Genomic DNA, 56785 nt, shown 5'->3' with positions numbered 1-56785 from the left:
AAGCAGGAAGATCCGCTGGATCGCCTGCGCGATCAGGCCCGCAAGCAACGCAAGGATGGCAACGCCACAGAAAAACTGCGCACCGCAACGAGCAAGGACAAGCTGGAAAAGTATTCCAACTTCCTTGAACCGCAGGACGCCGATGAATACGGCGCGGTCAAACTCAAGCTGATGCAGGCCGGGTACAAGTCCAAGAACGCCGTGCGTTTCTATCACTTCTTCCAGTTTGCGCTGGGTGTGTTCGGGCTGGTCCTTGGCGGCATTTATGCCATCTACAAAACCAGCCAGGGCGATGTGACGACGCAGAACCTGATGTTGATGTGTCTTGGGCCGGGCGTTGTCGGTTACATGCTGCCCAAGTACTGGGTGACCCGTCGCCAGGCGACCCGGATCGACAACATCACGAACGGTTTCCCTGACTGTCTCGACATGATGCTTGTTTGCGTCGAAGCGGGTCAATCGCTGGATCAGTCGATCATGCGGGTGTCCAACGAACTCAAGGCCGGTTTCCCTGAACTGTCAGAGGAATTCGAAATTGTCAGCCACGAGATGAAAGCGGGCAAGCCGAAAGACAGCGTTTTGCGCGATATGTCCGAACGTTGCGGTGTGCAGGATATTTCATCCTTCGTCACCGTGCTGATCCAGTCGCAGCAATTCGGAACCTCGATCGCCGATGCGTTGCGGGTCTATGCCAGCGAAATGCGTGACAAACGCGTGATGCGGGCCGAAGAAGCCGCAAACAAACTGCCAACCAAGATGACTCTTGCGACGATGATGTTGACGGTGCCGCCCCTTCTGGTCATTTTGATCGGGCCATCCATCTACAATATTTCGCAAAACCTGGGTGGCGGTTAAGGACTAGTCACACATGAAGACACGCCGGGCCGCCATTGCCTTGGCCATGATCGCACCACTAGCCGCCTGTTCATCAGGCGGCTTTGGTTCGTCTAACGATCCCGTCGGCGCACCCGGCGTCGCGGGTGAAAGCGATATCGACGGGCTGATCGTCGGGCACCGCCTGATGGAGGCTGGCGAATACGAACTCGCGCTCAAGGCCTATACCCGCGCCGCGGCCCAACAGGGTCTGAACGTCGACACGCTCTCTGCGCTTGGGTCTGCCAATTTGCGGCTTGGGCGGCTTGGGCAGGCCGAACGCCTGCTGCGTCGCGCCACCGAACAAGAGCCGGATTTCCCTGCTGCGTGGAATAATCTTGGCGTGATCTTGCTCGAAAAGGGCGAATATGCCGAAGCAAGCCAGGTTTTCCGTCGCGCGTTTGCAACGGATAACGGCAATTCTGACCAAATTCGCGAGAACCTGCGCTTGGCACTCGCAAATTTGAGCGACCCGAATTACGATCCAGACAAACAGAACCAGCAGTTTCAACTGGTCAGACGCGGCACGGGAGATTTCATTCTGCTCGGGTCGTAATTGAGGTATGAGCAGAAAAGGACGCAAAAATGCGCCACCCCATCCTATTGCCATTGTGCCTGACAGCGATTGTCGCTGTGTCAGCCTGCCAGAAATCCGGTGATGCGGAAGTCAACCGCGCCATGGAAGACCTGAACGCGCTTGAAGGACATGATCTGAGCGACGTGATGCTGACGGTGGCCGATCCAAGCGAAGCTGTCACCTATTTTGCCAACCAGCTGCAAACAAACCCCGACCGCATCGACCTGATGCGCGGTCTGGCCAAATCCTATGTCCGCGCAAGCCGCCCCAATGATGCAATCCCCGCCTGGCAGCAGGTCATCGCCCATGAGGATTCCAATTACGACGACAGCGTCGAACTGGCTGATGCCTTTATCCGTGCCAATCGCTGGGACGAAGCCGGCAACACGCTGAACACGATCCCGCCAACCCATGAAACCTTCAAGCGCTATCGCCTTGAAGCCATGGTTGCCGACAGCAAGGAACAGTGGGAAAAATCGGACAGCTTCTACCAGACAGCCGCTGGCCTGACGACGACGCCTGCAAGTGTGCTGAACAACTGGGGCTATTCCAAGCTGACGCGCGGTGACTATCCAGCTGCCGAACGCCTGTTCAGTGACTCGATCCGTCACAATGGCGGGTCCTTCACAGCGAAGAATAATCTGATCCTGGCCCGTGGTGCACAGCGCAAATACGATCTGCCCGTCATTCCGATGGACCAAACAGAACGCGCGCGCCTGTTGCACACCATGGCGCTGACCGCGATCAAGCAGAACGACGTGACCATCGGTCAGGGTCTGTTGCGCGAAGCCATCGATACGCATCCGCAGCACTTTGAAGAGGCGCAGATCGCCCTGCGGGCGCTTGAAAACAACGTCACGAACTAAGTCCGATGGCGTTGACGGCACATGCGGCGGGTTGGTTTCTACTCGCCGCATTACCCATTTCGATCTATGTCGCGTGGAGCGATCTGAGTTCTATGAAGATCCCCAATGTGGCGGTCTATGCGCTTGTCGCGGGTTACACGCTTTTGGGGCTGATCGCCTTTCCTTTTGATCAATATCTCTGGCATTGGCTGCATCTGCCGATCGTCCTTGTGATCGGGATCGTTTTGAACGCCGCGGGCGCGATGGGAGCAGGCGATGCCAAATTCATCGCTGCCGCCGCGCCAATGATCGGTACTGCGGACATCCGTCTTTTGATTCCTATCCTGGCGGCCAGTGTTCTGGCAGGCTATGCCACGCACCGCATCGCAAAACATACGAAAATCAGAGACTTAGCGCCCCATTGGGAAAGCTGGGATCAGGAGAACAAGCGGTTTCCGATGGGTTTTCCACTTGGCATGACGCTGGTTTTCTACCTTGTCGCGGTCGTTGTGCTGCGCTGACAAAGCCCGCCTTTGTCCATCATTTCGCCATAAACCTCTGACAACTTCATCACTGACCGTGGCCTTGAGCCGCGCGATTTTGACTGAGTGAACGGGCCGTAACAATGAATATGCAAACGTCGAACGTCATGGCGCCCCCCGCGCCCAAGCGCCTTGAAGAGATGCAGTTGCCAACGGCAATGATGCGCGACATCCTGATCAAGACCATGTTCCGCATGAACCTTGATATGGTCACGCAGCTGTCCCGCGTCATCTGCCTGCCTGTGCCAGTGACACAGGAACTGGTCGATCTTGCACGCAGTCAGCGCCTTGTCGAAGCAACCGGCACGCTGAACGCCAACAACGGCAACGAAATGGGTTATCAGCTGACCGATGCAGGCAAGGCCCGCGCTTTGGACAGTCTTGCCCAGTCTGAATACTTTGGCGCGATGCCCGTCCCGCTTGATGTCTATTCCGCGCAGGTCAAGCGCCAGTCGATCCGCAACATCCAGATCACCCGCGAACAGCTGACAACGGCGATGGGACACCTTGTGCTGCCGGACAACCTGCTGTCAAACCTTGGCCCTGCCGTGTCCGCCGGACGGTCCATTCTGATGTATGGTCCGCCGGGCAATGGCAAATCTTCGATATCCAACGGTATTCGTGATGCGCTGGGTGATAAGATCTATATCCCGCGCGCGATTGAATACTCTGGTCAGATCATCACGGTCTATGACCCCATTGTGCATTCGGCTGCCGAAGAACAGGTCGATGATCCGAATTCCCTGCGCCGGACCTCGGGCCGTTTTGATACGCGCTATGTCCGCTGCGAACGCCCAACCGTGATTACCGGTGGTGAATTGTCGCTGCACATGCTCGATCTCGTTTATAACCCGACAGCCCGGACCTATCAGGCACCTTTGCAGCTGAAGTCGACCGGCGGCGTCTTTATTGTGGACGACCTTGGTCGCCAGAAAGAACCACCGCAGTCCATCGTCAACCGCTGGATTGTTCCGCTGGAAGAAAGCAAGGATATCCTTGCATTGCAGTCTGGTGAAAAATTCGAAGTTCCTTTTGATACACTCGTGATCTTCTCGACCAACTTCCACCCGAATACGATCTTCGATAAGGCGGCCTTGCGTCGTATTTTCTACAAGATCGAAATCAACGGCCCGGAACAGGCGGATTTCCTGAAGATTTTCGCGATGGTTGCACGCAAGCGCAAGATGCCACTGGATGAAGACGCGTTGATCCACCTGCTAAACGTCCGCTATCCGGAAATCGACAACGTTTATGCGAACTACCAGCCGATCTTTTTGATCGACCAGATGATCGCAATTTGCGAATTCGAAGGCATCCCGAACCAGATGACCCCCGAGCTGATCGACCGTGCCTGGGCGAACATGTTCGTCAAAGAGTCCGAATTCGATCACTAAGGCTTGCACTTAATTGCCGTTCCTGCACCGTAAGGCGCAGGAACAGGCGGTTTGCATGGATAAAACAGACAAAATCGGGGTCGCGGGTTGTGGCCGGATGGGCATGCCGATGCTGGCTTCGCTCCTGCACGCGGGATTTAATGCCCATGGTTTTGACATCCGCGATGTTGGCGTCGAAACCGACGTCGATACGTTTTGCAAAGGTCTGACGACCCTTATCACAGTCGTCCGTGATGCAGACGATACTGATGCTGTTCTTTTTGATGTCCAAGCCATCCTGTCATGCGCGCCGCAACTGCGAACGCTGATCATCAGCTCGACGCTGTCGCCGCGCTACGTCATGGCCCTGCGCGACCGCGTGCCAAGCCATATCCGTATGGTTGACGCGCCGATGTCCGGAGCGCAGGTGCGCGCCGAAGCAGGCACGTTAGCCTTCATGCTGGGCGGAGACGATCCAGTAATTGCCGAGTGCCTGCCCCTTTTCAACGCGATGGGGCAGGATTTGCATCGCATGGGAGCATTTGGTGCGGGAATGACAGCAAAGGTTTTGAACAACCTTCTTGCGGCCGGATCGACGGCAATGACACGGCTTGTCCTTGATTGGGCCGACAGCGCAGGCGTGGATGAACGCAAACTTCTTGATCTGATCCACACCGCGTCCGGTCAGAACTGGTTTGCGTCGGGCTTTGATACCATTGAATTCGCCCGCGACGGATATGCCACAGACAACACCATTGGAATTCTGGTCAAAGACGTCGCAGCTGCGTTAGATATCGCACCCGACGGAGCCGACACCGCACTTCCGAAAACCGTGCAACGCGTGATTGCCGGTCTGCCCCCCCGCGCCAAAAATCCGGATGCACCTTGACGCATCGCGCAGGCGCAGCAAATGTCCCCCATGCAATTGCCTCCCGTTTTTCAGGAATGGTTCGACCGGCGCGGCTGGTCCATCCATCCACATCAGCAAGCCATGCTGGATCGGGCGGATGCGCCTGCCCTGCTTTTGATCGCGCCGACGGGCGGCGGCAAAACCCTGTCGGGGTTTTTACCAACGCTTGCCGAACTGACGGACACACCGTCCGATGGGCTGCACACGCTTTATGTCTCGCCTCTCAAGGCCTTGGCCGCTGATATTAAACGCAATCTGCGCACGCCTGTTGACGAGATGGGCTTGCCGATCCGGATTGAGGATCGCACAGGCGATACAAGCTATACGCAAAAACGTCGCCAGCGCGCCGACCCGCCGCACATCCTGTTGACGACGCCCGAGAGCCTTGCCCTGCTGACATCATACGAAGACGCGCCGCGTATGTTCGCGGGCTTACAGCGGGTCATTGTGGACGAAATCCACGCGCTGGCCGAAAGTAAGCGGGGTGATCAGTTGATGCTGGCCTTGTCGCGGCTGCAGACGTTGGCCCCGGGGCTGCGCCGTGTCGGGTTATCTGCCACCGTCGAGGACCCGCAGGCCATTGCCGACAGCCTTGCCTGTCACCCTGACCCTTGCGCGATCTTGCATGCTGATCCCGGCCCGCCACCGGACATCGCCATGCTGAGGACCGAGGAGTATCCTCCTTGGGCTGGCGGTGGTGCTGCCTATGCCATTCCGGCGGTCCTTGAACAGGTGAAGCAGCACAAGACCACGCTGATCTTTCACAATACACGGGCGCAGGCGGAAATCTTTTTCCATAATCTGTGGCTTGCCAATGCCGACGATCTGCCGATTGGTATCCATCACGGTGCCCTGTCCAAGGAACAGCGCGAAAAGGTTGAAAGCGCGATGGTGCGCGGTGATCTGCGCGCGATCGTTTGCACCGGCAGCCTTGATCTGGGGATTGATTGGGGCGACGTCGATCTGGTGATCCAGATCGGTGCACCCAAGAACGTCAAGCGCCTGGTCCAACGTATTGGGCGGGCCAACCATCGCTATAATGCGCCGTCCAAGGCGCTGATGGTGCCCGCAAACCGATTCGAGGTGGTCGAATGCGTCGCAGCACTTGAAGCGGTCTATGCCCATGATCTTGACGGTGAACCGAAAGGACCCGGGCCGCGCGATGTGCTGTGTCAGCATATCCTGATCCGTGCCTGCGCCGGCCCGTTTGACGCCGATCACCTTTTTGCAGAGGTGCGCACCGTCGGAGCCTACAGCACGCTGTCGCGCCCTGATTTCGACGATTGCCTCGATTTCTGCGCGACGGGGGGCTACGCCCTGCGGGCCTATGACAAGTGGAAACGCCTGCTGCAAAAAGATGGGCTTTGGCAGCTGCGCGACCCGCGGGCGAGCCGCAACATCCGCATGAATATCGGCACAATTCAGGACACCGATACGCTGAATGTGCGCTGGAAGGGAAGTTTTGCGAGCCTCGGCAAGATCGAGGAAGGCTTTGCTGCCACACTGACGCAGGGCGATACCTTCCTGATCGGCGGCAAAATCGTCCGTTATGACCGGCTGAAGGAAATGGCTGTCGAGGTGACGCGGGATGCGGCCAAAAAGCCCAAGATCGCCACGTTTCTTGGCACGAAGTTTGCCACGTCAACGCAGTTGCAAGCCCGGATACTGGAGCTGTTCCGCAAGGGTGACTGGTCCGCGTTTCCCGCGCATACGGCCGAATGGCTGGATTTGCAGGTCAGGTATTCGAAACTACCCGAAGCCGACCGCGTACTGGTTGAGAGTTTTGTGCATAATGCGAAGCATCACACGGTGTTTTACGGGTTCGCCGGGCGCAATGCGCAGCAGACGCTGGGAATGTTGCTGACGCAGCGGATGGAAGAAACGGGACTGGACCCGCTGGGTTTCGTCGCCACGGATTACGCCACGATGGTCTGGGGTCTGGAGCCCGTCACTGACCCCGCACCGCTATTCGATCCGCAACATATCCGTGACGAGTTCGAAACCTGGCTTGGCGGCAATGCCGTCATGAAGAAAACCTTTCGCCATTCGGCAACCATAGCCGGGTTGATCGAACGCAACCTGCCGCAAGCCCGCAAGACAGGTCGGCAGGCAACGTTTTCCAGCGACATTCTTTATGACACCCTGCACAAATACGACCCGGACCACCTGATGCTGCAGATCACCCGCGAAGAAGCGATGCGCGGGCTTGTGGATTTCGGTCGCATCGAAGAGATGCTGACCCGTACCAAAGGCCGGGTCGATCACATTGTGCTGGACCGGATCAGCCCGCTGTCGGCACCCATGTTGCTTGAGGCGGGCCGTGTCAGCGTGTCCGGCGAAGGGCGCGACCGGTTGTTCGAGGAAGAGGCCGAGAAGTTGATGGCAGAATCAGGGTTGAACCAGATTTCGCCCGGGCCGAGCAAACCGCAGTGGCGGGTCGGTTGGTAGGGCTTGTCGCGGTCTGCCTCACAGCCTAAGAACAGATCATGAACGGCGCTTATGATTTTTCCTTTTGCGACCTCACGCTGACCGCGCTGCCGCAAGGTGCGCTTTGGGTTGGTGACCATCGCGCGCTGTGCGTGTCCGACCTGCATCTGGGGAAATCTGATCGAATTGCCCGGCGGTCCGGGCGGATGCTGCCACCTTATGAAACCCGCGCCACGCTGGAAAAGCTGGACGCGCTGATTGCCGTGCTTGATCCAGGAATGGTGATTTGCCTTGGTGACAGTTTCGACGATCTGGATGCGGCGCAAAGCCTTTCGGACACAGATCATCTACACATGGCGACCCTGCAGGCGGGTCGCGATTGGGTCTGGATCGAAGGCAACCATGACCCGGGGCCCGTCAATCTGAGCGGGCGGCATCTGGCCGAGCTGACGCTTGGGCCGCTGGCGTTCCGTCATATTGCGACGCAGGAAAAGGGCGAAATCTCAGGGCATTACCACCCTAAATGCGGGCTTGCAGGTGGTGGAACCCGTCCTGCGTTCCTAATCGACACGGACCGGATCATCATGCCCGCCTTCGGCACCTACACGGGTGGTTTGCGCGCCAACCATCCGGCATTACGCGCCTTGATGTCCCCGCAAGCACATGCGGTGCTGACCGGACGCAAAGCGATGGCCGTACCACTGAAAGCGGTGGTTTAGGCGGTCAGCCCTTCAGGTTCTGCCAAACCATTCGCCCGACAGCAGGCGGTAACTGTGTTGGCGAGCAGACAGGCGATCGTCATTGGCCCGACCCCACCCGGAACCGGCGTGATTGCACCGGCAACCGCTGCACAGCTGTCATAGTCGCAATCGCCAACAAGACGCGTCTTTGGTGATCCATCGTCTTTGGTGCCTGCGTCGATGCGGTTGATCCCGACGTCAATGACGGTGGCACCCGGCTTGATCCAGTCGCCCTGCACCATTTGAGGCCGGCCGACTGCAGCAACGACGATATCGGCCTGACGCACCACACTGGGCAAATCTGCCGTGCGCGAATGGGCGATCGTGACTGTGCAACTGTCATTCAACAAAAGCTGCGCCATCGGCTTGCCCACGATATTGGATCGCCCGATCACAACCGCGCTCTTGCCCGACAGACTGCCGAGGTGATCGCGCAGCATCATCAAACTCCCGAGCGGCGTGCACGGCACCATGCTTTTCTGTCCGGTTCCCAGCAGACCCACATTCGAAATGTGAAAGCCGTCTACGTCCTTGGCCGGGTCAATCGCGTTGATGACAAGATCGGAATCAAGGTGATCGGGCAGTGGAAGCTGGACCAGAATGCCATGCACAGCAGGATCATTGTTCAGATCATGCACGACCTTCAGCAGATCCGCTTCTGAGGTATCAATTGCGAGGCGATGTTCGAAAGAGGCCATACCAACTTCGACCGTCATCTTGCCTTTGGACCGCACATAAACCTGCGACGCCGGATCTTCGCCGACAAGAACGACGGCGAGGCCCGGCGTGATCCCGTGAACCTCTTTCAGGCGCGCCACATGTTCCGCTACCTGCCCACGTACCTTGGCCGCAAAGGCTTTTCCGTCAATCACTGTAGCTGTCATAGGGCGTCCTTTGTCACTTTGGGGTCGCTTGGGTCGGCACCGGCATGCGCCTGCCGCCCCATTGGATCAGAACAGGCCTTCGATCTGGCCATCGTCGTTCAGCATGATGGCTTCTGCCGAGGGAACACGGGGTAAGCCAGGCATGGTCATGATCTCTCCACAGATTGCCACGACAAAACCGGCCCCCGCGCTTAGCCTAACTTCGCGGATTGGCACGGAGTGGCCGGTGGGCGCGCCACGCACGCTGGGATCGGTTGTGAAGGAATACTGGGTCTTGGCCATACAGACAGGCAGATTGCCATACCCTTGCTCTTCCCATTGCTTGAGCTGGTCGCGGATTTTCTTGTCGGCGATCACCTCGTCTGCGCGGTAGATGCGCTTGGCGATCGTGTCGATCTTTTCAAAAAGGCTCAACTCGTCGCCGTAGATCGGTGCGAATTGCGCTTCGCCCTTGTCCGCGATTTCGGCAACGCGGGTGGCAAGATCCTTTGTGCCTTCTGAACCATGCGCCCAGTGCTTGCACAGGATCGCCTCTGACCCCTGGCTTTGCACGTAGGCTTTGACGGCTTCGACTTCGGCGTCGGTGTCCGAAACGAAGTGGTTTATCGCGACGACAACGGGCACGCCGAAGCTTTTGACGTTCTCGATATGGCGGCCAAGGTTCGGGCAGCCCGCGTTGACCGCATCAACGTTTTCCGTGCCAAGGTCGGCCTTGGCGACGCCACCGTTCATCTTCATCGCGCGCACGGTCGCGACGACGACCACGACGGACGGGGCGATCCCCGCCTTGCGGCATTTGATGTTCATGAATTTCTCGGCACCGAGGTCAGCACCGAACCCGGCTTCGGTCACGACATAATCGGCCAATTTCAACGCAGTGGTCGTTGCCGTGACCGAGTTACAGCCGTGGGCGATGTTCGCGAATGGGCCGCCGTGGACGAATGCCGGGTTGTTTTCCAGTGTCTGCACAAGGTTCGGCTGCATCGCGTCTTTCAGCAGCACGGTCATCGCGCCGTCAGCCTTGATGTCGCGCGCATACACCGGCGTGCGATCGCGACGATAGGCCACGATGATATCGCCAAGACGGTTTTGCAGGTCCTTCAGATCGCGGGCAAGGCAGAGGATCGCCATGACTTCCGATGCGACCGTGATGTCAAAACCCGCCTCGCGCGGGAATCCGTTTGCGACGCCGCCAAGCGACGCCGTGATCTGGCGCAACGCGCGGTCGTTCATATCCATGACACGCCGCCACACGACACGGCGGATGTCGATTTCCAGTTCGTTGCCCCAGTAGATGTGATTGTCGATCATTGCGGACAGCAGATTGTGCGCCGATGTGATCGCGTGGAAATCGCCGGTGAAATGCAGGTTCATTTCTTCCATCGGAACAACCTGAGCATACCCGCCGCCCGCAGCGCCGCCCTTCATGCCGAAACACGGACCTAGCGATGCCTCGCGAATACAGATCGCGGCCTTCTTGCCAATGGCGTTCAGACCGTCGCCAAGGCCGACTGTGGTGGTTGTTTTGCCCTCACCCGCAGGTGTCGGGTTGATCGCGGTCACAAGGATCAGCTTGCCATCTTTGTTGCCCTGTACGGAATTGATAAAGCTTTGGCTGACCTTTGCCTTGTCGTGCCCATAGGGCAGCAGATCGTCCGTGCCGATCCCGAGCTTGGCACCGATTTCCTGAATGGGCCGCTTCTTCGCTTCGCGGGCGATCTCGATGTCTGACTTGTATTCCATTGCCATATCCCTGTTGTGCGCGATCTTATGCCGCAACGTTTCATACCGCTTCTATCGGTGAGTGCATCAGCGACAGGCAGTGATAACGACATTTTCAGCACCGGAATCGTCCATTAAGCGCACGCCCGTTTCGGATTGGAAACGCGCCTTGGGGAACAAAGGGCTGCAGAAACTGATTTGTCGGCCAAATGACCATCGCAAGATGTGATCCGGCGCAGAAGAAGCTGCGGTAAGTGACGGATTTGCCGACGGGACCAAGTGCATTCCGGCGTTCTATTTCTACGCCGTCTGATACGACGTTCCAGACAAGTGACGCGGGGGCCACCTGAGGCGGGTGGGAATTTTATTCTGGCGACCACGCTCTTTGGTCAGGGATGTGCAGGGTCACCACATCCCCAACCTGCAAGACCCCACAGCGTTCCACACTGGCCGTTACACCGCGCTTGCCTTTGGCTGCTGCCTTGTAGTCTTTGCCAAACCCCGGTTTCACTCTTGCAATCGTCATCGCGGGGAACTGGCATGGCCGGTTTTGCATATCGACGATGAGCGTGACGCCGTGTTGCGTTTGCAACCTTGAGGATGGCGGCAAGTGCGAGAAATCGGGGACGCCCGAGATGACGATCGAGGCCCCGACCCAAACAGGGTCGAGCGTGTCGAGGCCGAGCGTTCCAGCCACCTCGGCGCATTCTTCGGCACTGACGATGCTAAGTTGCCGCGTGTTGCGAATTTCGGTTCCGCGCGGATGTTGTGATGTGACGCGGCTGCAGGACGGGCGGGTCAGGCCAGCGTGACAATCCCCGGCATAACCGCCGAAATCTAACGGCATCTTTGTCAGTTTTTCGGTCGCCAGTGTCGGGTCATCGCGATGCGGGACATAGCCAAGCCATGTAATCGTTCCGCTAAACTGCGTTGGCTTCAAGGCTGGCATGTCAGGCTCCGGTTTTTTTAGGCAAGGTGCAACGGGAATGGATACTGTGCAACGCAAAAGGCCCCGCAAGTTTGCGGGGCCTTTCATTGCCGTTCACTGACGTCCTAGGCCGTCGGTTCAGGTTCCATCCCGCCATCTGACGACTTGGGCTTTTTCGACGTTTTCGGGATTGAGACAACCGAATTGCCACCGGTCGGCGGTGTGTCTTCTTCTTCGTCGTCACCCCGGTTCAGCGGCTGGCCCGCAATCACCTTCGTGATCTCACTGCCGGTCAGGGTTTCGTATTCCAGCAGACCTTTCGCGAGGTTTTCGAGATCCTGACGCTTTTCAGTCAGAATGCGTTTCGCAGTGTCATAGCCTTCATCGATGATGCGACGTACTTCTTCGTCAATCAGCTTTTGCGTCTCGGCCGAGTGGTTCGTCCCCCCGCCATAGTTCCCAAGATAGCTTTGCTGTTCGTTGGCATAATCGATATGGCCGATCTTTTCGGACATACCAAACTGAGTCACCATCGCGCGGGCGATCTTGGACACCTGCTGGATATCAGAGGTCGCGCCGGATGTGACGTTTTCAGGGCCAAAGATCAGTTCTTCGGCCACCTTGCCGCCCATCGCCATTGCGATCTTGGACTTGTACTTGGTGAAGCTGACGGACAGTTGGTCACGTTCTGGCAGCGACAGAACAAGGCCCAAGGCGCGACCGCGCGGAATGATCGTCGCTTTATGGATCGGATCATGCTGCGGCACGTTCAGACCCACGACAGCGTGGCCCGCCTCGTGATAGGCGGTGAGTTTCTTTTCGTCTTCGGTCATGACCATGGAGCGGCGTTCGGCCCCCATCATAACCTTGTCCTTGGCGTTTTCGAAATCGATCATCGTCACGAAACGGCGCCCGACACGTGCCGCCGTCAGGGCGGATTCGTTCACCAAGTTCGCGAGGTCAGCACCCGAAAAACCCGGTGTACCACGTGCAATGATGCGCAGATCGACATCAGGACCAAGCGGCACCTTGCGTGCGTGTACGCCAAGGATTTTCTCGCGGCCTTTGATGTCGGGGTTCGGCACTTGCACCTGACGGTCAAAGCGGCCCGGACGTAGAAGCGCGGGGTCAAGCACGTCAGGACGGTTCGTTGCGGCGATGATGATGATGCCTTCGTTGGCTTCAAAACCGTCCATTTCAACCAGCAGCTGGTTCAGCGTCTGTTCGCGTTCGTCGTTGCCGCCGCCATAGCCGGCACCACGGGACCGGCCCACAGCGTCGATTTCGTCAATGAAGACGATACATGGTGCGTTCTTCTTCGCCTGTTCGAACATGTCGCGGACGCGGGACGCACCCACACCAACGAACATTTCGACGAAATCGGACCCCGAAATTGTGAAGAACGGCACGCCTGCTTCACCGGCGATTGCCCGCGCAAGAAGCGTTTTACCTGTGCCCGGAGGGCCAACAAGCAACGCACCTTTCGGGATTTTACCGCCAAGGCGGCTGAATTTCTGTGGATTGCGCAGGAATTCAACGATCTCTTCAAGTTCGTCCTTGGCTTCGTCAATACCCGCCACTTCGTCGAATGTGACCCGGCCATGCTTTTCTGTCAGCAGCTTTGCCTTGGACTTGCCAAAGCCCATCGCACCGCCTTTGCCGCCACCCTGCATCCGGTTCATGAAATAGACCCAGACACCGATCAGCAACAGGAAGGGCAGCAGCCCTAAAAGGAAGGACTGGAATACCGATTGTTCTTGGCTACGCGCCTCGAACGGGACGTTCTTTTCGACAAGAAGCGCTGTGATTTCAGCATCTTGCGGTTTGACTGTCACGAATTCCTGACCACCGACCGTGTAACGGACGGTCTCGCCGTCGATTACGACATTTTGGACGTCGCCGTTGTCAACAGACTGAACGAATTCGGAATAGGTTTCGCCATTCGCGAGCTGGTTATTCTGTCCACCGGAAAAGAGGTTGAACAGAGCCAGAACCAACAGGAACAAGACGACCCAGAAGACGATATTGCGTGCGTTACCCAAGGGGAAACTCCTTTGACGGGAAGTGCGGTGCAGCAGAGTCGCACCTTAAACGTTACCTCTAAAATAGAGGGTTAAGCGCGATCTTCAATGCGTAAGCAGTGATGAATGGAAATCCGCGACAATTTGGGCCGTCCAGCCACGACTGTCGCCAGCCAGTGGTGCCGCGATCAGCATGTCCCCGCGCCAAACCGCAGGGGTCGCCATCAGGCTTGCCCGTGGCAGACCCGTTTCGCGCCAGTCGGGGCAATCCTTGACCGCTTCGCCAAGTGCTGCAACGTGCAGATCCTTTGCGTGCGGTCCCTCAAGCTGCCAGTGTTTATCCCAAGGAAGATGGGTCGCCCCGGTCATCATCTTGACTGCCTGATGTTCGCGCGTGATCCGCACCTGACCGCCCTCGGTAATCGCCAGACAGCCGCCAGCCGTTGCCTTTCCATCAAGTGCGAGTCCGCCCTGAAGATGACGGATGGACGTTGCCCTTGGCGGATAGTCCAATCGCCCGACCCACTGCACAGCTTTGGTCCAAAGCCGACGGATCATCTCCGCAGGAAGGTCCGGCTTTGCAGGCAGGATCAGATCGCCACCAACCTGCGTGATGTGCAGCCCTGCCTCGATCCTTGTGTAATGGTCCAGCGCATCGCGGGCCTGTGCGGCGTGATGGGCTGTCTGATGTAATGCATCCTGAGACACCCCCAGATCGGACAGTGCGACAAGCGCCTGCCGCACGCGCACCCGTTCAAAATCGACATCGTCGTTGCTGGGATCATCGATCCAGTCCACATCATGTCGCGCGAGGTAGGATCGCAGGTCTGCCCGTGTCGCCAGCCAAAGCGGCCGCGCCCAGCGAAGCCCTTCGCGCGTGAATTGTGACTCCATCAGCGCCAGCCCGTCGATTCCGGCCTTGCGGGCCAGGCGCATCAGAAAGGTTTCGACGCTATCGTCTTTCGTGTGGCCCAAGGCGATACCGTCGATGTCATTTGCCAGCGCCCATGCAGCGATCATCCAATACCGCGCATCGCGGGCCGCCGCCTGAAGATTTCCGTGCCCGTCCCAATTGTCCCAAACCAAAGTCTCGTGCGCGATGCCGTGCTCTGCGCAGAAACACGCGACCTTGGCCGCCTCTGCTGCGGATCCTTCGCGTAGGCTGTGATCGACCGTAACCGCTGCAATCGGCACGCCGCTTTGTTGCGCCCAGCGCATATAGAGATGCAGCAACGCCATTGAATCACCACCGCCAGAAACGGCAACACCGATCCTGGCGGGCCGTTCCGCACCAAAAGCGCGGTCAATCCAGTGAAGAAGTGCCTTGTCGGCGTGGTCTAGCTGCATCCCAACGACTGCATCGTCGCCTGCGCATCTGCGACTGCGGGATTGCCGGGATAGCGCACGCTGACTTCGCCCAATGTCAGACAAGCGTCCTGGGTCTGTCCCAGATCGCCAAGTGCAGCCCCAAGACGGTAAAGCGCTTGCGGGGCTTCTTCGCTGTCGGCATTGGCAGAAAAGCTTTCCAGATACGCCCGTGCCGCGTCAGCAGTTTCGCCCAGACCTTCGAGCGCCTGCCCGCGCAGGAACGCGGCCTTTGCCGTCACTGAGGAACCTGGGTAGGTCTCGCTAAAGGTCGCAAGGATGTCAGCGGCGCTGCGAAAGTCACTTTCAGCGAGCGCCTCCTGCGCCCGCGTCAGGTCGGCCTGTTCACCCACTGCGAGGGCGGGTCCGCCAGTTTCGTTTGATGGTGCCGGTGCGGGCACGCTGATGGCACTGTCATTGCCACCGAGCGACGGTGTGTCGCCAAGTTGGGTGATGTCGCAGCCTTCTTCGAGTTCACACAGCCGGAATTCCAGATCACCAATCCGGTTGGTTCCGTCGACGGTGATGCGGTTCACGCGAAATTCCAGTTCCTCTGTTTTTGAGGTCAGGCGCTGCAACTCGGACTCGATCGCGTTGAGGCGATCAAGCGGTGTGTTCCCGACCGCGCCGGTCGTCAGCGCGCCGGTGGTCGACAGTTCGGTGCGCAGGCGCTGGATGTCGACATAGAGCACGGACAGTTGCTGACGGATGTCCGCCAGCGTCTGATCCTGTGCAGAAACGGCAAACGGGGCCGCAAGCCCCATCGCCAATACCAATGAAAATCGCGTCAACATGGGTCCCCACCCTTTTGGTTTAGCTGGTGCCGCCGACCGAAATGATCGTGACCGCGCGTCGGTTCTTGGAATAGCACGCTTCGGTGGAACAGACTTCGATCGGGCGTTCCTTGCCATAGCTGATCGTGCGCAGGCGTGTGGGCGCGATGCCTCTTGAGATCAGGTATTCACGCACCGCATTCGCACGTCGCGCGCCGAGGGCGATGTTGTATTCCCGCGTGCCTTGCTCGTCCGCATGGCCTTCGATGATGGCAAGATAGTCGTTGTTGGTCTGCAACCAGCCAGCCTGACCGTCAAGCGTCGCCTGTCCTGCCGGAGTCAGGGTCGAACTGTCGACCTGAAACAGGACACGATCACCGATCGTCTGGTTGAAATACTGCGGGCTGGTCGGGTCATTGGCTCCCGTCAGTGGCGGTGGAACGGCTGCGCCGGCACCTGCCCCGGTTTCCGTGCCTGTATTCCCGCCACCGAACCTGTTGGGGTTCGTGCAGGCTGCTGTGGACATGGCCAGAACGACCAGAAGGGCTTTGGTGCGAATATTCATCGGGTTTTCCTGTCTTTACCGCTTTTTCTTTTTTTATGCGTCTAGCACGCCGCCGCGTGAAGGGGAAATCACATCACGCGGCATTGTTTCAAGGCTGTAACGGACCCCAGGACGGATCGCTCGCATTTTCGACGATCTTACGGATGTTCCGCCCAGCGATATCCACCGACCACAGTGCCGTTGTGCCGTCAACACCCAGCGTTTCACGGCTGAACATGATCACGCGGCCATTTGGCGACCAGCTTGGACTTTCGTCCAGTTGTGAAGTCGTCAGCAGCCTTTCTTCGCTGCCATCGGTGCGCATGACGCCAATGTGGAACACGCCGCCGCCCTGGTTGGTAAAGGCAATCTGATCCCCGCGTGGCGACCAGACCGGGCTGCCATAGCGCCCGTCACCAAATGAAATCCGGCGCGGTTCGCCACCGCTGGCCGACATGATATACAGCTGCTGCGTGCCCGACCGGTCACTTTCGAAGACGATTTCCGTCCCATCCGGCGAAAAGCTGGGGGCTGTTTCGATCGACGGGGCAGAGGTCAGACGTGTGTGCTGGCCGGTGCTGAGGTCGGTCATGTAAAGGTCGGTATTGCCCCCATCGGCAAGGCTGTAGATCACCCTCTGCCCGTCGCGTGAAAAGCGCGGTGAAAATGCCATCTCCCCTTCGGCCGTTGCCAACTGCTGCTTGCCCACACTGGAGACATCGATGGAATTGATCCGTGGGAAGCCGGATTCAAAGGACGTATATAGCACACGGTCGCCATTCGGAGAAAAGCGCGGTGCCAGAACGATTGCGCTGCTGTCAGTCAGGAACTGCACGTTCGCACCGTCGTAATCCATGATCGCGAGCCGTTTCTGGCGGTTGTCCTTTGGGCCAGCCTCGGACACGAACACAACACGGCTATCAAAATAACCGCCCTCGCCAGTGATCCGGCTATAGGCCGCATCAGCAACCTTATGCGCCATGCGCCGCCAGCCCTGCACTGTGCCTGCAAACTGCAGGCCGCCACCGAGTTCTTCTCCACTGAAGACATCGTAAAGGCGAAATTTCACAGAGACCTGATCGCCGTTCACCGCCACGGCCCCACCGATGACTGCCTGTGCGTTGATCGCACGCCAGTCGGCATAGGCCAGAGGTGCACCGAAAGACGCAGGCTGGCTGATGAAAGCACTGGCCGGAATTTCACGGAACAGGCCCGTGTTCGTCAAATCCTGCGCCACAAGGCGAGTGATATCACTTGCCAGCTGTTCTGCGCCGGCAGTTTCCGCCTGAAATGTGGGGATCGCAAAGGGCAGTGGTTCAATCACACCATCGGTGATCGTCAGCCGTAATGGACCGTCCTGTGCGATCGCCGGTGTGGTCAGGAAGCAAACCAGCAGGATGCTCAGAAACCGTTTCAACATGTACTTCGTCCTCGTAGGTCGGGATTTTCGCCCGTTTCAACTTCTATAAGCCTATTTAGGCAATCTTCGGCAGGGCATTTGCAGTTTTTGCGCGGATTGGTGCTTGCCATCGTCAGGAATCGCCTGCCGGCAGGGTGAAATTCAGCTCCACCTCCTGCCAAAGCGCATAATCGTCAAGGGGCAGATCAAATCCGTTTTCGCCCTGGCATCGTAAAATTGCACGTCGAGCAGCAAGGAATGCGTCTGATTGGGCATCGGTCGGATTGTTGATACCGACCAGCATTATGTCAGTGCTGACCCGCCCGTCCGCATCAAGCTGAAAACGCACTGTCACGCTTTCCGTAATACCAGCCGTGTTCCAGCATGCACCGATCGCCTGACGAAATGTGCCGAGCCATTCCTGACCAAAAGCAAGGCATGGCCAAATCAGCAGAACAGCAAGCAAGCCACGCATCATCTGAGCCGCATTCCCGACGGATCGAATGTGATTTCGACATCTTTCCACTGTCCGTATTTTTCTGCCGGAAGGTCATAGCCGGTCTGGCCCTGACAGCGCAGAATCGCGCGGCGCGCCGCCTGAAACGCAGTATCAACCGCGGACTGGTCACCTTCCGACGACACCAGCCTGACCTGATTGGCTTCGACCTTGCCTTCGGGCGTCAGGCTGAACGCCGCGACGACCGTGACGCGGGCCGCGACCGATCCTGGATCAACGTTCCAACAGGCGTTAACGGCGACGCGAAAGCCCTCGCGCTCCGATCCGGACATTGGCGGGCCTTCTGGAACATCGGGCTGTGCGGGGGTTTCCTCCCCGACGATATCGGCCAAAACATTCTCGACAGCGTCATTGCTGGGTGGGGTTTCGCTGACCACCGGCTCGCTTGCGGGTTCTTCGACAGGGGCTGGCCGGTTCGGACGCGCGGTCGGACGGACCGAGCGTTCGGGCGCACCTGACGGGGTCACCGCCTCAGCGACGATCTCTTCGGTGGCCTGTTCCTGGGCGGTCTCTTCCTGTGGTTCCTCTGGTACCACTTCGTCAGTCGGTGCCTCGGTTGGTTCGGTCGCCTCTTGCGCGACATCATCGATGCGGACATCCGGTTCAGGAGGCGCCACAGGTTCGGGTGCAACACGATCGGACGGGCGCTGCTGAGGAGGCGTATCCGCAATCGGTTCGTCTATCGCTGGCGAAGGTTCAGGCGCGGGCGGGCTGACCACGTCCGGCAACGTATCGGTGACATCGCTCACAGGGGCCGGGGGGGCCGGCGCTTCTGGCGGCGGGGTCTCTTCTTCCGGTGGCGTCACGGGCGTGGGCGGCTCTACCGCGGCGACGGTTTCATCCGGTTCGGGCAAATCGGGCTGCTGCTCAGGTTCGGGCTGCACTAAGGCTGTTGGCTCTGCTGTGCCCGGATTCGGTGAACGTGCTGCCATCATGGCGGCAAATTCCTCGCCCGACACGGTCGTGAAATTCGTGGTCTCGAATTCCAGCGGGTCTTGTGACAAGCCCCATCCGGCGAGTAGCCAAATCAGCAACCCGGCGTGGCCCACGGCAGAAATATAGGTGCCGGGGGTGGCCATCGCGTTATCCGTCGGATCCGTTGAAGGTCGGGCCGCCAATATCCGTGACAAGCCCGATATTGCTGAAACCCGCACTGTTGAGCGCGCCCATCACCTGGGCGACACGGTTCCAGTCGTTGGCTCCATCCGCACGCAGGAAGACGCGGTCGCCTTCGCGCTCGGTCGCAATGGCTTGCAGTTTCGCCGCGAATTCGGACTCTGCGGTTGGTGAATCCTGAATGGTCAGGCTGCCATCTGCAAGGATAGTCACGGTCAGCGGTTCCTCGTCGTCTGACGGAAAGGCATCGGCGGCGGTTTCAGGAAGCTCGACACTTGGCCCGACGATGGACAAAGGGGCGGCAACCATAAAGATGATCAGCAAAACAAGCATGACGTCCACAAATGGGGTCACGTTGATTTCCGACATCGGTTGTCCGCGACGTGATCGACGACGGCGGCGCGTCCCGCCACCGTTGTCGGACTTCATGACACCGGCACCCATATCAACTGTCCAACTGGCGGCTGAGAATGGTCGCGAATTCGTCGGCAAAGGCTTCGTATCCGGCGACGATGCGATCACTGTCCGCGGACAACTTGTTGTAATAGATAACCGCCGGAATCGCAGCCAGCAGCCCAAGGCCGGTCGCCAACAAAGCCTCGGCAATGCCGGGTGCGACGACGGCCAGGTTCGTATTCTGCTGCTCTGCGATTTCGATGAAGGCGTTCATGATGCCCCAAACGGTGCCGAACAGTCCGACAAAGGGGGCGGTCGAGCCGACCGTGGCTAGAACCGGCAAACCTTTCTGCAATTTACCTGCCTCCTTGGCGATGGCCACGTCCATCGACCGGTCGATGCGCGCCGTCGCTCCGGCAATCAAGCCGCCGTCCTGTTTGTGCGACCTGCGCCATTCTTCCATGCCAGCGGCAAATATCTTTTCCGAAGGGCCCTGCGGGGTTGCACCGATCTTGTCATAGAGGGTGTCAAGCGGCTCTCCGGACCAGAAAGCGCGATCAAAGAGGTCGGCTTCCCTGCGGGCCTTCTGGTATTGCCGCCACTTGTCGTAGATCACACCCCAGCACCAGATCGACGCGACGATCAACATGATCATCACCAGTTTGACCGTGATCGTGGCGCGCATAAACAACGCCCACATCGTGAATTCTTGTTCCATAAGCCTGCTCTGTCCTGTGGCCCGGCTTGACGGGCTCTATTGGGACGTGTCTTAACCCAAATTCCTTGGGGTGGCTATTGGACTTTTCGTGAAGAAGCGCCGAGTTTTGCGCGAATTTCCGCTGGAAGACGGGTCGGTTTGCCACCGGTTGACATGCAAACCGCGGTAACTTGCGCCTGAAACAGCAGGGTGTCGCCGCGCATCACCCGCTGCGCAAAGACCCAACGCACAGGTGACGCGGCATCATGGTCCGTCAGCACGTCCAGACGGTCGCCTAGTTTGGCTGCGGCCAGATAATCCGCTTCTACGCGGGTAACGACAAAGACGATCCCCGCCGCCTTCATCGCGTTCTGGTCGACACCCAGGTCTTCGACGATCTCGGACCGGGCGCGTTCGATGAACTTCAGATAATTGGCATAGTAAACGACCCCCCCCATGTCGGTATCTTCATAATAGACTTTCACGGGCAAACGATGGGTCATTGCATGACCCCGATGCGCGCTGCAAGGCGCAAGGCATGGCTGGCATCATGCGCAACAGAGGGCATCACCGGATCATAAGCGGCGCGGATAACTTGCGCGATCTCGGGGCGCAGCACCGTCTTGTCATTGACAGCAGCAAGTGGACTATGATCCGTGAAGGCACGGTCGGACCACAAGAGGATCGTCTGCACAGCCTGCGACAGCGCCAGCGTATCGGCGGACACAGTTTGCAGATGCGTGTCCATACGAATGAAGACGAAAGCCGCCTTGATCGCATTGGCTTCGTCGAATCGGAAAATGCGGTACTGGTTGGCATCTGCTCCCTTCAAGCGCGCGACAAGCGGCAGAAGATCGGGGACAAGCTTGTCCAGATGGGGCACCTCGGGCAATTCGTCCCAGGCGTTGCAGAAAAAGACCATCAGGTTCGCACCAAGCTCGGGATCGGTTTCGGCCATTTTGTGATCGGCCAAGGTCACCACCGCCTCGATCGCGCCTTTGAAGACGGACAGGGTCGGCTCGTCCACGCCAAAGACCACGGGCACCAATGGCCGGCCCCAGCGGGCAAACAGGTAAGAACCGTCAGCACGGGTAAACAGATCTGCGACAGCGTTTTCATCCATCATCTTGCCCAAAATACTCCCGCCGGAGGCATCCACACTAGCCTCCGAACATATCCGTTTGCCGCTTGGGCGCATCAAGTCCCAGATGCCGCCATGCCGCCGCCGCGAGCATGCGCCCGCGTGGCGTGCGCTGGATCAGACCCTGCTGCAGAAGATAGGGTTCGATCACGTCTTCCAGTGAATCGCGGCTTTCAGACAAAGCGGCGGACAGGGTTTCAACTCCGACCGGGCCGCCCGCATAGGATTCCGCGATCAGGCGCAGATAACGCCGGTCTGCATTATCAAGGCCGAGGGCGTCTACACCAAGCCGGGTCAGTGCGCGATCTGCAATTTCCCGTGTGATCGTGCCATCACCTTCGACAACAGCGAAATCGACGACGCGGCGCAGCAATCGGCCTGCAATCCGCGGTGTGCCCCGCGCACGTTTGGCGATCTCCTGTGCGCCCTCGGTCGCGGCAGGCGCACCCATCAGGCGCGCACCACGGGTCACAATCTCATGCAGTTCGTCCACCGTGTAAAATTCCAGACGCGTTGGGATGCCGAACCGGTCACGCAGCGGCGTGGTCAGCAAACCCATCCGCGTCGTGGCCCCGACTAATGTGAAGGGTTGCAATTCGATCCGAACGGTCCGGGCCGCCGGACCTTCACCAATGACAAGATCAAGCTCAAAATCCTCAAGTGCGGGATAAAGCACCTCTTCAACGGCGGGGTTCAGGCGGTGGATTTCGTCAATGAACAGGACATCGCGGGCTTCGAGGTTTGTCAGGATCGCGGCCAGATCGCCCGCTTTGGCCAGCACCGGGCCAGACGTCATGCGGAAATTCACGCCCAACTCGCGCGCCATGATCTGCGCCAAAGTGGTCTTGCCAAGACCGGGCGGGCCGTGGAACAGCGCGTGATCCATCGCCTCGCCGCGCATCCGTGCGCTTTCGATAAAGACCTTCAGATTGGCTCGCGCATCGCGCTGCCCGATGAATTCATCCAGCGTCTGCGGACGCAACGCGCGATCTGCATCGTCAGCTTGGCGTTCAGGTCGCAGGGTGGGATCGGGTTCGCTCATGGCGCATCCCTACCCTTTTGGGGCCAGCAGCTTCAAGGCCGCCCGGATCAGTGCAGACGTATCGGCTTCAGGGGTTGCGCCCGCAGCTTCGGCGACGGCGCTTGCCGCTTCGCCCGGTGCATAACCAAGATTGCCAAGCGCCGAGAGCGCCTCTGCCTGTGCCGGGTTGGATTTCGGGGTGCGTGCGACACTGCCTTGTGCCGGGGCCTCTGTTTCGATCACCGCGTCACCGGTCGCATCCGCAATGGTGCCCCCCATGGCCATCACGCCTGGTGCTTTGTCTTTGAGTTCAATCGTGACGCGCTGCGCCGTCTTGGGTCCGACCCCCTTGGCCTTTGCCAAGGCGTTCCAGTCGCCCAGCGCGATCGCTCGGCTGACTCCATCAGGGCCAAGCGTGCCAAGGATAGCCATCGACGCTTTCGCCCCGATCCCCTGCACTGACATCAGCAGACGGTGCCATTCCTTTTCGACCAGAGTCGTGAACCCGAAAAGTTGCAGATTGTCTTCGCGCACCAGCAAATCAGTATAAAGCGCAACAGCCTCTCCGTTCGCTGGCAGACCCGCCATCACGCGGTTGGAGATATAGACCAGATAGCCAACCCCGCGCACGTCGATCAAAACGTGATCTTCCGCACGATATTCAAGACGGCCCGAGATCTTGCCGATCATGCGCCCGCCCTCGCCAGTGCAGCGGCCAGTTGGTCGGCTGATTGCGCGTGATGGGCGTGGCAAATGGCAATGGCCAAGGCATCGGCGGCATCGGGTCCGGCAATGTCCACACCGGGCAGTTGCAGACGCACCATATGATCGATCTGCTTCTTGTCGGCATGCCCCACCCCGACCACGGCCTTCTTCACGGAATTGGGCGCGTATTCACCCACGGACAGACCCGCTTGTGCGGGCACAAGCATGGCAATGCCACGGGCCTGGCCGAGTTTCAGGGTTCCGGCTCCATCACGGTTCACGAACGTCTGTTCGACTGCGGCGGTTTCCGGACGGTGGAGCGAAAAGACCTCGCTCAGTGCAATGTGGAGGGCAAGCAAGCGGTCGGACAGCGTGTCTCCGACACCGTGACACACGCCGTTTGCAACGTGGCTGAGTCGGCTTCCGGCGACATCAATGATGCCCCAACCCATATTCCGCAGCCCCGGATCAATCCCAATGACGCGCATCACTGCCCCTGCCCTTGTTTTTTGTTAGATCGCAATTAGCACAAAACGCGAACAAAAACCAAGCGCGTTCGCCACACGCATGACTTAATTCGCAATCCGACGCGAAAAAGCGACATGAAAAAACGACGGAACGACAGGACGTTACGGCAACTTCCGCCCAAAAATGAGGCATGATGAAAACGCATATGAGTCATGCAATAAATCGTCTGGTCAAAGCGAAATGCGGGTCCTAGATGCCACCTATGAGATGAAACGCTGCATTGCAGCAAGCAGTAGGAACTTGGCCATGGCCGCTTTTGACACAACCCGTCCCGTCGCCGTTGGCGCAGGTCGCTTCTCTCGTTTGGCTTCCGATTTGTTCGGTTCGATTGCTGCATGGAACGACGCACGCCTGACACGCAAAGCCTTGTCGCAACTTACAGCACGTGAACTGGACGATATCGGTCTGACTCGCGCAGACGTCGATCAGATGTAATCATGTTGGCGGTTCTTTACGAACCGTCACCGTGCATACAAAAAGGGCTGCATCCTTGATCAGGATGCAGCCCTTTTTTGTGCCCCGTCTAAACAGATGTTCAGAGCCCGAGACCATTCATGAATGTACCGATGTAAACGGTCGCAATATCCGCATACATCATCCAAGCGCCGGCCTGTTCGATCAATGTCCCTTCGCCAAGTGCAGCGACACGACTGTTGTAATCCGCCGGACCCAAGGAGGCATAAATATAGCCTTTGAACAGGAACGCAGCAGCGATCAGCAGAACCAGGCCCCGAAGCGGGAAGCGCGGATTGTAGATGCGCGGCTTGGCCACGATCAAACCATCCTTTCGCATGGTATGGACGACCCCATTCGCCATGCGATTGTGGTTGCGTATGATCTTACGCAGACGTTTTTCGAAAGGTGCATGGGCAAGTGCCATGACAGTCTCCAAATCTGAAGCCCCCACTTCAGTTCACCTAAGGTCGCGTTCAAATGTGGCGAAAATGGGGCAAAACGTCGAATTCCGGACAATTCGCGGTAAATCTAAGCCATTCGCTGCATCGTCAGCGTCGTCCAGTCAACAATGCTTTCCTGGTGGACCAGATTGAACCCGGCACGTGTATAAACGTCGATCACTTCCGCTGCTTGTTCGTTCAGAATCCCCGAGAGAATCACATGACCGCTGGCTGTCACGGACCGTCCCATATCGGCGGAAAGCGCGATTAAAGGCCCTTTCAGGATGTTTGCAAAGACCAGATCGAATGGGGCCGCGTCGCGCAACGCGGGTGCATCGAAACCAGCAGCGATCACGCAATCGACGCGCTCTGTGAGGTTGTTTGCAATAACGTTGGCATTTGCGACATCGACTGCAACCGGATCAATATCGCTGGCCAGAACCTTGTTCGGGAACACGTGCGCTGCTGCCATGCCAAGAACGGCCGTACCGCAACCCACATCAATGACCCGTTCTGCCGAAACACCCTGCGTCACCAGCCGGTCCAATGCCTTGAGACAGCCAAGTGTAGTGCCGTGATGTCCCGTGCCAAAGGCCATCGCGGCTTCGATCAGCAGCGGGATCGCGTCGGCAGGCACTTTGTCCGCATCGTGTCCGCCGTATACAAAAAAGCGGCCCGCTTCGACAGGGGGCAAATCGCGCCGCACCTTTGCGACCCAATCCTGATCGGGGATTTCCGAAACCACGAATGGCTTTACGTCATGCATGACGGCCAAGACGGCCAGTCCTGCCTCATCCGGCGGATCCGTAAAATAGGCACCAACCTCCCAAAGCCCCGAGCCATCTTCGACCTCGAACACCCCGATGCCCGTGGGTTCGGGCGTCAAGGCTTCGAGTGCTTCGGCCAGCGCGTTCGCGGTGTCCTGACCGGACATGGTTGTCAGGGCGGAATAGGTTGTCATAGGGCAGCCTTTCGTGGTGTTGCACACCGCCTAGCCTGCCCCGCCTGTCAGTTCAATGGATCAGACGCCGACGCCAATCGGGCAAGTCACACCCGTGCCGCCGATCCCGCAATAGCCGTTGGGAATTTTTGCGAGATACTGCTGATGATAATCCTCGGCGAAATAGAACGTCGGGGCATCCACGATTTCGGTCGTGATCGCGCCATAGCCTGCCTCTGACAGGCGGGGGGCAAACGCGTCTCGGGATTTTTCCGCCGCGACTTTCTGTGCTTCGGAATAGGTGTAGATGCCAGAGCGATACTGCGTGCCACGGTCATTGCCCTGACGCATGCCCTGCGTTGGATCATGGCCTTCCCAGAAGGTCTGAAGCAGTTGGTCATAGCTGATTTTGCTGGGGTTGTAGACGACGCGCACGACCTCATTGTGACCTGTCTTACCGCTGCAAACCTCTTCGTAGGTCGGATTGGGCGTAAAGCCGCCGGCATAGCCAACCATTGTGCTGGCTACACCATCAAGCTGCCAGAACATTCGTTCCACCCCCCAGAAACAGCCCATACCGAACATGGCTTCCTCCATACCGGCGGGCACATCGGCCATCAGGGGCGATCCATAGACAAAATGCGTATCAGCGGTGGGGATCGGCGTGTCGCGGCCCGGCAAGGCTGCGTCGGGCGTGATCATCTCGGACTTGTCGCGGAAGAGGGAAAACATCTGTCATCCTTTTGCTAGGGTTCCTGACAGATATAGGTGCGCAGGTATGGCGTTGCCAGTCGCAGCTATTCCGCCGGTTTGGGAACGGGGCGGGAAAAGATCGTCTCGCGCCCTGGTTCAGGGTGGCGCGGGATCAGCATCGCAAGTGCAAAAGACGTCGCAGCCATTGCTGCCGCAAGAACGAACACTGACGCAGGAGACGTCAGCCACAGATACCCAAGTCCCGCCGGCAGGAAGACTGCTGCGATATGGTTGATGGTAAAGGCGACTGCGGCAGTCGGGGCGATATCACCGGGATCGGCTATTTTCTGGAAATATGTTTTCAGCGCAAGCGCGAGCGCAAAGAACATGTGATCCAGAATATAAAGTACGACCGCAAGTACGACGCCCCAGCCAAAGTAATACAGCCCGCCATAGGCCAAAAACACACTGACAAGGCCTGCATACTCGAACAGCAAGGCTTTGCGCTCTCCGAATAGGGTGACGACACGGCCCATGAGCGGCGCAAAGATGATGTTGGCGACAAGGTTGATCAGGTAAAGCTGGGTGATCTCATGCACGGCGAACCCGAACCGTTCAACCATCATGAAGCCTGCAAAGACAACGAATATCTGACGCCGCGCGCCCGACATGAACTGCAACGCATAATAAAGCCAATAGCGTTCGCGCAGGATCATTCTTTTGATCTGCGGGTTTGGCGCTTCGAATTGCGGATAGGCGACCAAAGCGACAAAAGCGATGATCGCAGTGATCGAGCCGGACACCATGTAGACCAGATTATAGGACAAGCCCATGCGATCCCAAGTGAACATGATGATGATATATACCACCAGCGTCGCGGCAGAGCCGGTTGCCATCAGCCAGCCGATCGTCTGCGGGGCCTTCGCCTTTTCAATCCACTGCAATTGCAGGCTTTGATTAACGGTCTCGTAGTAGTGAAACCCGATTGAGGACAGCATCGTCAGGGTGAGGATACCGCCGATCGACGGGAATTGCGCCGTCAGCGCTGTCGCAACACCCAGCATGATCAACGCGACCATGCCCAACACCTGTTCGCGTACGAACATGATGATCGCAATGACGCCGACAGCCAGAAAGCCCGGAATTTCGCGCACGGTATGCAGCCAGCCGATGTCAGATCCGTCGAATGCCGCCGCTTCGATGACGAAGTTGTTCAGAAGGGCCGACCACGTCGAAAAGGCGATTGGCATCGCAATTGCCATCAGGACCAGCAGGCCGATGGGACGTCGCCAGAATGGCAGGGCAGTGGTTTCTGACAATGGCAAGGTGCGCATTCATTCGGTTTAGCGCCATTGTCCGGACATGGCGAGTAGAATGGCCCGACCGACTTGCGATAATGGGGCGCTAACGTTCTTGCGCCATCTGCATTCCAAATCGATTTGGCAGTTCCGTTCGTGACACAATCAGCCAAGAACCACCTCGAATTTCAGTCCGAACCCTCATGCCAGAACCTGCGACAATTATGGTTTGCAGGTCAGCCTGATGATGGTGCCGTTATCGTCGAAAGACGAGTTCAGTAAAAACTCTGCGGATCAATGTCGATAGACAGCCGCAAGCTGTTTGGCAGTTTGAATTGCCCGACCCATGTCGCCAGCGCCTTTTGCAACGGAGCTTGCTTGTCGGCCTTCACCAGCAGGCGCACACGATGGCGCCCCCGTATCCGCGCGATCGGCGCCGGGGCGGGGCCAAAAACTTGCGCACCGATTTCGCGCAGGGGCATATCGCGGCGCGCCATATCCGCACCGACATCGAATACCTCTTGCACGTTGGGCGAAGAAAGAACGATTCCTGCCATGCGTCCATAAGGCGGAACACCCGCGGCCTTGCGCTCTTCTGCTTCGGCGGCCCAAAAGCTTTCTTCGTCACCTGCAAGGATGGCGCGAATGACCGCGTGTTCTGGCTGGTAGGTCTGCAACAGAGCCTCGCCCGGCTTTTCCGCCCGACCGGCGCGCCCCGCGACCTGCCGCATCAGCTGAAACGTGCGTTCTGCCGCGCGCAGATCAGAGCCTTGCAAGCCGAGGTCTGCATCAATGACGCCTACAAGTGTCAAATTCGGAAAGTTATGCCCTTTTGCGACAAGTTGGGTGCCGATGATGATATCGCAGCCCCCTTGCGCAATCTCTTCGATATGCGCCTTCATGGCGCGGGCTGATCCGTAAAGGTCCGACGATAAAACAGCAACGCGGGCATCCGGAAACAGCGCCTGCACTTCTTCGCCCATCCGCTCCACGCCGGGGCCGACAGCTGACAACCGATCCTCGGCCTCGCAATGGGGGCACTTGGTCGGCATTGGTTTGGTTTCGCCGCATTGATGGCACATCAACCGCTTGAGAAAGCGATGTTCGACCATGCGGGCGTCGCAATGGTCGCAGCCAATCTGATGGCCACATGCCCGACACAGCGTGATCGGGGCATAGCCGCGCCTATTGAGAAAGATCAGCGATTGTTCGTGTTTTTCCAGCCGGTCTTTCATCGCGTTCTTCAGCGCAGGAGACACCCATTTTCCACCCGGCACATCCTCGACCCGCATGTCGATGGCGGACATCTGCGGCAGCACCGCATCGCCAAAGCGTGACGTCAGTGTCAGCCGGTGGTACTTCCCCGCTTCGACATTCGCCCAGCTTTCAAGCGACGGCGTGGCCGATGCCAGAATGACCTGCGCATCGTTCAATGACGCGCGCAAAACGGCCATATCACGCGCATTATAAAGGACCCCGTCCTCTTGTTTGTAGGACGTGTCATGTTCTTCATCGACGACGATCAGGCCAAGGTTCTGAAAGGGTAGGAACAAGGCCGAGCGCGCGCCGACAACAAGCTGGGCCGCCCCCTGACCGACCATTTTCCAGCAGCGGCGGCGTTCGGTCATCGTGACACCGGAATGCCATTCTGCTGGCTTCATCCCGAAACGGGCCTCGACCCGGGTCAGAAATTCACCGGTCAACGCAATCTCCGGCAGCAATACCAATGCCTGCCGTCCCGCGCGCAGGCAGGCCGCGACCGCCTCCAGATATACCTCGGTCTTGCCCGATCCGGTGACGCCTTTCAAAAGAGTCGTTCCATAGGTGCCAGCTGCAATACCGTCGAGCAGAACCGTTGCGACTTCTTCCTGATCTGCTGTCAGTGCCTTGCGGCCATAGTCGGGATCCAAGGCAGGGTAAGGCGTGTCGCGCGGTGCTTCTTCCTCACTGACGACCCCCTGCTTCACGAGTCCCTTGACGACGGATGTGCCGACACCCGCCATTTCGGCCAGTTCCTTCATGGTGAATGACAAGCCGCCGTAATCCCGCAAGACCTCGATCACCTTTGTGCGGGCATCGGTAATGCGATCCGGCGCGCCCGTTCCCAGACGATAAACCTTGCGCATGGATGGCGGATCACCCAGCCCCGGGGCACGTGTCGCAAGGCGCAGCATCGCCGACATCGGCGTCAACGTATATGCGGCCGCACGGGCCAGAAACGTCTGCATTTCCTCGCGCATCGGGGCAACATCCAGAACGCGGATGATGGACCTGACCTTGGCATAGTCGTAGTCGCCCGTACCCTTGCCCCAGACAACACCGATCACTTTGCGCGGACCCAGCGGCACCTCGACAAAGGCCCCAAGCATCACGCCGCCTTCGGGTGCCTTGTAGTCAAGAACGCGGTCTATCGGCTGCGTTGTCAGAACACCCACCAACTCACCTTCATTGAAATGCATCAAATCCATATCGGCCTTTTCAGGGTTGCCCCCATCAGGTAAACGAGCGGCAATCAAACGCCAACCCATCCCCGGAGAGAGCACATGAAATTCTTTGTCGATACCGCCGAGATTGACGCCATCAAGGAACTGCACGCATTGGGCATGGTGGACGGGGTCACAACGAACCCTTCACTGATCGCCAAATCCGGTCGTGATATCCTCGAAGTGACCATGGAAATTTGCGACATCGTCGACGGCCCGGTTTCCGCAGAAGTCGTTGCGCTTGACGCGGACACAATGCTCGCCGAGGGACGCAAACTTGCCAAGATCGCCCCAAATATCGCCGTCAAGGTGCCGCTGACATGGGCTGGTCTGCAGACCTGCAAGGCGCTGAGTGATGAAGGCACGATGGTCAACGTCACGCTCTGCTTTTCAGCAAATCAGGCACTTCTGGCTGCCAAGGCTGGTGCGAGCTTTATCAGCCCGTTTATCGGACGACTGGATGACATCAATCTCGACGGACTCGAACTGATCGAGGACATCCGCACGATCTATGACAACTACGGCTTCGAAACACAGATTCTTGCCGCCTCGATCCGTTCTGCCAATCATATGAGTGAATGCGCCAAGATCGGGGCCGACGTCGCGACGGCACCACCCAACGTCATCAAGGCGATGGCAAACCACGTGCTGACAGACAAAGGGCTGGATGGCTTCATGGCCGATGTCAAAAAGGCCGGTATCAAGATTTTGTAAGCCTGCCGATACGACCTACAGGCCTTTGACTGTACATCACAGTCAAAGGCTTTTTTTATCCATGATGCGAAAAAAGGGCAGAAATGCCCGCGACGACCTGCTACACCATGACCAAAATAAGCCAATGAGCAGGTACATGAGTAGTAAACCCCTGATGGACGCCCACGTCCGTGAGAAAATCATCGCTGACCCCGACGTTCTGTTGGAAGATCAGGATATTATGCGCGCCCTTGTGGCGGCGAACGAACAGACGATGGGCACAAATATCGTTGACCTGCGTGGCATTGCGATGGAACGGCTTGCCGCCCGCCTGGATCGGCTTGAAGACACGCACAGGTCGGTGATTGCGGCCGCATATGAAAACCTTGCCGGGACGAACCAGATCCACCGCGCCGTGCTGCGGCTGATGGATGCGACCAAATTCGAAGTATTCCTGCACGATCTGACGACCGAGGTCGCCGATACGCTGCGCGTCGATGTTATGCGACTTGTGCTTGAATCGGAAGAAAGCGGCGACGATCCGGCCGTCAAGAAGATGGACAGCGTGCTCAAGGTCGGCAAACCGGGTTTTTGCGATTTCTACATTACGCAAGGGCGCGATATTCCCGTGCGTCAGGTTACTCTGCGCCAGACACAAGCCGATGACGACACCATCTATGCCGAACAGGCGGATTACATCCGCTCTGAGGCTTGTCTGAAGCTTGACCTCGGTGAAGGCCGCATGCCGGGCATGCTGGTGATGGGGTCGGAAGACCCGCATCTGTTCACGCCGCAACAGGGCACTGACCTCCTGACGTTCTTCACAGGTGTTTTTGAACGCACGATGCGCAGGTGGCTGGCCTGATCGCCCCGGCGCTGACCAACGCGCTCGCCGGGTGGCTTGATCACCAGCGGGCGCTACTTGATGCGGCGGACAACACGCTCAAGGCCTATCAGGCAGATGTCATGGGCTTTCTGGCCTTCATGTCCGGTCATCATGGCGCACAGCAAGGTCTGGGCCCGGTCTCCCGGATCAGCGTCAGCGATATGCGATCGTGGATGGCACATGAACGCGGCCGCGGGGTCGGGGCGCGCTCGCTCGCGCGCCAACTCTCGGCAGTCAAGACATTCTATCGCTGGCTCGCAGAACGCGAAGGTTTTGAACCTACAGCAGTGCTGTCGACCCGCGCCCCCAAATTTCAGAAAAAGCTGCCCCGCCCGTTGGCAGAAGATGCCGCCAGCCGGATGATCGAAACGGTCGAGCTGCAATCACTGGAAGGCTGGGTCGCCGCGCGTGACAGCGCGGTTGTCACCCTGCTCTATGGCTGCGGCCTCCGTATATCCGAAGCACTGGGTTTGAAAGGCAAGGATGCGCCCTTGCCTGCGACGCTGCGGATCATGGGGAAGGGCGACAAGGAACGGATCGTGCCGGTGATCGACGCGGCCCGCGATGCGGTGGATGTCTACCTGAAGCTCTGCCCACACCCCCAGGAACCGGGCCTGCCACTGTTTCGCGGGGCGAGGGGCGGTGCGCTCAATCCGCGCATGATCCAGAAGGTGATGGAAAAGGCGCGCCTGCAGCTTGGACTGCCGGCAACAGCGACACCACACGCCATGCGGCACAGCTTTGCGACCCATCTGCTGAACGCCGGTGGCGACCTGCGTGCAATACAGGAATTGCTCGGACACGCGTCACTTTCCACGACTCAAGCCTACACCGCCGTCGATACCGCGCGGCTGATGGAGGTCTATGACAAAGCGCATCCGCGCGCATGACTGGGGATCCTTTGTCTTTCTTTGTCCAATCAAACTTCCGCCGGAGGCTCCTGCCCGCGCAACCATTGCCAGCGCTGAATATTTGGGCCATCACACTGCAATGACGTTATCCCAGAAAGCCCTTTGCGTTCATCTGCTGACAGCAACCGGTGCCGTTTTCGCAATGTTGGCCATGCTTGCCGCTGTCGAGGAAGACTGGAGCTTGATGTTCCTCTGGCTGGTCGTTGCCTTTTTCGTGGACGGGATCGATGGCCCACTGGCGCGCAAATACGATGTAAAAACAAATGCGCCGATCTTTGACGGTGAATTGCTTGATCTAATTATCGACTATCTGACTTATGTCTTTATCCCAGCGTTCGCGCTTTACAAATCGGGGCTCATGGACGGTTGGTCTGGCTGGGTTGCTATTATCGTGATCACCTTTGCTTCGGCCATGTATTTTTGCGATACGCGCATGAAAACAAAGGATTATTCCTTTTCCGGCTTTCCGGGCTGCTGGAACATGCTGGTGCTTGTGCTGTTTGCGCTCTCACCCGGTTGGTTCACGTGTCTGCTGCTTGTCATCGTGCTGGCCATTGCCATGTTCCTTCCCATAAAATTCGTGCATCCGACACGCACGGAGCGTTGGCGGACCATCACACTACCGATGGCCTTTGCCTGGACATTCTTTGCGGGCTGGGCTGCCTGGGTCGACTTCGATCCGGCAAGCTGGGCGCATTGGGGTCTGATGTTGACGTCGATCTATCTTCTGGGGGCCGGAGCCGCGCAGCAGGTTATGTACGGCAAGGAAGGCTAGATCCGCGTCAGGATGACGCCGCAGACGATCAGCAACGCGGCGAGCGCCTTGGTCACGTTCATCTTCTCGCCAAACGCAAGCCAGCCAATCAGCACCGCAAACAGGATTGACGTTTCGCGCAGTGCGGCCACCAGTGCGATGGGTGCCTGCGTCATCGCCCAGACAACAATCGCATAGGCCGCAAGCGATGCGCCTGCAGGTATGATTCCGCGTCGCCAGACCGCCCATGGGGCCACAGCGACAGACCAGCCTTTCAGTGCAAATGCCGCCGGAATGAAAAAAATGCCCGACATGAACAGGATCCAGCCGACATAAGCAAACGGATTACCATTGATCCGTGCCCCGATCCCGTCCACCAGCGTATAGCCCGCCGTGGCACAGGCCGCGCCCAGTGCATACGGGATCAGCTTGCGGTTTTCACCAGATGAAAACGCACCGCTGGCCATGGTCACGATGCCAAGACCAAGAACGGCGACACCAAGGTATTCGACAGGTGTGACGATATCGTCGAGCAGTACCGCACCGACGACAAGTACAATCAACGGGGCTGACCCGCGCGAGATCGGATAGACCCGGCTTAAATCGCCTTGTTCATAGGCGTAGGCCAGAAAAAGCTGATAGAACATGTGGATCACACCGGAGGCGATCAGCCACGGCCAGACCTCCGGCGTGGGCAGCGGAAACCACATCAGCGCCAGCAAACCGATCAACCCCTGCCAGACGGTAAAGATCATCATCGTGGTCTGCTTGTTTCCGCCGGTCTTGATGATCGCATTCCAGCCCGCATGCAGCAACGCGGCCCCCAGCACGGCAAAAAAGACGAACAGGCTCAAATCAATAGCCCCGCTGCGCCTTCAAGGCGCAGCAATGCAACCTTCGTTTCGATCCCGCCCGCGCCGGAATAGCCACCTAGCCCTTCCGCCGAAAGGACGCGGTGGCATGGAATGAGAATGGCAAGCGGGTTGGCCCCGCAGGCCTGTCCGATCGCCTGCGCGGACACGTTCAATGCACTCGCAAGATCGCCGTAGGTGCGGGTTTCGCCGTAGGGGATCGCACAAAGCGCGGTATAGAACGCCTGCTGAAAATCGCTGCCTCGCGGCGCGACAGACACGGTGAATCCGCGTCGCATACCGGCAAAATATGCACCAAGTTCGGTCCGCAATTGCGCCGCAAGATCGCCATTAGAAAGATTTCCGGCACGGCCCCAGTGCAACGCTGTAACGGCCTCGTCCGTCGCATCGAACCCCAAAGGGCCGACAGGGCTGTCGATCAGTACGTTCACGCCCGGCCCAGACGGATTGGCCCGCGGGCGGTGATAGGATCCACGTCACAGCCCTTTTGCGTCGCGCGCACCGTGGCCATGTCCGCCGCCACGCGTCGCACGTCAGCCATCAGGGGACGCCAATCCGATGAAAGCGCCCGCGCGACATCTGACGGGCAAATCGTGGCACCGGGGCGCACGGCGTCCAATCGCGCAGTAATCATGGCTGCAATCCTGGAATCACATGTAACGCGTTAACGCCCGGACGGTTGCGCACAGCCATCATGGTCGCACTCATCGTCGCGACTAGGGTGTCCTGACCGTCAGCGATGCCAAAAGCCATGCCTTCGGTAAACGTCAGCGTGCGCCCGGATTTGATCACGTCTCCCTCGAAGCGGAACGTGTTTCCTCGCGCGGGTGCAACGAAAGATGATTTGAATTCTGCTGTCAGCACCTCTGCCCCTTCATCCATCAAGGTAAAGGCCGCAAACCCGCAGGCACTATCAAGCACTGTGGTGATAATCCCGGCGTGCATGAATCCGTGCTGTTGTGTCAGGTCGGTACGGAACGGCATGGTCAAGACCACCCGTCCCGCCCTGATTTCATCGATTTCGGCACCCAAGGTACGCATGACCGCCTGCGCTTCGAACCCCGCGCGCAGTCTTGCGATTGCGTCAGGGTCCAAAACGTCCATCAGGCCAAAGCCTCATCACAGCGGCTGCAAACCCCGGCATGTTCATGGCTGCCCACATCCGGCAGGATCTTCCAGCACCGCTGGCATTTCTCGCCGTCAGCCCGCGCAAAGACAACGGCAATATCCGCAACGTCCTCCAGTCGGAACGCATCGGCTGGAGCCACGTCGGTGCTGACATGAATGCCGGACGTGATGCATAGATCGTCAAAAGCCACCGTTTTCAGGACTTCGGCGACAGCGTCGCCAACATAGACGATCGGGGCCGCTTCAAGCGATGCACCGATGACTTTGGCAGTCCTCTCAACTTCGAGTGCACCGTTCACGACGCGGCGCACGCGACGCACCGTCGCCCATTTCGCGGCCAGCGCATCATCCTGCCAGCCCGTCGGCACATCTGCAAAATCCTCAAGATGCACGGATGTGTCATCGCCCGGATACCGCTCCAGCCAGACCTCTTCCATGGTGAAGACAAGGATCGGAGCCAGCCACGTCGTGAGACGATGGAACAGGATGTCAAGCACCGTGCGGGCTGCGCGGCGGCGCAAGGTATCGCCATCGCAATACAAGGCATCCTTGCGGATATCGAAGTAAAAGGCTGACAGATCAAGCGTTGCGAAATCAAAGACCGCGCGGAACGCGCCCTGAAAATCATAGGCGGAGTAGGCGGCACGCACCTGCCCGTCGATCTCGGCAAGGCGGTGCAGCACCCAGCGTTCCAGTTCCGGCATGTCGTCAGCGGGAACGCGATCAGCTTCGGTGAAATCGCTCAGCGAGCCTAAAAGAAAACGCATCGTGTTGCGCAAGCGGCGATAGCTGTCCGCCGTGCCTTTCAGGATTTCCGGACCGATCCTGCTGTCGTTGGTGTAATCAGTCTGGGCCACCCACAGGCGCAGAATATCCGCACCGTATTGTTGGACCACCTTTTCAGGCACGATCGTGTTGCCAAGCGATTTGGACATCTTCATGCCCTTCTCGTCGAGCGTGAACCCGTGGGTCAGTACGCCGCGATAAGGCGCGCGACCGATGGTGCCACAGGCTTGGAGCATCGATGAATGGAACCAACCCCGGTGCTGGTCTGTGCCTTCCAGATAAAGGTCGGCCAGCCCGTCATCGGACCCGTCTTCACGGTCGCGCAAGACAAAAGCGTGTGTGGACCCTGAATCAAACCAGACATCGAGGATGTCGAACACCTGTTCGTAAGACTCATGTTCAACAGCATCGCCTAGGAAACGGGCCTTGGCACCGTCAGCATACCACGCATCCGCTCCTTCGGCCTCGAAGGCCTCCAGGATACGTGCATTGACTTCGGCATTGCGCAGCAGGAAATCATCATCCGTTGGCAATGCACCCTTTTTGACAAAGCAGGTCAGTGGCACGCCCCACGCGCGCTGGCGCGAGAGCACCCAGTCGGGGCGCTGTTCGATCATGGCATACAGGCGGTTGCGGCCGCGTTGCGGAGTCCATGTGACCAATTGATCGATGGAAGTTAGGGCACGTTCACGGATCGTGGTGCCATAGGTGTCCTGCCCGTCACCGACAGGTTTGTCGATGGCCGCGAACCACTGGTTGCGGTTCAATCGGATGACAGGAGCCTTGGAACGCCAGGAATGCGCATCGGAAATCGTGATGCGCTTGCGTGCCAGCAATGCACCGACCTCGACCAGCTTCTTGATCACCATCGGCGAGGCACCGCCAGGCTTGCCCTTCGGCGTGATCACCTGTTCTCCGGCGAAGAATGGCAGGTCAGCCCGGAAAGAGCTATCATCCATGATGTTATAGGTCATCTGCAGACCGTGCTTGACCCCAATCGCATAGTCGTCATCACCGTGGGACGGGGCGGTGTGAACGAAACCCGTGCCGGCATCGTCGGTGACATGATCGCCCGGCAAAAGCGGAACATCAAAATCCCACTCGCCGCTGGCCCCTTCGGCAGCACGCAACGGATGCGCGCACTTCAGGCCCGACAGGTCTTCTGCGGACACATCGCGCAACCGATTGACCATCCCATCCTCAAGGCGTGCCGCATTGAAGACGCTTTCGGCCAGCGCATCCGCCACAACATAGGTGTCACCGACAGCGGCCCAGCATTCATCGGGCGTGGCGACAACCTCGTAAAGCCCGTATGCGATCTCTGGGCCAAAGCAGACGGCGCGATTCTGCGGGATGGTCCAGGGCGTGGTGGTCCAGATCAGGACGGTCGCACCGTCCATTCCTGCAACGACCGGGAACTTTACCCAGATCGCATCAGTCTGACGATCATGATACTCGACCTCTGCCTCGGCCAGCGCAGTCTTTTCGACGGGCGACCACATCACGGGCTTGGAACCCTGATAAAGCGTGCCGTTCATCAGAAACGTCTGGAACTCCGCAGCGATCACGCGTTCTGCATGAAAATTCATGGTCAGATACGGATCATCCCAGTTTCCCTGAACGCCGAGGCGTTTGAATTCTTCGCGTTGGATGTCCACCCAACCTTCGGCGAACTCACGGCATTCACGCCGGAACTCAACGATATCAACGTCGTCCTTGTCTTGCCCTTTCGCGCGATACTGCTCTTCGATCTTCCATTCGATCGGCAGACCGTGACAATCCCAACCGGGGATATACCGGGCATCCTTGCCCATCATCTGCTGCGAGCGAACGACCATATCCTTCAGGATCTTGTTGAGCGCATGGCCGATGTGCAGATGACCATTCGCATAAGGCGGACCGTCATGCAGCGTAAAGCTCTGGCGGTCATGCTTGGCGCGCAAGCGATCATAAACGCCGATCTTTTCCCAGCGCGCCAGCCAGTCAGGCTCGCGCTTTGGCAATCCGGCGCGCATCGGAAAATCGGTGCGTGGCAGGTTCAGCGTGTCTTTGTACTCAGGGGTGTCGGCACACATTTCGAGTGTCCTTTGGAAGTCTTCGAATCTGGGATGAGGAACGGTGCGAGTGGCTCAACACCTTTGCCCGGCAGCTCGCGTCAGAGCGCCGGGGAAATAATTCGCATGACCCGCAAATACATCATGACGCGCGTTATAGGGACACAAACCCAAGGCGACAAGGGTCAGCAGCGGCATGCAACCCCTCTTTCTTTGTCCAATCAAACTTCCCCCGGAGGGTCCGCAAGCACAACAGGCACCGACAGGTATTTCAGGCGGCGCGTTGACAAGCAGGTTATGAAAGGAAATGCGCGCAAGCGCACCGCTTAGCGGCAGTAGCTTCCGCTGCGATACCGCGCGGTATCGAAATGAAAGTGGTCGCGGTGATAGCGGTTTGCTTCCGGGCCCAATACAGTGCCGAAGGGTCCGCAGGCACCGCGCCACATTTGACGCAAGGCCGCGCCAGCCGCACCACGCCCCCAATCGGTCAGCACTGTGATTTCCCGCCCTGATTTCGTGCGGATCCCCGCAATATCGATCGCGCGGCCAAAGGAATGCTCTGACAGACGTCCCGAAGACGCCGAATTGCGGTTCCGGCAAGAATAATGGGACACAACGCGCAAGCTTGAGATTCCTCCACCGATGTCACCGACAGCTGGGCGGGCCGTGTTGCGCACCCATCTGTTCAACGCACCGGCCGTGCGGCAATCAATTGTCGCCGCCGGTGACAGGGCGACCCCGCTGACTGACCGGACCTGTACGCCTTGGTCGATCCCGCAGGCACCCCGGCCCGGCACGGCACCAAGCACTTTGCCCTGGATTTGTGGGTTGCCGCAAACCTGCCCGCGTACGGCCGCAACACGCTGCTGTTCGGCACGCACGACAAAGGCGGCGGGGCGCACAATCGGACGCAGGGAATCAACCGGTGCGGTCGGGCTGAAAGCGAAAAGGTTTCGTTCGGCGCGCAATTGCGGTTGCGTCTGCGCACCGTGGGCAAGCTCCGGGCGCAGGAAGGGACGGGCCGTGGGGCGCAGGTTCTCGGACAGCGGGACGGCACTTGGCGCGAAGGCCAGTATCGCCGCAGGTCGGGCCAGAGGTCGTGTCGGCAGGCTGATGGGTGATGTGCGGGTGCTGATCGCTTCGGTGGCCAATGGACGTGCTTGCGGGCGAACCTGATCCTGCGCAAGCGCAGAACTGCCCAAAGCGCAAAGCGCCAGCGCCACAAAGAAACGTGTCATGTTTTCCCCCCTGTTGTCCGACCGAAATTCGGTGCGGCCGTATCCTGCCCTGCCTCGATAATACCACGCCGAATTGCCCGGGTGTGGGTAAAATAGTCATGCAGGTGTTCGCCGTCACCGCGACGGATTGCCCGCTGCAGGGCAAACAGCTCTTCGGTGAACCGCCCCAGAATTTCCAGCGTCGCATCCTTGTTGGTCAAAAATACATCGCGCCACATTGTTGGATCCGAGGCAGCGATCCGCGTGAAATCCCGAAAACCCGCAGCGGAATACTTGATAATTTCACTGTCCGTCACACGACCCAGATCATCCGCAACACCGACCATCGTATAGGCGATCAGGTGTGGTGTGTGCGATGTAACCGCAAGCACGAGGTCGTGGTGGTCGGCGTCCATCTCATCGACATTTGACCCAAGAGCACGCCAGAAACTGGCAAGCTCCTCGACTTTCTGGCGGTCCGCACCTTCGGGCGGCACGATAATGCACCAGCGATTGTCGAACAACTCGGCAAAGCCCGACCGCGGCCCCGAATGTTCCGTTCCCGCCAATGGGTGCGCAGGAATAAAGTGGACCCCGTCCGGCACATGCGGCGACACGGCGGAAATGACCGCACGTTTCACCGATCCGACATCGGAAAGAGTGGCCCCCGGTCTGAGGGATGGTGCGATTTCGGCCATGACGGAGTCCATCGCGCCGACCGGTACGCAAAGGATGACAAGATCGGCATCCTGGACCGCTTCGCACGCGCTGTCACACACGGTGCACATGTCGATCTCGCGCGCGATGTCACGCGTTTCAGCTGACCGCGCATACCCGGTGATTTCACCGGCCAGCCCGCCGCGTTTCATGCCCCACGCCAGTGATGATGCAATAAGTCCCAGACCGATCAGCGCGACCTTTTCGTAGATCACCGCCATCAGCGGGCCCCTTTGAATTGACCGACCGCATGCACGACACGTCGGCAGGATGCCTCGTCTCCGACAGTGATGCGCAGACAATTGGGCAAACCGTAACCGCCGACCTTGCGCACGATGATCCCTTGCGTCTTGAGATATTCATCGCAGGCCGTTGCTTCTTCCTCGGATGCAAAACGCGCAAGGATGAAATTGGCGGTCGATGTATCCGACAGCACGCCAAGCTCGGCCAAACCATGCGCCATCCATTCGCGCCAACGCGCGTTCTCGCTCCGGCACCGTTCGGTATGGGCGGTATCGCGGATCGCGGCAGCCCCGGCGGCAAGCGCGGCAGCCGACAAATTGAATGGTCCCCTGATCCGGTTCAACACGTCGATGACACCTTGCGGACCATAAGCCCAGCCGACCCGCAGACCGCCAAGGCCGTAGATCTTGGACAGGGTGCGTGTCATTACGACGTTCTCGCGCTTTTCCACCAGCTTCGCACCGGCGTCATAGCCTTCGACGTATTCCGCATATGCCCCATCGAGGATCAACAGCGCCTGCGGCGGCAAACCGTCGGCCAGACGCGCGATGGCCTTGGACCCGATCATCGTGCCTGTCGGGTTGCTTGGGTTCGCAAGATAGACCAGCCGCGTCTTGTCGTTGCACGCCGCAAGAATGGCATCGACGTCAGTGACCCGTTCTTTTTCGGGGACGACGACGGGCGTCGCGCCGCAGGAATGGGCATAGATCGGGTACATCGAAAACCCGTGCTCGGTGAAAATCACCTCGTCACCCGTACCGGCGTAGGCTTCGGCAAGAAGTTTCAGCAGTTCACCAGACCCATTGCCACAAATGACCCGATCGGCATCCAGATGCCAGACTTCGGCAATGGCGTCGCGCAGGACGCGATGGTCGGTCGAAGGGTAACGATGCAGATCATGGCCGGCGCGTAGGAACGCATCCTTGGCAGCCGCGCTGGCCCCAAGCGGATTTTCATTCGACGACAGCTTGAGAACATTAGTGTGCCCGTCAACAGATGACGCGCCGCCCTCGTAAAGGGCAATGTTCAAGATGCCCGGTTGTGGCTTGATCTGAAGTCCCATGTAGCAGCTTCCCCCTCGCAGTGCGCCACTTCTATCGGCCAGATCGCGCTATGACCAGAGCCCACAAAACAGGGTCACAAAGTGCCTCAGGTTGCCAGCACATTGCGGAACTGCCACGGGTCGCTTTCGTCGATATCTTCGGGAAAATGTTCCCAACGGTCCTGAAGCGGGGTCCAGTCGGTGTAATGCGCCTCAACCGGGCCAAGATAAGGGCGCTGCACTTCGAGACAGCGGGCGTGATCCATTTCGTCGGTTTCGACGATCCCGGCGTTCGGGTTTTCAAGCGCCCAGACCATCCCGGCCAACACGGCAGAGGTGACCTGCATCCCCGTCGCATTCTGATAAGGGGCCAGTGCTTTCGTTTCTTCGTTCGACAGGCGTGACCCAAACCAGAGCGCGTTCTTGTCATGGCCGAAAAGCAGAACGCCAAGTTCGTCGATCCCTGTAACGATTTCGTCCACATCAAGGATTTCATGCACTTTCTGCTGCACACCGGCCCCGAACATTTCGTGCAGGGACAGGACCGCATCATCGCAAGGATGATAGGCATAATGGCAGGTTGGGCGGAATTCCGGTGCCCCCGGATCGCCGACGGTGAAGTAATCGGAAATGCTGACCGACTCGTTATGGGTCACCAGAAAGCCGAACTGCGGCCCGGGTGTGGGGCACCATGTGTGAACCCGCGTGATTGCACCGGGACGTTCAAACCAGATCGCGGATCGGCATCCTGTGTCGTGGGTATGGGCGGTGTCGGGCGTCCAGGTTTCGTGCGTGCCCCAGCCAAGCTCTGCAGGTTGGAAACCTTCGGCGATGAACCCTTCGACGGACCATGTGTTCACGAACACATCGCGGGGACGCGGCATGGCGCGCGCCTGTGTGTCGCGTTCAGCAATATGTACGCCTTTGACCTTGAGCTTTTGCATCAGCTTGGCCCAGTCTTCGCGATTTGTCGGCGCGGCGACATCCTGACCTAGATCGCGCGCGAGCGTCAGCAGCCCTTCCTTGACGAACCAGCTGACCATACCGGGGTTCGCACCGCAGCAGGATACCGCCGTCGTTCCACCGGGGTTGGCGGCCTTTTCATCACGCACGCGCTGGCGCAGCGCATAGTTGGTGCGTTCGGCGTTGTCGGTCGTATCGAAATAGAAACCCGCCCATGGTTCAACGACCGTGTCGATATAGGGCACACCCAATTCGCGGCAGAATTTCATCAATGCGAGGCTGTCGGTATCGACGGACAGGTTGACGCAGAATCCCTTACCCGGCTCAAGCAGCTCTCCCAGAATTTCGCGATAGTTGTCGGGTGTCAGGGCGACCTGTCGGTGGCGGATTTGATGTTCCTGCAGAAACGCGACCTTTTCTGCGTCGGGTTCGATGACGGTGAATTTCGCGCGGTCATAGTCGAAATGGCGGTCGATCAGGGGCCAGGTGCCTTTGCCAATCGATCCAAAACCGATCATCACGATCGTGCCGTCGATTGTGCCGTAATGTGGATAAGCCATGCGCTGCCCCTTCCCTCGCGTCGATTGCGCGACGTGATAGGCGATTCAGGCGCGGTGCAAAAGGGGGCGTCAGGCTGTTTCCATCACCTCGACAGACAACACGGTGGGCAAATGTGCGGCGACCTCGCTCCAGCTGTCCCCTTCATCCCGGGTCGCAAAGACAGAACCTGAATTGGTGCCAAAGTAGAGTCCCGCCGGATCTTGCGTGTCGCCCGCCATGCCCTGACGCAGGACGGTAAAGAAACAGTTTTTCTGCGGCAGCCCCTCGCGCATGTCTTCCCAGCTTTGCCCGCCATCGCGCGACCGCCAGACCGCGGCGGCTGCATCGGGGGGATAGCGTCCGGCCATGTCACCATTCAGCGGAAGTGTCCAGATCGTGTCAGGGTCGCGGGGATGCACGCGGATCGGAAAGCCGAATGTCGAGGGCAGCCCTTCATTGATGTCATCCCAGCTACGTCCGCCATCGCTGGATCGCCAGACGCCGTGATGGTTTTGCTGGTACAGGATGTCACTGTCGCCCGGGGCCCGCACCATGTTGTGCACGCAGTGACCCGTTTCACCATCGCGAGGGGCAGCAGGGTGATCGTGATGGGCGCAGGCTTCGGCATTGGACAGCCGGTTGCGTCGCTCCCACGTCTGGCCTTCGTCCTCTGTTGCAAAGACTCCAGCTGCAGAAATGCCGACCCACAATTTTTTCGGATTCGCCGGATCAGGCACGATGGAATGCAGTGTCAGACCGGCTGCGCCCCCTTCCCAACTTTCTGCAGAAGGATGATTTGTCAGACCTTCGACCTTGGTCCACGTCTGCCCCATATCAGTGCTCTTCAGCAAGCATGCGGGTTTGGCACCCGCATATAGTGTGCCAAACGTGTGGGCGAGCGACCAGATTTGTGTGAAATCATCACTAAACGGAGGTGGCGTATCGGTCCAGCCGATCATCGCCGCAAAGTCAGCATCATTCGCCGCCCAGTCATCCATCTGGCCTTTGCAAAGCTTTGTCAGCGTCCATGTTGCGCCGCTGTCGGTCGATTTCCACACGCCGGCACCGAACCAGTCGCCACCGCCACCGGCCCAGATCGTGCCGGTTTCGGGGTCACCTGCCATGTGGTTGATGGACCAGCCGTCACAATGCGGGCCGCTTAGTTCCCATGCGCTGCGGTCACCGCTGTTGGTCGCCAAAAATGCACCTTTGGTCGTTCCGATCAGAAGCGTAATAGGCATGACACACCCCCCTTTTCAGCCAAGAATACCACAAAAGGCCGCATTGGCTGTCCTGAAAACGTCACCGATTGGCGCGGGCAATTTCTCACACGGCGGACAGACAGCGGAAGAAGATCGTGGGTACGGTGGTGATCATGCCGGGTCAGAGCGGGTCCCGATGGCCACTTAAATCACGTCCATCAGCGACGGCCGTTTGGCGTCTAATTACGAGCCGGAAATCCAGGACAAGAAAGGATTCGCGCGAAACAAGTTGAGAATTCAAGGGCTTGGAATAACCGAGCACACAATCAAGAAAGGCCGCACCCGGAGGCGCGGCCTTTCTGAAATCTCTGCAAGAACCGATTAGTTCTTGGCGTAGAATTCGACTACGAGGTTTGGCTCCATCGTGACAGGGTACGGTACATCGCCCAATGTTGGTGTGCGCACAAATTCGCAAGTCATCTTGGAGTGATCAACGGCCATGTAGTCAGGCACGTCACGCTCTGGCAGCTGGGATGCGACAAGGACCAGCTCCAGTTGCTTGGACTTCTGACGTACTTCGATCACGTCGCCTTCCTTGACGCGGTAGGACGGGATGTTCACGCGCTTGCCATTCACGGTCACGTGGCCGTGGTTCACGAACTGCCGTGCTGCAAAAACAGTTGGGACGAACTTGGCACGGTAGACCACTGCGTCGAGACGACGCTCCAGCAGACCGATGAGATTCTCACCAGTGTCACCCTTTACACGTTCGGCTTCTGCATAGATGCGGCGGAACTGCTTTTCGGTCAGGTCGCCATAGTAACCCTTGAGCTTCTGCTTGGCGCGCAGCTGGATGCCGAAGTCGGACAGTTTGCCTTTGCGGCGCTGACCATGCTGGCCGGGGCCATATTCACGACGGTTGACGGGTGACTTTGGACGACCCCAGATGTTTTCGCCCATCCGGCGGTCAATTTTGTACTTGGCAGCGGTACGTTTAGTCATACGCTGATCTCCTTCTTTTGCTTGCGAAGGGCGTTGTCCTTTCCGCGGATTTTGCCGCGGCGACAGGGTCCCGGTTGCCCGGACCACCAACACCAATGAATGCGCGGCTTATAAGGGTGCAGCATAAGGAGTCAACAGCCGAAATCGCGGTGGAGCTTTCGCATCCCTTTGCTATGTTAGCGCGCAAAGAGATGGAGTTGCGACATGCCTTATACCCCCGCCGAAAATCGTTACGAAAACATGGTCTATCGCCGCTGCGGCCGGTCGGGTGTGGACCTGCCTGCGATTTCACTTGGCCTGTGGCACAATTTCGGTGGCGATACGCCACATGATGTAAAACGCGCCATGTGCCAGACCGCTTTTGATCATGGCATTACGCATTTCGACCTAGCCAACAACTATGGCCCGCCACCGGGCAGCGCCGAAGAGGCATTCGGCGAAATCCTGAGAACCGATTTTCGCGGATATCGTGACGAACTGATCATTTCATCCAAGGCCGGTTACCGGATGTGGCCGGGGCCGTATGGTGAAATGGGAAGCCGCAAATACCTGATATCTTCTTGCGATGCATCGCTGAAACGGATGGGGCTGGATTACGTCGACATCTTCTATTCACACCGCTTCGATCCAGACACACCATTGGAAGAAACGATGGGCGCGTTGGATCAGATCGTGCGGTCGGGTAAGGCGCTTTACGCCGGGATCAGCAGCTATAATTCCGAAAAAACGCGTGAGGCGGCGGCCATCCTAAACGATTTGGGAACGCCCTGTCTGATCCACCAGCCAAGCTATAACATGTTCAATCGCTGGGTCGAAACCGACGGACTCAAAGACACTTTGGGCGACCTCGGGATTGGGTCCATTGCGTTCACGCCGCTGGCCCAAGGCATGCTGACGACGAAGTATCTGAATGGCATCCCCGAGGACAGCCGCGCCGCACAGGGCAAATCGCTGAAAGAAGGCTTTATTACCGAGGCGGCGATCACGAAGATCCGCGAACTCAACGCCATTGCCGAAAACCGCGGACAGACGCTGGCACAGATGGCGATTGCATGGGTTCTGCGCGATGGCGGGATCACAACGGCCCTGATCGGTGCAAGCAAGCCCAGCCAGATAACCGATTGTGCCGGGGCGGTCAAAAACCTCGACTTCAGCGCGGACGAATTGCAAGCCATTGATGCGCTTGCCCAGGACGAGGCAATCAATCTTTGGGCGGCGTCGTCCAATTCTGATAACGCACCGGGCTGATCCGGCAGTGATGCGCCAGCAGGGCCTGTATCTTGCGACTGCCTTTGGTGCGGGCTGGCTGATCACCTTGATGATCCTGTTTAACGGCACACTTGCCGTGCACGGCAGCCTGCTGTTTTCGTCCTGGGTACCCCATGCGACAGGGACGGTTGCAGCGCTGCTTTTTCTTGCGATCCTGCGACCTGCAAAGGCCAATCTGCGTCCCGTACCTCTTTGGGCCTATCTCGGCGGGATCTCTGGCGCGCTGACGGTCATGCTGACATCGGCGGCGATGAATTCTGCCCTCGCTCTGTCGGGTACGATTGCAGTCGGGCTGGCAGGACAGGTCGCCTTCAGTCTGCTGGCAGACGTGCGTGGCATGTTCGGGATGCCAAAACATATGCCGACACCACGCGACCTGGTCGCGCTTGCGCTGATCCTGAGCGGCGCACTTGTGCTGGTTCTTTTGGGTAGCGCGGCATGATCGGCTTTGCAGCAATCGCATTTATCGCAGGCGTTCTGGTCGTGGTCAGCCGACAGATTAACGGGCGTCTCGCCCTGTCGACCTCTGCACTGCATTCATCTTTCTGGAACCACATCGTCGGTTTTGTTTTCCTGACTCTGATCGCCTTGGCGTTCGGCGGTCTCTTTTTAGAGGGTACGGCAAACACACCGTTGTGGGCCTATCTGGGCGGGCCGATCGGCGTGATTTTCATCGCATTGTCAAGCTGGCTGGTCGCGCGGATCGGCGCGGCGCAGACCGCGATGCTGATCATCGCAGGCCAGATGGTGTCCGGCGTTTTCTTGGATTTGTTACTTGGGCAGGGTGGTAATCTTCTCGCCCGCGTTATCGGTGTCGCCCTGATCCTGCTGGGCATGTGGGTCAACTATGCGCCCCGCCCTAGCCTGCCTGCTGCAACCCCGCCGCATAACCCGTAATCGCGCGCACGTCATTGCGGTCCATGGGATGGCCAAAGAAGAAACCTTGGGCCTCGCAGCAGCGTTCCTGAGCGAGAAAGTCCCGCTCTGCCGCGTTTTCGATCCCTTCCGCGAGCACAGGGATACCGAGCGACGCGCCAAGGAGCAGGGTTGATCGTACGATCGCCGCCTTTTGCGGATCACAATACACATCGCGGATAAAACTGCTGTCGATCTTGATCTTGTCGAACGGAAAGATCTGCAAGGCGGCAAGCGATGAATAACCGGTGCCAAAATCATCCATGGCGATACTGATGCCGCGCTTTTTCAGGCGGTGCATGACCGCAAGAACATTGGTCTGATCGTCGATGATACTGGCTTCGGTGATTTCCAGTTCGAGCCGTTCGGGCGACAGTCCTGAAGTTGCCAGAATATCGTCAACGAGATCGACAAAATCAGGCTGTGAGAGCTGCTGCGGTGCGACGTTGACGGCGATCCGGTACGGATGTTCCCATTGCACGGCTTCATTGCAGGCTTCGCGCAAGACCCAGATCCCAAGGTTTTTAATTAGCCCGTAATCTTCCGCGATCGGAATGAATACAGATGGCGGCACAAGCCCGCGCACCGGATGACGCCAGCGGCAAAGCACCTCAAAACCGGTAACATCGCGCGAACGGATATCGTTCTGTTGCTGAAAGTTCAGGAAGAACTGGTTGTTCACAAGCGCCTTCCGCAGATCAGAAACGAGCGCATCATGTTCGCGGCTTTTTTGATCCATGACAGCATCATAGTGGCAGATCTTGCCATCGTGATCGGCCTTGGCCTGTTTCATTGCGTATTGCGATTTTTGCAGCAAATCATAGGGCAAAGCCGCATCGTGCGGGCAGCGGGCGCTACCGATGCTAACTGTCACCTCTAACGGGCCGGAAATCAGCTCGAGCGGTTGGGTCAGCGCGTCGCCGATCGCCCTTGCGCTGGCATCGACTGAGTCCTGGGCCGACATGCCTGTTTTGATCAGCACAAATTCGTCGCTGCTTGTCCGTGCGAGGAAATCCTCGGAAAGCGCGAAGCAGCGCAAACGGGACGCAATTTCGTCCAGAACGGCATCCCCCGTTGCGTTTCCCATGCGCGCGTTTATCAACCGGAAGCGGTCGATATCGATGGTCAAAACAGCAAACGGTTTTTTCAGGTTCTGCGTGACGTCCTGCGCAAATTCCTTCAGGCAAATTTGCAGATTGGCCCGGTTCGGAAGATGCGTAAGAGAGTCAAAAAGTGCCGCATTGCGCACCAATGTGCGCGTTTCCTCTGCAATTTTGATTTCAATCAGGAAACCGCCAAAACCAATCAGGAACAGGAATAACACGACAGTCATGACGATGACGCCCATTACCGTATCTGACACCCATTGAAACGGAATCTGGACTGACGGGTCGGGCCGGATTTCAAGTGCCGCCATACCGGTGAAATGCACTGTGATTGTCAGCAACACCATTGCGAATGCGCCGCCCATCCAGCAGTAGCGTGTCGTCGGGTGAAGCAAACGATGGATCGTCAGGCACCCAAACACTGCCGACAGCAGAACCGAGGCAACCATGAAACCGTGATCATGGATGACCTCTCCTGCGACGCGATAGGCTGACATGCCGACGTAGTGCATGCTGGAAATGCTCAGACCGAGCAGCGTGCCGCTTGCGACCACGTAAATCCAACCGCGACCCTTGCTGGCGATGTGAAACGACAGAGCAATACCTGTCAGAACGATCAGCAGCGATTGCGCGGTGCGCATCAGATCAAAGGCGTGATTGATCTGCGGATCATAGGCCAACATCGCAACGAAGTGGGTCGCCCAGACTGAAGTACCAGCAATCAGACTGGCAAGCCCGATCTGCAAGGCCAGCCTGTTCGCGCGAACCCGTCGTGTCCGCATGAACAGCCTAGTCGCCAAGACCGCCCCTAGCGTGCATAGACACACCGCCGCAAGAACGAGCCGGGCGTCATGTTCGATAATCAGGCTTTCAAAGGCGCGGTGCATTCAGGTCCCGGAACTCAAGCTGAGCGCCATACTTCACGGTCAATACTAAGAATTGGTGCATAGCCCAAAAAATTCGAAAATCGTGGTGAAAACGGCTAAATGTTGATATTTTTGCAATGGTTCACACAGAATGTCGTTCCAACCGTCCCGCGTTTCGGATATTCCTTAACAGCGCCAAATCGGTGACATAATTTAATCTTAGCTTAACCGCTTAACCTTGTTTTACGATCACATAGGAAAATGAAATGACCTTCTCTGAATCAATCAGAACGTGCCTCCGGGAAAAATACGCGACGTTCTCCGGACGCGCTCCACGGTCTGAATACTGGTGGTTCCAGTTGTTCTATCTGCTCATCGTGCTTGGACTTGTCCTGCTGATGGCATTGACCGGAGGCCTGTCAGGGGCATTCGATCAAAACGGCGAACTTGCACCCGGCGCGGCCGCGAGCCTTGGAATCTTCGGCATCATCTTCTTGATCGTGATGCTGGGAATGATCCTGCCGCTGATTTCCGTCACGGTACGCCGCTTTCACGACTACAACCTTTCCGGTTGGTGGTATCTTGGCGGCATTATCGCCGGCTTGATCCCATTTGTTGGTTTCCTTGCCAGCATCGCGATCCTTGTGATCACGATTCTCAAGGGCACAGATGGTCCAAACAACTTTGGCCCCGACCCGCTTGGGTCCAGCGATGCGGACGTTTTCAACTAAATGCCGCAGATCTTCTGGCGCACCTTTCAGGTGCGTCAGTTCCCCGTCCTTTTTGCCCTGCTCATTGCGCTTTCTAGCGCGGCCAGTCTTGCACGGGCACAGGACAACGCAATCTCCTACATCGACCCGCCGACGGTAGACCAAGGTGACGCTTACCGCGACGCAATCGCGGGCGACCGCATTCGTGCCGACCTGAATTATGTCGACGAAACCACCCGAAATCTGCTCGACGATAACGATACGGCACGCCCGACTGAGCCGGTACGTGAACGCGACGGCATTTACCTGCCGCTCGGCGGAAGCGGTTTCGGCGTCTTCTTTGTGGTGTTGTTCTTTGTTGTTCTGCTGTTCCTATTCCTGAAATTCGGGGCCGGTGGCACCTTGATGCGCGGCGAACCCAAGGACGGCAGTCGCAAGAAAACACCAACCGAAAGCTGGGGGCTGCGTCCTGACGACATTCCTGAAGGCGACCTGCTAAGCCGGATCAAGGCGATGAGCGACCGACGCGAGGCTTTGATCCTGCTGCTACGCTATTGCCTCTTGCGGGCGGCAGAAGCAACAGACACCCATTTCCGCCGCGCCGACACGGAGCGCGAGGCGCTTGGCCGTTTGCCCACGAACTGGCCGCGCTTCCAGCAACTTCGCCGTCTTTTGATGCAGACCGAACTTGTTCACTACGGTGGGCGGGACATCGACGACAACAGTTACCAAAGCGCCCTGAACGACGGTGCGGACATCCTGAATGCAGGAGGCCGCAATGGGCGATAACAAAGGCACCATTTTTCTGTTTGGCGGGCTCGCCGCCTTTATCATCCTTGTGGTCTACCTGATCAGCAGTGCGGCACCCGGCAGTCAGCTTGACCGGTCTGCAATCGGCACGAAGGGCCTTGTCAGTTGGCTACGGGCGAACGACGTGCAGGTTATCGAAGCGCACCGCCGCGTGCAGCTTTCCGAGCAGGATGTCGATCTGCGGCTGTTGCCGCTTTACGATGTCGACATCACGCGCACCCAAGCCCCGGCCATTTCACGTCAAGAGCAGTTGCGCCAGTCAACACAGCGCGACATTTCCGGTTTCGTCCTGGACGAAAAGCTGAGCTATGTGGAAACGCTGGTGCTGCTGCCGAAATGGCGAACCGGCACTATCATGCTGGGCCTTGCGGATAAGCAACTTCTGATCCCTATGGAAGAAGTTTCGACCCTGCTGGCACAGCTGGAACTGGGAGAACAGAAGCTGATCCGCCCTGACGTCAAATTTCTCGAGACGCGCACGGACACGGGATTCAGCGTGACACTTTACCGGCCACAACTGTTTGATCCGCTACAGGTTCGGGGCAATTGCGCGCCGCTGGTCACGGTGGCCGAAGGCGACCTTGTCATCAACTGCACAGGGCCAACGGGAATGGATCAGGTCTATCTCTCTGACCCTGATTTGTTGAACAATCACGGTCTGGCGCTTGGACAAAACAGCGCGTTTGCGCTTGATCTGGTGGAGCGCCTGCGTGCAAGCGGCGACGGGGTCGTCTACTACGACACATCTGACGATCTGCTTCTGAGCTGGCAGGAAACGCGCGACGTCGAACAGCGCCCGCGCTCGACAGAGGATGTTTCGCGTTTCTTCACCTATCCGTTCACACTGATCTGGCTATCGGTCGCGGCTGTGTTTCTGATCGCGGCCTGGCGCGGGTTTGTCCGCTTTGGCCCGCCTATTCAGGCATTCAAGGACCAGATCGGTGCGTCAAAAACAGCGTCGATCGCGGCCAAGGCTTATCTATTGCGCCTGACAGGACAGGATCACGCGCTTTTGGCGGAATACGCTGATAACAGGCTGAATGACCTCTCCCGCGATCTTTATGGCAAGAATATTGGCAAAGATCGCGCAGCCCTCTTCAACCGTCTGACAAAGATCGCCCCGAAATCCGCGGGCAATCTGATGGACGCCACCAATCGCATGATATCGACAACTGCCGAGACCTCTCCCGCTGAACTGTCGAAGATCATGCAGCAATTCGATTTATCCTACCGGAGTATAAGTGATGAACTTGGAAGAATTTCGCGAACTCGTTGACGCGACCCGTACCGAGATTAGCAGTGCCGTCTACGGCCAGGACGAGATCGTCACAACAATGATGGTTTCTGTCTTTGCGCGCGGCCATGTCCTGCTGGAAGGTCCGCCAGGCACCGCCAAGACCCTGCTAGCCAAGACCATTTCCAAAACGATGGATCTGAACTTCGGACGCATCCAATTTACGCCAGACTTGATGCCGGGCGACGTTCTGGGCGCGAATATCTTCAATTTCCAGTCAGGCGAATTCAAACTGACGAAGGGTCCGGTCTTTACCGACATCCTGCTGGCTGACGAAATCAACCGCGCGCCACCCAAGACACAATCGTCCTTGCTGCAGGCGATGAACGAACGGCAAGTAACGATCGACGGTGAGACGCACACGCTGGGCGAGAACTTCTTCGTTATTGCAACGCAAAACCCGATCGAACAGCAAGGCACTTACCCCTTGCCCGAAGCCCAGCTTGACCGCTTTTTGTTCAAACTGGTGGTCGACTTCCCTGATCGGGATGCCGAGTTGGAAATCCTTTCGCGCAACCGCAACAAGCCTGTCGGAGCCGATGACAGTCACGATCAGATTCAGCAAACCATTTCTGGTGACAAACTGGCCGCTGGGCGTGCACTGATCGACAGTATTCGTCTGGACGATACGATCCTGAATTATATCGTCGATCTGATCCGGGCGACCCGCAACGACGCCGAAATCCGGCATGGTGCCTCGACCCGCGCGGCAGACGCACTTGCCAGTGCCGTCCGCGCACGGGCAGCAATTGACGGGCGTGATTACGCGATCCCCGATGATGTGCAGGCCCTGATCATTCCGGCCATGCGCCACCGCATCGTTCTGGGGCCAACCGCGGAAATCGAAGGCCGCACGCCAGAGGACGTTCTGGGTAACATCGTCAATCGCATCGACGCGCCACGATAATGCGTCCGTCCCCGCTTCTTCTGACACTGGCCATTGGATTGTTGCTGGTCACCTGCGTCATTGCAATGACGTCGGATGCCGGTGCGCCATTGGTACAGGCAGGCTGGGCGGTGTTGGCCTTCGTCGCGCTGTGCGATCTGATCCTGACCCGGACCGGGCGCAGCATCAGCGTTGATTTTATGCCGCCCGAACAGATGTTCGTCGGAGAAAAATACAAGCAAAAAGTGAAGCTGACATCGAAATCGGGCAACCTTCCCGCTGGCATCGACATGCGCTTTGACCATGACTCAGAAATCGTTGTTGGCCCGTTCTTCTGGCCCGATCTGACTTTGCAGATCGGTGTCGACGTACCAGTCGAATTGACTTGTACCAAACGGGGAGAGTTCAAGTTCAAGCAAATCTGGCTGTTCTGGCCGTCGCGTTTCCGCCTGTTCGAGATCGTATCGCGCAAGCCGTTGGACGCGGACATCAAGGGAATTCCGAATATCCAGCCTGTCTTGTCAGGCGAAATCACGACGCAGGTGCAAGCAGAGCTTTACGGGATCAAATCAACACAGATGCGTGGTGAAGGGTCTGAATTCCACCAACTGCGTGAGTTCACGACGGGTATGGACCCGCGCATGATCGACTGGAAACGCTCTGCCCGGCACGGCGGGCTTGTCGCGCGCGAAACGCACGCCGAACAAAACCACCAGATCATCATGTGCATCGACAACGGCTATCTGATGCGCGAAGAGATCGAGGGTCTGCCGAAGATCGACCGCGGTATCAACGCCGCACTTGCGACAACTTGGGCCGCCGGGCTAGGCGGTGATCAGGTCGGGTTTTTCGCTTTTGACAGCCGCCCAAGACAATTCATTCCGCCCTCACCCGGTCGCGTGGCGTTCAACCGCTTCCGGTTCGAAGCTGCCGCCTTGAAATACTCCAGCGTGGAAACCAATCACACTTTGGCGCTTGCGCACTTGAACGGGCTTTTGAACCGGCGGTCGATGATCGTCGTGTTTTCAGATTTCGTGGATAGCACGACTGCCGAACTTCTGGTGGAAAACATGGCTGTGCTGAGCCGCCATCACCTGCTGATCTTCGTGGCGATGCGTGATCCCGCATTGGATCGGATCACCAACCCCGAAGACCCGACCCTGTCGAAGGTCGCCGAGGCCATCAGCGCATCCCAGATTTCAAAGGAACGCGAGCTTGTTCTGGACGAACTCCAGCGCCTTGGCGTTGTCTGTCTGGACATTGCACCCGATAAACTGACGCCTGAACTGGTGTCCGCCTACCTCGATATCAAAGCGCGAGAGATGATATGACCCAAGGTGAAATCAACACATCCGACCTCCGCTCTGTCCGGTTCCGCAAGGAACGCGAAGCAAGCTGGAAGGCGCTGGAAAATCTCATCAAACGTGTGGAAGGCAGCGGCATGGCAAGCCTGTCTTTTGACGAGGCACGCGATCTGGCAGCTCTTTATCGTCAAACGGTCAATTCACTGTCCGTGGCGCGTGAAATCTCGCTTGATCGTGCTTTGATCGGTTATCTCGAAAGCCTTTCGGCCCGCGCCTATCTGGTTGTCTATGCACCGCAAGAAGGCGTCAAGGACCTGGTCGTAAAGCTTTTCACCAAAGGCATCCCCCAGGCCGCACGGCGCACGTTGCCCGCGATGGTGATCGGCTTTGGCCTGATGATCATGGGCGGCTTGCTTGGCTACTTCCTATATATGCAGGACAGCAGCTGGTTCTACACATTCGTTCCCGGCGGCCTTGCAGATGGCCGCACACCCGGCGCAAGCGTCGAATACCTGCGCGGAACCATCTATGATGACGACCAAAGCTTCATGAACTCGCTTGGGGCGTTTGCCGCCTATCTCTTTTCGCACAACACACAGGTGGCGATCCTTGTCTTTTCGCTGGGTGCCTTCTGTATGGCCCCATCGTTCCTGCTGACATTCTACAATGGCACCGTGCTTGGTGCCTTCATCGGCCTTTTCGTCGAAGCGGGGCTTGGCTATGACATCATCGCGTGGCTGTCGATCCACGGTGTGACTGAAATTTCAGCGATCTGCATTGCCTGTGCAGGTGGGGTGCAATTGGGGATGGCGGTGCTTATGCCGGGCCAGATGACCCGGCGCGATGCATTGCGCGTACGTGGGCGCGATGCGACTAAACTGCTGATCCTTGCAGGCTGCATGTTGTTTGTGGCTGGTATTCTCGAAGGCTTTTTCCGCCAGACCGTGCAATCCGCCGAACTGCGCCTTATCATCGGCTGGGGCATCGGCGCATTGTGGGTGCTGTGGTTGACGCTGGCCGGCCGGGGAGAGGACCGCACCGCATGAGCCGCAAACCAACCCGCCGGAATCAGGCGCAAAAGACGGCGTCTGATTACAACCAGATATATCAAAAACAGCAGGAAAAGCAGACCTTGCTGATCACACCGCCGGAAGGTGTGCCGATCGGGTTTGGCCGCGCGGATTTCGGTGCCCGTGTGGGTGCGCAAATGCTCGATTTGCTGATTACCTATGGCATCCTGTTCGTCACCATCCTCATCGTGTTTCTGAACGCGAATATGTCGTGGGAAACCGCAATGGCGTTCTTTGCGCTGCTTAGCTTTCTGCTGCGCATTCCGTACTACATTTTGACGGAATTGGTCTGGAACGGGCGGACGCTGGGCAAGAAATGGGTAAACCTGCGGGTGATTTCCCTGAACGGTCGCCGCCTCGAACCGCATCAAGTGGTTGTGCGCAACCTGATGAAAGAAGCCGAGGTTTTCACTCCGATCGGGCTGGTGTTCGGTATTGGAACGGAAAGCGGCTGGACCCAGTTCTTTATGTTCCTGTTCCTGCTTGTGACAATTTCGATTCCGATCTTTTCCAAGGACAAGCAACGCATTGGCGACATGATCGCGGGCACGGTCGTTGTGCGCCAACCAAAGGTCTTGCTGGCAACAGAACTGACAGAGGCTGCGCCCACCGGTGATGACGAGTTTGTCTTTGAACCATCGCATCTGGAACACTACGGCAAATTCGAATTGCAGTTCCTGGAAGACATCCTGCGCGATCGCTCGACAAATCAGATGGCGATCGACAGGGACAAGGATGTCACGCGCACCATCGCCCGCAAGATCGGTTTCACTGCGCCAATCCAGTCAAACCGCGCTCGGCTTTTCCTGCGGGCGTTTTACAATGCTCAGCGCGCGCATCTTGAGGGCCGCCAACTGTTCGGTGACCGCCGCGAAGACAAATACCACAACAAGGCCGGCGACCGCGCGCAATAACCGCGCTTGTAGATTCCTAACCATTCTGTAATTTCTTGGTTTATGGGCAAAAAACATCATCATTTCAGTGAAATGTCAGCGGATGACGGCGTCCGTTCTCCTTATGCCACCTATAACAGCTGGATTGTGGATCAAGACACCGCGCGGCTGGCCCAAAAGGCCCGCGCAGCAGAAGCTTTCTTTCGCCGCTCCGGCATTACCTTCAATGTCTACGGTCAGTCAGATGGCGAAGAACGGTTGATTCCCTTCGACCTCGTGCCCCGTATCCTGTCGGCGG

59 protein-coding genes (2 of these 59 cut by a window edge) are annotated in these 56785 nt (G+C 58.1%); 25 read left to right on the top strand and 34 right to left on the bottom strand.

The annotated features are described in order from the left end of the window. The 8 genes from BMY44_RS00580 to pdeM form a co-directional block, all read left to right on the top strand. Nucleotides 1-855, top strand: the 3' portion of a protein-coding gene (locus BMY44_RS00580) for a type II secretion system F family protein (protein WP_089988978.1). It extends 117 nt beyond the left edge of the window; the window shows 855 of its 972 coding nt (coding positions 118-972); its start codon lies beyond the left edge, outside the window; the stop codon is at nucleotides 853-855. A gap of 13 nt (nucleotides 856-868) precedes the next feature. Continuing rightward, nucleotides 869-1429, top strand: a complete 561-nt coding sequence (locus BMY44_RS00575) for a tetratricopeptide repeat protein (RefSeq protein WP_089988975.1) — start codon at nucleotides 869-871, stop codon at nucleotides 1427-1429. 29 nt (nucleotides 1430-1458) lie between these two features. Next, complete coding sequence (locus tag BMY44_RS00570; protein WP_089988971.1) at nucleotides 1459-2316, top strand: tetratricopeptide repeat protein; 858 nt, start codon at nucleotides 1459-1461, stop codon at nucleotides 2314-2316. A gap of 5 nt (nucleotides 2317-2321) precedes the next feature. Then, nucleotides 2322-2816, top strand: a complete 495-nt coding sequence (locus BMY44_RS00565) for a prepilin peptidase (protein WP_089988968.1) — start codon at nucleotides 2322-2324, stop codon at nucleotides 2814-2816. A gap of 104 nt (nucleotides 2817-2920) precedes the next feature. Continuing rightward, a complete protein-coding gene (locus BMY44_RS00560) occupies nucleotides 2921-4231 on the top strand; it encodes an ATPase (RefSeq protein ID WP_089988965.1) in 1311 nt (436 codons plus the stop codon). Between the two features lie 55 nt (nucleotides 4232-4286). Beyond that, a complete protein-coding gene (locus tag BMY44_RS00555; RefSeq protein WP_089988962.1) occupies nucleotides 4287-5099 on the top strand; it encodes an NAD(P)-dependent oxidoreductase in 813 nt (270 codons plus the stop codon). 30 nt (nucleotides 5100-5129) lie between these two features. Beyond that, nucleotides 5130-7568 (top strand): ligase-associated DNA damage response DEXH box helicase, encoded by a 2439-nt coding sequence (locus tag BMY44_RS00550; RefSeq protein ID WP_089988959.1) that lies wholly within the window; start codon nucleotides 5130-5132, stop codon nucleotides 7566-7568. A gap of 38 nt (nucleotides 7569-7606) precedes the next feature. Then, nucleotides 7607-8266, top strand: coding sequence for a ligase-associated DNA damage response endonuclease PdeM (gene pdeM, locus BMY44_RS00545; protein ID WP_089988957.1), 660 nt, complete (start codon nucleotides 7607-7609; stop codon nucleotides 8264-8266). On the opposite strand, the gene folD is transcribed toward pdeM, so the two are convergent. The 17 genes from folD to ruvC form a co-directional block, all read right to left on the bottom strand. Next, on the bottom strand, nucleotides 8263-9171 hold the full coding sequence (folD, locus tag BMY44_RS00540) for a bifunctional methylenetetrahydrofolate dehydrogenase/methenyltetrahydrofolate cyclohydrolase FolD (RefSeq protein ID WP_089988954.1): 909 nt from the start codon (nucleotides 9169-9171) through the stop codon (nucleotides 8263-8265). The genes pdeM and folD overlap by 4 nt on opposite strands. A gap of 66 nt (nucleotides 9172-9237) precedes the next feature. Continuing rightward, nucleotides 9238-10914 carry a formate--tetrahydrofolate ligase gene (locus tag BMY44_RS00535; RefSeq protein WP_089994309.1) on the bottom strand — a complete coding sequence of 559 codons (1677 nt, stop codon included), beginning with the start codon at nucleotides 10912-10914 and terminating at the stop codon, nucleotides 9238-9240. A 343-nt stretch (nucleotides 10915-11257) separates the two neighbouring features. After that, complete coding sequence (locus BMY44_RS00530) at nucleotides 11258-11842, bottom strand: MOSC domain-containing protein (RefSeq protein ID WP_089988951.1); 585 nt, start codon at nucleotides 11840-11842, stop codon at nucleotides 11258-11260. A 104-nt stretch (nucleotides 11843-11946) separates the two neighbouring features. Continuing rightward, nucleotides 11947-13863, bottom strand: a complete 1917-nt coding sequence (gene ftsH, locus BMY44_RS00525) for an ATP-dependent zinc metalloprotease FtsH (protein WP_278246556.1) — start codon at nucleotides 13861-13863, stop codon at nucleotides 11947-11949. 84 nt (nucleotides 13864-13947) lie between these two features. Then, nucleotides 13948-15189 carry a tRNA lysidine(34) synthetase TilS gene (gene tilS / locus BMY44_RS00520; RefSeq protein ID WP_089988949.1) on the bottom strand — a complete coding sequence of 414 codons (1242 nt, stop codon included), beginning with the start codon at nucleotides 15187-15189 and terminating at the stop codon, nucleotides 13948-13950. Then, nucleotides 15180-16001 (bottom strand): tol-pal system protein YbgF, encoded by an 822-nt coding sequence (ybgF, locus tag BMY44_RS00515; RefSeq protein WP_089988946.1) that lies wholly within the window; start codon nucleotides 15999-16001, stop codon nucleotides 15180-15182. The genes tilS and ybgF overlap by 10 nt, the downstream gene beginning before the upstream one ends. Before the next feature lie 19 nt (nucleotides 16002-16020). After that, nucleotides 16021-16545, bottom strand: coding sequence for a peptidoglycan-associated lipoprotein Pal (gene pal, locus BMY44_RS00510; RefSeq protein ID WP_089988943.1), 525 nt, complete (start codon nucleotides 16543-16545; stop codon nucleotides 16021-16023). Between the two features lie 88 nt (nucleotides 16546-16633). Further along, the gene (tolB, locus tag BMY44_RS00505) at nucleotides 16634-17944 is read right to left on the bottom strand and encodes a Tol-Pal system beta propeller repeat protein TolB (RefSeq protein WP_089988940.1); all 1311 of its coding nucleotides are present in this window, start codon (nucleotides 17942-17944) and stop codon (nucleotides 16634-16636) included. A 112-nt stretch (nucleotides 17945-18056) separates the two neighbouring features. Beyond that, on the bottom strand, nucleotides 18057-18401 hold the full coding sequence (locus tag BMY44_RS00500; protein ID WP_089988938.1) for a hypothetical protein: 345 nt from the start codon (nucleotides 18399-18401) through the stop codon (nucleotides 18057-18059). Further along, a complete protein-coding gene (locus BMY44_RS00495; RefSeq protein ID WP_089988935.1) occupies nucleotides 18398-19519 on the bottom strand; it encodes a hypothetical protein in 1122 nt (373 codons plus the stop codon). Before BMY44_RS00495 ends, BMY44_RS00500 begins: the two co-directional genes overlap by 4 nt. Nucleotides 19520-19523: 4 nt before the next feature. Continuing rightward, complete coding sequence (locus tag BMY44_RS00490) at nucleotides 19524-20000, bottom strand: ExbD/TolR family protein (protein WP_089988933.1); 477 nt, start codon at nucleotides 19998-20000, stop codon at nucleotides 19524-19526. Between the two features lies 1 nt (nucleotide 20001). Continuing rightward, on the bottom strand, nucleotides 20002-20652 hold the full coding sequence (tolQ, locus tag BMY44_RS00485; RefSeq protein WP_089994302.1) for a protein TolQ: 651 nt from the start codon (nucleotides 20650-20652) through the stop codon (nucleotides 20002-20004). Between the two features lie 92 nt (nucleotides 20653-20744). Beyond that, nucleotides 20745-21152 (bottom strand): tol-pal system-associated acyl-CoA thioesterase, encoded by a 408-nt coding sequence (gene ybgC / locus BMY44_RS00480; RefSeq protein ID WP_089988930.1) that lies wholly within the window; start codon nucleotides 21150-21152, stop codon nucleotides 20745-20747. Further along, nucleotides 21149-21775 carry a hypothetical protein gene (locus BMY44_RS00475; protein ID WP_089994299.1) on the bottom strand — a complete coding sequence of 209 codons (627 nt, stop codon included), beginning with the start codon at nucleotides 21773-21775 and terminating at the stop codon, nucleotides 21149-21151. Before BMY44_RS00475 ends, ybgC begins: the two co-directional genes overlap by 4 nt. A 34-nt stretch (nucleotides 21776-21809) precedes the next feature. Next, nucleotides 21810-22832 (bottom strand): Holliday junction branch migration DNA helicase RuvB, encoded by a 1023-nt coding sequence (gene ruvB, locus BMY44_RS00470; protein ID WP_089988927.1) that lies wholly within the window; start codon nucleotides 22830-22832, stop codon nucleotides 21810-21812. 9 nt (nucleotides 22833-22841) lie between these two features. After that, nucleotides 22842-23501 (bottom strand): Holliday junction branch migration protein RuvA, encoded by a 660-nt coding sequence (gene ruvA / locus BMY44_RS00465; protein ID WP_089988924.1) that lies wholly within the window; start codon nucleotides 23499-23501, stop codon nucleotides 22842-22844. Then, nucleotides 23498-24004, bottom strand: coding sequence for a crossover junction endodeoxyribonuclease RuvC (gene ruvC, locus BMY44_RS00460; protein ID WP_165611827.1), 507 nt, complete (start codon nucleotides 24002-24004; stop codon nucleotides 23498-23500). The genes ruvA and ruvC overlap by 4 nt, the downstream gene beginning before the upstream one ends. Nucleotides 24005-24290: 286 nt before the next feature. On the opposite strand from ruvC, the gene BMY44_RS00455 reads away from it, so the two are divergent. After that, on the top strand, nucleotides 24291-24479 hold the full coding sequence (locus BMY44_RS00455) for a DUF1127 domain-containing protein (protein ID WP_089994298.1): 189 nt from the start codon (nucleotides 24291-24293) through the stop codon (nucleotides 24477-24479). A 100-nt stretch (nucleotides 24480-24579) separates the two neighbouring features. Here BMY44_RS00455 and BMY44_RS00450 read toward each other — a convergent pair whose 3' ends face one another. The 5 genes from BMY44_RS00450 to BMY44_RS00430 all read right to left on the bottom strand — a co-directional run bounded on the left by BMY44_RS00450 (nucleotide 24580) and on the right by BMY44_RS00430 (nucleotide 30339). Beyond that, the gene (locus BMY44_RS00450; protein ID WP_242650444.1) at nucleotides 24580-24924 is read right to left on the bottom strand and encodes a hypothetical protein; all 345 of its coding nucleotides are present in this window, start codon (nucleotides 24922-24924) and stop codon (nucleotides 24580-24582) included. 104 nt (nucleotides 24925-25028) lie between these two features. Then, nucleotides 25029-25901, bottom strand: coding sequence for a 50S ribosomal protein L11 methyltransferase (locus tag BMY44_RS00445; protein ID WP_089988919.1), 873 nt, complete (start codon nucleotides 25899-25901; stop codon nucleotides 25029-25031). A 60-nt stretch (nucleotides 25902-25961) separates the two neighbouring features. Beyond that, nucleotides 25962-26612, bottom strand: coding sequence for a peptide-methionine (S)-S-oxide reductase MsrA (gene msrA, locus BMY44_RS00440; protein WP_089988916.1), 651 nt, complete (start codon nucleotides 26610-26612; stop codon nucleotides 25962-25964). Between the two features lie 65 nt (nucleotides 26613-26677). Next, complete coding sequence (locus BMY44_RS00435) at nucleotides 26678-27907, bottom strand: MFS transporter (protein ID WP_089988914.1); 1230 nt, start codon at nucleotides 27905-27907, stop codon at nucleotides 26678-26680. Nucleotides 27908-28146: 239 nt separating this feature from the next. Beyond that, nucleotides 28147-30339 (bottom strand): primosomal protein N', encoded by a 2193-nt coding sequence (locus tag BMY44_RS00430; protein WP_089994293.1) that lies wholly within the window; start codon nucleotides 30337-30339, stop codon nucleotides 28147-28149. 75 nt (nucleotides 30340-30414) lie between these two features. Between BMY44_RS00430 and fsa the strand changes: the two genes are divergently transcribed. The 4 genes from fsa (at nucleotide 30415) to BMY44_RS00410 (ending at nucleotide 33619) form a co-directional block, all read left to right on the top strand. Beyond that, entirely contained in the window at nucleotides 30415-31068 is a 654-nt protein-coding gene (gene fsa / locus BMY44_RS00425) for a fructose-6-phosphate aldolase (protein WP_089988911.1), read from the top strand. Nucleotides 31069-31204: 136 nt separating this feature from the next. Beyond that, nucleotides 31205-31912 carry a DUF484 family protein gene (locus tag BMY44_RS00420; RefSeq protein ID WP_089988909.1) on the top strand — a complete coding sequence of 236 codons (708 nt, stop codon included), beginning with the start codon at nucleotides 31205-31207 and terminating at the stop codon, nucleotides 31910-31912. After that, entirely contained in the window at nucleotides 31909-32823 is a 915-nt protein-coding gene (locus tag BMY44_RS00415; RefSeq protein WP_089994290.1) for a tyrosine recombinase XerC, read from the top strand. Before BMY44_RS00420 ends, BMY44_RS00415 begins: the two co-directional genes overlap by 4 nt. Before the next feature lie 100 nt (nucleotides 32824-32923). After that, entirely contained in the window at nucleotides 32924-33619 is a 696-nt protein-coding gene (locus BMY44_RS00410; RefSeq protein ID WP_089994288.1) for a CDP-alcohol phosphatidyltransferase family protein, read from the top strand. Here BMY44_RS00410 and BMY44_RS00405 read toward each other — a convergent pair. The 10 genes from BMY44_RS00405 to BMY44_RS00360 all read right to left on the bottom strand — a co-directional run bounded on the left by BMY44_RS00405 (nucleotide 33616) and on the right by BMY44_RS00360 (nucleotide 44401). Beyond that, entirely contained in the window at nucleotides 33616-34452 is an 837-nt protein-coding gene (locus tag BMY44_RS00405) for an EamA family transporter (protein WP_089988906.1), read from the bottom strand. The two genes, BMY44_RS00410 and BMY44_RS00405, sit on opposite strands and share 4 nt — an antisense overlap. Then, nucleotides 34449-34901, bottom strand: a complete 453-nt coding sequence (locus tag BMY44_RS00400; RefSeq protein WP_242650443.1) for a methylated-DNA--[protein]-cysteine S-methyltransferase — start codon at nucleotides 34899-34901, stop codon at nucleotides 34449-34451. The genes BMY44_RS00405 and BMY44_RS00400 overlap by 4 nt, the downstream gene beginning before the upstream one ends. Beyond that, nucleotides 34898-35104, bottom strand: coding sequence for a DUF3253 domain-containing protein (locus tag BMY44_RS00395; protein WP_089988904.1), 207 nt, complete (start codon nucleotides 35102-35104; stop codon nucleotides 34898-34900). The genes BMY44_RS00400 and BMY44_RS00395 overlap by 4 nt, the downstream gene beginning before the upstream one ends. Then, nucleotides 35101-35574, bottom strand: a complete 474-nt coding sequence (locus tag BMY44_RS00390) for a PaaI family thioesterase (protein ID WP_089988901.1) — start codon at nucleotides 35572-35574, stop codon at nucleotides 35101-35103. The genes BMY44_RS00395 and BMY44_RS00390 overlap by 4 nt, the downstream gene beginning before the upstream one ends. After that, entirely contained in the window at nucleotides 35574-38459 is a 2886-nt protein-coding gene (gene ileS, locus BMY44_RS00385) for an isoleucine--tRNA ligase (RefSeq protein ID WP_089988899.1), read from the bottom strand. Before ileS ends, BMY44_RS00390 begins: the two co-directional genes overlap by 1 nt. A gap of 305 nt (nucleotides 38460-38764) precedes the next feature. Further along, nucleotides 38765-39676 carry an extensin-like domain-containing protein gene (locus BMY44_RS00380; RefSeq protein ID WP_089988896.1) on the bottom strand — a complete coding sequence of 304 codons (912 nt, stop codon included), beginning with the start codon at nucleotides 39674-39676 and terminating at the stop codon, nucleotides 38765-38767. Then, on the bottom strand, nucleotides 39673-40593 hold the full coding sequence (locus tag BMY44_RS00375) for a prephenate/arogenate dehydrogenase family protein (RefSeq protein WP_207510463.1): 921 nt from the start codon (nucleotides 40591-40593) through the stop codon (nucleotides 39673-39675). Before BMY44_RS00375 ends, BMY44_RS00380 begins: the two co-directional genes overlap by 4 nt. After that, nucleotides 40593-41678, bottom strand: coding sequence for a histidinol-phosphate transaminase (gene hisC / locus BMY44_RS00370; RefSeq protein ID WP_089988893.1), 1086 nt, complete (start codon nucleotides 41676-41678; stop codon nucleotides 40593-40595). Before hisC ends, BMY44_RS00375 begins: the two co-directional genes overlap by 1 nt. 86 nt (nucleotides 41679-41764) lie before the next feature. After that, nucleotides 41765-43180, bottom strand: a complete 1416-nt coding sequence (locus tag BMY44_RS00365; RefSeq protein WP_089988891.1) for a homospermidine synthase — start codon at nucleotides 43178-43180, stop codon at nucleotides 41765-41767. Nucleotides 43181-43249: 69 nt separating this feature from the next. Next, a complete protein-coding gene (locus BMY44_RS00360) occupies nucleotides 43250-44401 on the bottom strand; it encodes a WD40/YVTN/BNR-like repeat-containing protein (protein ID WP_089988888.1) in 1152 nt (383 codons plus the stop codon). Here BMY44_RS00360 and BMY44_RS18125 point away from each other — a divergent pair. Continuing rightward, nucleotides 44400-44570 carry a hypothetical protein gene (locus tag BMY44_RS18125; protein WP_165611758.1) on the top strand — a complete coding sequence of 57 codons (171 nt, stop codon included), beginning with the start codon at nucleotides 44400-44402 and terminating at the stop codon, nucleotides 44568-44570. The two genes, BMY44_RS00360 and BMY44_RS18125, sit on opposite strands and share 2 nt — an antisense overlap. 173 nt (nucleotides 44571-44743) lie before the next feature. Here the strand turns inward: BMY44_RS18125 and rpsD are convergent, their stop codons facing one another. Then, nucleotides 44744-45364, bottom strand: a complete 621-nt coding sequence (gene rpsD, locus BMY44_RS00355; protein WP_089988886.1) for a 30S ribosomal protein S4 — start codon at nucleotides 45362-45364, stop codon at nucleotides 44744-44746. A 204-nt stretch (nucleotides 45365-45568) separates the two neighbouring features. Here rpsD and mgrA point away from each other — a divergent pair, with 204 nt between their 5' ends. From mgrA to BMY44_RS00340, 3 genes are read left to right on the top strand one after another with little or no spacing between them, the layout of a single operon-like run. Further along, nucleotides 45569-46612, top strand: coding sequence for an L-glyceraldehyde 3-phosphate reductase (gene mgrA, locus BMY44_RS00350; RefSeq protein WP_089988883.1), 1044 nt, complete (start codon nucleotides 45569-45571; stop codon nucleotides 46610-46612). Between the two features lie 10 nt (nucleotides 46613-46622). Next, nucleotides 46623-47075 (top strand): DMT family transporter, encoded by a 453-nt coding sequence (locus BMY44_RS00345; RefSeq protein WP_089988880.1) that lies wholly within the window; start codon nucleotides 46623-46625, stop codon nucleotides 47073-47075. Continuing rightward, nucleotides 47072-47530 (top strand): DMT family transporter, encoded by a 459-nt coding sequence (locus BMY44_RS00340; protein ID WP_089988876.1) that lies wholly within the window; start codon nucleotides 47072-47074, stop codon nucleotides 47528-47530. Before BMY44_RS00345 ends, BMY44_RS00340 begins: the two co-directional genes overlap by 4 nt. On the opposite strand, the gene BMY44_RS00335 is transcribed toward BMY44_RS00340, so the two are convergent. After that, nucleotides 47493-49436: a putative bifunctional diguanylate cyclase/phosphodiesterase gene (locus BMY44_RS00335; protein WP_165611757.1), complete on the bottom strand. Its 1944-nt coding sequence runs from the start codon at nucleotides 49434-49436 to the stop codon at nucleotides 47493-47495. The two genes, BMY44_RS00340 and BMY44_RS00335, sit on opposite strands and share 38 nt — an antisense overlap. A gap of 350 nt (nucleotides 49437-49786) precedes the next feature. On the opposite strand from BMY44_RS00335, the gene BMY44_RS00330 reads away from it, so the two are divergent. The 8 genes in view from BMY44_RS00330 to BMY44_RS00295 are tightly spaced (at most 42 nt apart) and all read left to right on the top strand, a layout consistent with a single transcriptional unit that may run on beyond the window. Beyond that, the gene (locus tag BMY44_RS00330; protein ID WP_089988871.1) at nucleotides 49787-50251 is read left to right on the top strand and encodes a DUF805 domain-containing protein; all 465 of its coding nucleotides are present in this window, start codon (nucleotides 49787-49789) and stop codon (nucleotides 50249-50251) included. Next, complete coding sequence (locus BMY44_RS00325; protein WP_089988868.1) at nucleotides 50252-51019, top strand: hypothetical protein; 768 nt, start codon at nucleotides 50252-50254, stop codon at nucleotides 51017-51019. After that, nucleotides 51009-52316: a nucleoside/nucleotide kinase family protein gene (locus BMY44_RS00320; RefSeq protein WP_131801547.1), complete on the top strand. Its 1308-nt coding sequence runs from the start codon at nucleotides 51009-51011 to the stop codon at nucleotides 52314-52316. Before BMY44_RS00325 ends, BMY44_RS00320 begins: the two co-directional genes overlap by 11 nt. Further along, complete coding sequence (locus tag BMY44_RS00315; protein ID WP_089988863.1) at nucleotides 52285-53241, top strand: AAA family ATPase; 957 nt, start codon at nucleotides 52285-52287, stop codon at nucleotides 53239-53241. The genes BMY44_RS00320 and BMY44_RS00315 overlap by 32 nt, the downstream gene beginning before the upstream one ends. Next, nucleotides 53241-54551 (top strand): DUF58 domain-containing protein, encoded by a 1311-nt coding sequence (locus BMY44_RS00310; RefSeq protein WP_089988860.1) that lies wholly within the window; start codon nucleotides 53241-53243, stop codon nucleotides 54549-54551. Before BMY44_RS00315 ends, BMY44_RS00310 begins: the two co-directional genes overlap by 1 nt. Further along, nucleotides 54548-55570 (top strand): stage II sporulation protein M, encoded by a 1023-nt coding sequence (locus tag BMY44_RS00305; RefSeq protein WP_089988858.1) that lies wholly within the window; start codon nucleotides 54548-54550, stop codon nucleotides 55568-55570. The genes BMY44_RS00310 and BMY44_RS00305 overlap by 4 nt, the downstream gene beginning before the upstream one ends. Continuing rightward, entirely contained in the window at nucleotides 55567-56508 is a 942-nt protein-coding gene (locus BMY44_RS00300; protein ID WP_089988855.1) for an RDD family protein, read from the top strand. Before BMY44_RS00305 ends, BMY44_RS00300 begins: the two co-directional genes overlap by 4 nt. 42 nt (nucleotides 56509-56550) lie before the next feature. Then, on the top strand, nucleotides 56551-56785 hold the 5' end (the start) of the coding sequence (locus BMY44_RS00295; RefSeq protein ID WP_089988853.1) for a circularly permuted type 2 ATP-grasp protein. The gene runs 1193 nt beyond the window's last position; only the first 235 of its 1428 coding nucleotides appear in the window; it begins with the start codon at nucleotides 56551-56553; its stop codon lies off the right edge, out of view.

Origin of the sequence: Cognatiyoonia koreensis, from assembly GCF_900109295.1 — a bacterium.
Lineage (GTDB): Bacteria > Pseudomonadota > Alphaproteobacteria > Rhodobacterales > Rhodobacteraceae > Cognatiyoonia > Cognatiyoonia koreensis.
This window is presented reverse-complemented; position numbering and strand designations above follow the sequence as displayed.

Coding starts and splice junctions, on each gene's coding strand:
- ybgC (WP_089988930.1), bottom strand. CDS start 21,152: ATGACCCATCGTTTGCCCGTGAAAGTCTATTATGAAGATACCGACATG.
- mgrA (WP_089988883.1), top strand. CDS start 45,569: ATGCCTTATACCCCCGCCGAAAATCGTTACGAAAACATGGTCTATCGC.
- BMY44_RS00390 (WP_089988901.1), bottom strand. CDS start 35,574: ATGGACGTTTTGGACCCTGACGCAATCGCAAGACTGCGCGCGGGGTTC.
- ruvC (WP_165611827.1), bottom strand. CDS start 24,004: ATGCGCGTCATTGGGATTGATCCGGGGCTGCGGAATATGGGTTGGGGC.
- BMY44_RS00535 (WP_089994309.1), bottom strand. CDS start 10,914: ATGGAATACAAGTCAGACATCGAGATCGCCCGCGAAGCGAAGAAGCGG.
- BMY44_RS00340 (WP_089988876.1), top strand. CDS start 47,072: ATGATCGGCTTTGCAGCAATCGCATTTATCGCAGGCGTTCTGGTCGTG.
- BMY44_RS00560 (WP_089988965.1), top strand. CDS start 2,921: ATGAATATGCAAACGTCGAACGTCATGGCGCCCCCCGCGCCCAAGCGC.
- ybgF (WP_089988946.1), bottom strand. CDS start 16,001: ATGTTGACGCGATTTTCATTGGTATTGGCGATGGGGCTTGCGGCCCCG.
- BMY44_RS00305 (WP_089988858.1), top strand. CDS start 54,548: ATGACCCAAGGTGAAATCAACACATCCGACCTCCGCTCTGTCCGGTTC.
- BMY44_RS00575 (WP_089988975.1), top strand. CDS start 869: ATGAAGACACGCCGGGCCGCCATTGCCTTGGCCATGATCGCACCACTA.
- BMY44_RS00565 (WP_089988968.1), top strand. CDS start 2,322: ATGGCGTTGACGGCACATGCGGCGGGTTGGTTTCTACTCGCCGCATTA.
- BMY44_RS00410 (WP_089994288.1), top strand. CDS start 32,924: ATGACGTTATCCCAGAAAGCCCTTTGCGTTCATCTGCTGACAGCAACC.
- BMY44_RS00420 (WP_089988909.1), top strand. CDS start 31,205: ATGAGTAGTAAACCCCTGATGGACGCCCACGTCCGTGAGAAAATCATC.
- ruvB (WP_089988927.1), bottom strand. CDS start 22,832: ATGAGCGAACCCGATCCCACCCTGCGACCTGAACGCCAAGCTGACGAT.
- BMY44_RS00335 (WP_165611757.1), bottom strand. CDS start 49,436: ATGCGGACACGACGGGTTCGCGCGAACAGGCTGGCCTTGCAGATCGGG.
- BMY44_RS00320 (WP_131801547.1), top strand. CDS start 51,009: ATGGGCGATAACAAAGGCACCATTTTTCTGTTTGGCGGGCTCGCCGCC.
- BMY44_RS00435 (WP_089988914.1), bottom strand. CDS start 27,907: ATGCGCACCTTGCCATTGTCAGAAACCACTGCCCTGCCATTCTGGCGA.
- BMY44_RS00550 (WP_089988959.1), top strand. CDS start 5,130: ATGCAATTGCCTCCCGTTTTTCAGGAATGGTTCGACCGGCGCGGCTGG.
- BMY44_RS00570 (WP_089988971.1), top strand. CDS start 1,459: ATGCGCCACCCCATCCTATTGCCATTGTGCCTGACAGCGATTGTCGCT.
- BMY44_RS00430 (WP_089994293.1), bottom strand. CDS start 30,339: ATGGATTTGATGCATTTCAATGAAGGTGAGTTGGTGGGTGTTCTGACA.
- BMY44_RS00490 (WP_089988933.1), bottom strand. CDS start 20,000: ATGGGTGCCGGTGTCATGAAGTCCGACAACGGTGGCGGGACGCGCCGC.
- BMY44_RS00500 (WP_089988938.1), bottom strand. CDS start 18,401: ATGATGCGTGGCTTGCTTGCTGTTCTGCTGATTTGGCCATGCCTTGCT.
- BMY44_RS00310 (WP_089988860.1), top strand. CDS start 53,241: ATGCGTCCGTCCCCGCTTCTTCTGACACTGGCCATTGGATTGTTGCTG.
- BMY44_RS00380 (WP_089988896.1), bottom strand. CDS start 39,676: ATGACACGTTTCTTTGTGGCGCTGGCGCTTTGCGCTTTGGGCAGTTCT.
- tilS (WP_089988949.1), bottom strand. CDS start 15,189: ATGCAGCTAGACCACGCCGACAAGGCACTTCTTCACTGGATTGACCGC.
- BMY44_RS00530 (WP_089988951.1), bottom strand. CDS start 11,842: ATGCCAGCCTTGAAGCCAACGCAGTTTAGCGGAACGATTACATGGCTT.
- ileS (WP_089988899.1), bottom strand. CDS start 38,459: ATGTGTGCCGACACCCCTGAGTACAAAGACACGCTGAACCTGCCACGC.
- BMY44_RS00365 (WP_089988891.1), bottom strand. CDS start 43,180: ATGGCTTATCCACATTACGGCACAATCGACGGCACGATCGTGATGATC.
- BMY44_RS00325 (WP_089988868.1), top strand. CDS start 50,252: ATGCCGCAGATCTTCTGGCGCACCTTTCAGGTGCGTCAGTTCCCCGTC.
- BMY44_RS00375 (WP_207510463.1), bottom strand. CDS start 40,593: ATGGCGGTGATCTACGAAAAGGTCGCGCTGATCGGTCTGGGACTTATT.
- BMY44_RS00315 (WP_089988863.1), top strand. CDS start 52,285: ATGAACTTGGAAGAATTTCGCGAACTCGTTGACGCGACCCGTACCGAG.
- BMY44_RS00495 (WP_089988935.1), bottom strand. CDS start 19,519: ATGGCCACCCCCGGCACCTATATTTCTGCCGTGGGCCACGCCGGGTTG.
- BMY44_RS00360 (WP_089988888.1), bottom strand. CDS start 44,401: ATGCCTATTACGCTTCTGATCGGAACGACCAAAGGTGCATTTTTGGCG.
- rpsD (WP_089988886.1), bottom strand. CDS start 45,364: ATGACTAAACGTACCGCTGCCAAGTACAAAATTGACCGCCGGATGGGC.
- BMY44_RS00555 (WP_089988962.1), top strand. CDS start 4,287: ATGGATAAAACAGACAAAATCGGGGTCGCGGGTTGTGGCCGGATGGGC.
- hisC (WP_089988893.1), bottom strand. CDS start 41,678: ATGGGACTTCAGATCAAGCCACAACCGGGCATCTTGAACATTGCCCTT.
- msrA (WP_089988916.1), bottom strand. CDS start 26,612: ATGTTTTCCCTCTTCCGCGACAAGTCCGAGATGATCACGCCCGACGCA.
- BMY44_RS00345 (WP_089988880.1), top strand. CDS start 46,623: ATGCGCCAGCAGGGCCTGTATCTTGCGACTGCCTTTGGTGCGGGCTGG.
- BMY44_RS00475 (WP_089994299.1), bottom strand. CDS start 21,775: ATGATGGATGAAAACGCTGTCGCAGATCTGTTTACCCGTGCTGACGGT.
- tolB (WP_089988940.1), bottom strand. CDS start 17,944: ATGTTGAAACGGTTTCTGAGCATCCTGCTGGTTTGCTTCCTGACCACA.
- BMY44_RS00330 (WP_089988871.1), top strand. CDS start 49,787: ATGACCTTCTCTGAATCAATCAGAACGTGCCTCCGGGAAAAATACGCG.
- fsa (WP_089988911.1), top strand. CDS start 30,415: ATGAAATTCTTTGTCGATACCGCCGAGATTGACGCCATCAAGGAACTG.
- BMY44_RS00455 (WP_089994298.1), top strand. CDS start 24,291: ATGGCCGCTTTTGACACAACCCGTCCCGTCGCCGTTGGCGCAGGTCGC.
- BMY44_RS00445 (WP_089988919.1), bottom strand. CDS start 25,901: ATGACAACCTATTCCGCCCTGACAACCATGTCCGGTCAGGACACCGCG.
- BMY44_RS00450 (WP_242650444.1), bottom strand. CDS start 24,924: ATGGCACTTGCCCATGCACCTTTCGAAAAACGTCTGCGTAAGATCATA.
- tolQ (WP_089994302.1), bottom strand. CDS start 20,652: ATGTGGGCGTTGTTTATGCGCGCCACGATCACGGTCAAACTGGTGATG.
- BMY44_RS18125 (WP_165611758.1), top strand. CDS start 44,400: ATGACACACCCCCCTTTTCAGCCAAGAATACCACAAAAGGCCGCATTG.
- BMY44_RS00395 (WP_089988904.1), bottom strand. CDS start 35,104: ATGATTACTGCGCGATTGGACGCCGTGCGCCCCGGTGCCACGATTTGC.
- ruvA (WP_089988924.1), bottom strand. CDS start 23,501: ATGATCGGCAAGATCTCGGGCCGTCTTGAATATCGTGCGGAAGATCAC.
- BMY44_RS00300 (WP_089988855.1), top strand. CDS start 55,567: ATGAGCCGCAAACCAACCCGCCGGAATCAGGCGCAAAAGACGGCGTCT.
- pdeM (WP_089988957.1), top strand. CDS start 7,607: ATGAACGGCGCTTATGATTTTTCCTTTTGCGACCTCACGCTGACCGCG.
- folD (WP_089988954.1), bottom strand. CDS start 9,171: ATGACAGCTACAGTGATTGACGGAAAAGCCTTTGCGGCCAAGGTACGT.
- pal (WP_089988943.1), bottom strand. CDS start 16,545: ATGAATATTCGCACCAAAGCCCTTCTGGTCGTTCTGGCCATGTCCACA.